46 protein-coding genes and 2 pseudogenes (2 of these 48 cut by a window edge) are annotated in these 57,671 nt (G+C 59.1%); 17 read left to right on the top strand and 31 right to left on the bottom strand.

Translation table 11 applies throughout. The features are described from left to right. A protein-coding gene (locus ABQ278_RS11145; RefSeq protein ID WP_349319653.1) for a GGDEF domain-containing protein crosses the window boundary here: on the bottom strand, nucleotides 1-277 show its beginning. It extends 632 nt beyond the left edge of the window; only the first 277 of its 909 coding nucleotides appear in the window; its start codon is at nucleotides 275-277; its stop codon lies off the left edge, out of view. A gap of 287 nt (nucleotides 278-564) precedes the next feature. On the opposite strand from ABQ278_RS11145, the gene purE reads away from it, so the two are divergent. From purE to ABQ278_RS11130, 3 genes are all read left to right on the top strand, one after another. After that, nucleotides 565-1,056, top strand: coding sequence for a 5-(carboxyamino)imidazole ribonucleotide mutase (gene purE, locus ABQ278_RS11140; RefSeq protein WP_349319652.1), 492 nt, complete (start codon nucleotides 565-567; stop codon nucleotides 1,054-1,056). A 1-nt stretch (nucleotide 1,057) separates the two neighbouring features. After that, nucleotides 1,058-2,134, top strand: a complete 1,077-nt coding sequence (locus ABQ278_RS11135) for a 5-(carboxyamino)imidazole ribonucleotide synthase (RefSeq protein WP_349319651.1) — start codon at nucleotides 1,058-1,060, stop codon at nucleotides 2,132-2,134. Nucleotides 2,135-2,213: 79 nt separating this feature from the next. Beyond that, on the top strand, nucleotides 2,214-2,498 hold the full coding sequence (locus tag ABQ278_RS11130) for a YciI family protein (RefSeq protein WP_018081887.1): 285 nt from the start codon (nucleotides 2,214-2,216) through the stop codon (nucleotides 2,496-2,498). Nucleotides 2,499-2,539: 41 nt separating this feature from the next. Here ABQ278_RS11130 and ABQ278_RS11125 read toward each other — a convergent pair whose 3' ends face one another. From ABQ278_RS11125 to ABQ278_RS11115, 3 genes are read right to left on the bottom strand one after another with little or no spacing between them, the layout of a single operon-like run. Then, nucleotides 2,540-3,799 carry a hypothetical protein gene (locus ABQ278_RS11125; RefSeq protein ID WP_349319650.1) on the bottom strand — a complete coding sequence of 420 codons (1,260 nt, stop codon included), beginning with the start codon at nucleotides 3,797-3,799 and terminating at the stop codon, nucleotides 2,540-2,542. A gap of 40 nt (nucleotides 3,800-3,839) precedes the next feature. Beyond that, a complete protein-coding gene (locus ABQ278_RS11120; RefSeq protein ID WP_349319649.1) occupies nucleotides 3,840-4,178 on the bottom strand; it encodes a hypothetical protein in 339 nt (112 codons plus the stop codon). Next, nucleotides 4,175-4,849, bottom strand: coding sequence for a COQ9 family protein (locus tag ABQ278_RS11115; RefSeq protein WP_349319648.1), 675 nt, complete (start codon nucleotides 4,847-4,849; stop codon nucleotides 4,175-4,177). Before ABQ278_RS11115 ends, ABQ278_RS11120 begins: the two co-directional genes overlap by 4 nt. Before the next feature lie 305 nt (nucleotides 4,850-5,154). Between ABQ278_RS11115 and rpsU the strand changes: the two genes are divergently transcribed. The 3 genes from rpsU to ABQ278_RS11100 all read left to right on the top strand — a co-directional run bounded on the left by rpsU (nucleotide 5,155) and on the right by ABQ278_RS11100 (nucleotide 6,546). After that, a complete protein-coding gene (gene rpsU, locus ABQ278_RS11110) occupies nucleotides 5,155-5,394 on the top strand; it encodes a 30S ribosomal protein S21 (RefSeq protein WP_023447359.1) in 240 nt (79 codons plus the stop codon). 109 nt (nucleotides 5,395-5,503) lie between these two features. After that, nucleotides 5,504-5,905, top strand: coding sequence for an acyl-CoA thioesterase (locus ABQ278_RS11105; protein ID WP_018081882.1), 402 nt, complete (start codon nucleotides 5,504-5,506; stop codon nucleotides 5,903-5,905). A 137-nt stretch (nucleotides 5,906-6,042) separates the two neighbouring features. Then, complete coding sequence (locus ABQ278_RS11100; RefSeq protein ID WP_349319647.1) at nucleotides 6,043-6,546, top strand: hypothetical protein; 504 nt, start codon at nucleotides 6,043-6,045, stop codon at nucleotides 6,544-6,546. Nucleotides 6,547-6,577: 31 nt separating this feature from the next. Here ABQ278_RS11100 and ABQ278_RS11095 read toward each other — a convergent pair whose 3' ends face one another. From ABQ278_RS11095 to ABQ278_RS11060, 8 genes are all read right to left on the bottom strand, one after another. Then, nucleotides 6,578-7,318, bottom strand: coding sequence for a hypothetical protein (locus ABQ278_RS11095; RefSeq protein WP_349319646.1), 741 nt, complete (start codon nucleotides 7,316-7,318; stop codon nucleotides 6,578-6,580). A gap of 68 nt (nucleotides 7,319-7,386) precedes the next feature. Further along, complete coding sequence (locus tag ABQ278_RS11090; protein ID WP_349319645.1) at nucleotides 7,387-8,061, bottom strand: hypothetical protein; 675 nt, start codon at nucleotides 8,059-8,061, stop codon at nucleotides 7,387-7,389. A 103-nt stretch (nucleotides 8,062-8,164) separates the two neighbouring features. Continuing rightward, nucleotides 8,165-9,583 (bottom strand): NAD(P)(+) transhydrogenase (Re/Si-specific) subunit beta, encoded by a 1,419-nt coding sequence (locus tag ABQ278_RS11085; RefSeq protein ID WP_018081878.1) that lies wholly within the window; start codon nucleotides 9,581-9,583, stop codon nucleotides 8,165-8,167. Further along, entirely contained in the window at nucleotides 9,584-9,949 is a 366-nt protein-coding gene (locus ABQ278_RS11080) for an NAD(P) transhydrogenase subunit alpha (protein WP_349319644.1), read from the bottom strand. It lies immediately after the preceding gene. Continuing rightward, nucleotides 9,936-10,325, bottom strand: coding sequence for a nuclear transport factor 2 family protein (locus ABQ278_RS11075; protein ID WP_349319643.1), 390 nt, complete (start codon nucleotides 10,323-10,325; stop codon nucleotides 9,936-9,938). Before ABQ278_RS11075 ends, ABQ278_RS11080 begins: the two co-directional genes overlap by 14 nt. After that, nucleotides 10,325-11,461: a Re/Si-specific NAD(P)(+) transhydrogenase subunit alpha gene (locus ABQ278_RS11070; protein WP_349319642.1), complete on the bottom strand. Its 1,137-nt coding sequence runs from the start codon at nucleotides 11,459-11,461 to the stop codon at nucleotides 10,325-10,327. Before ABQ278_RS11070 ends, ABQ278_RS11075 begins: the two co-directional genes overlap by 1 nt. Nucleotides 11,462-11,691: 230 nt before the next feature. Continuing rightward, a complete protein-coding gene (locus ABQ278_RS11065; RefSeq protein WP_349319641.1) occupies nucleotides 11,692-11,943 on the bottom strand; it encodes an aa3-type cytochrome c oxidase subunit IV in 252 nt (83 codons plus the stop codon). Nucleotides 11,944-12,052: 109 nt separating this feature from the next. Then, complete coding sequence (locus tag ABQ278_RS11060; protein ID WP_349322151.1) at nucleotides 12,053-13,354, bottom strand: amidohydrolase family protein; 1,302 nt, start codon at nucleotides 13,352-13,354, stop codon at nucleotides 12,053-12,055. Between the two features lie 128 nt (nucleotides 13,355-13,482). Between ABQ278_RS11060 and ABQ278_RS11055 the strand changes: the two are divergent. Further along, nucleotides 13,483-14,784, top strand: a pseudogene (locus tag ABQ278_RS11055) (IS701 family transposase); the annotation flags it as partial. A 148-nt stretch (nucleotides 14,785-14,932) separates the two neighbouring features. Here the strand turns inward: ABQ278_RS11055 and ABQ278_RS11050 are convergent. Beyond that, the gene (locus ABQ278_RS11050; RefSeq protein WP_349319640.1) at nucleotides 14,933-16,735 is read right to left on the bottom strand and encodes a M3 family oligoendopeptidase; all 1,803 of its coding nucleotides are present in this window, start codon (nucleotides 16,733-16,735) and stop codon (nucleotides 14,933-14,935) included. A gap of 217 nt (nucleotides 16,736-16,952) precedes the next feature. Here ABQ278_RS11050 and ABQ278_RS11045 point away from each other — a divergent pair, with 217 nt between their 5' ends. Beyond that, complete coding sequence (locus ABQ278_RS11045; RefSeq protein ID WP_349319639.1) at nucleotides 16,953-18,419, top strand: sigma-54 dependent transcriptional regulator; 1,467 nt, start codon at nucleotides 16,953-16,955, stop codon at nucleotides 18,417-18,419. Nucleotides 18,420-18,427: 8 nt separating this feature from the next. On the opposite strand, the gene ABQ278_RS11040 is transcribed toward ABQ278_RS11045, so the two are convergent. After that, nucleotides 18,428-19,810 carry a glycoside-pentoside-hexuronide (GPH):cation symporter gene (locus ABQ278_RS11040; RefSeq protein ID WP_349319638.1) on the bottom strand — a complete coding sequence of 461 codons (1,383 nt, stop codon included), beginning with the start codon at nucleotides 19,808-19,810 and terminating at the stop codon, nucleotides 18,428-18,430. 267 nt (nucleotides 19,811-20,077) lie between these two features. Here ABQ278_RS11040 and ABQ278_RS11035 point away from each other — a divergent pair, with 267 nt between their 5' ends. Further along, the gene (locus ABQ278_RS11035; protein ID WP_349319637.1) at nucleotides 20,078-21,196 is read left to right on the top strand and encodes a lactonase family protein; all 1,119 of its coding nucleotides are present in this window, start codon (nucleotides 20,078-20,080) and stop codon (nucleotides 21,194-21,196) included. Nucleotides 21,197-21,201: 5 nt separating this feature from the next. Here the strand turns inward: ABQ278_RS11035 and ABQ278_RS11030 are convergent, their stop codons facing one another. The 5 genes and pseudogenes from ABQ278_RS11030 to ABQ278_RS11010 all read right to left on the bottom strand — a co-directional run bounded on the left by ABQ278_RS11030 (nucleotide 21,202) and on the right by ABQ278_RS11010 (nucleotide 28,901). Further along, complete coding sequence (locus ABQ278_RS11030; protein ID WP_349319636.1) at nucleotides 21,202-22,701, bottom strand: tryptophan halogenase family protein; 1,500 nt, start codon at nucleotides 22,699-22,701, stop codon at nucleotides 21,202-21,204. 24 nt (nucleotides 22,702-22,725) lie between these two features. Further along, nucleotides 22,726-23,777 (bottom strand): annotated as a pseudogene (locus ABQ278_RS11025) (cupin-like domain-containing protein). Continuing rightward, nucleotides 23,774-24,499: a SapC family protein gene (locus ABQ278_RS11020; RefSeq protein ID WP_349319635.1), complete on the bottom strand. Its 726-nt coding sequence runs from the start codon at nucleotides 24,497-24,499 to the stop codon at nucleotides 23,774-23,776. Before ABQ278_RS11020 ends, ABQ278_RS11025 begins: the two are co-directional and overlap by 4 nt. 93 nt (nucleotides 24,500-24,592) lie before the next feature. After that, nucleotides 24,593-27,832: a TonB-dependent receptor gene (locus tag ABQ278_RS11015; RefSeq protein WP_349319634.1), complete on the bottom strand. Its 3,240-nt coding sequence runs from the start codon at nucleotides 27,830-27,832 to the stop codon at nucleotides 24,593-24,595. 355 nt (nucleotides 27,833-28,187) lie between these two features. Continuing rightward, nucleotides 28,188-28,901, bottom strand: a complete 714-nt coding sequence (locus tag ABQ278_RS11010; protein ID WP_349319633.1) for a TetR/AcrR family transcriptional regulator — start codon at nucleotides 28,899-28,901, stop codon at nucleotides 28,188-28,190. Nucleotides 28,902-29,052: 151 nt separating this feature from the next. On the opposite strand from ABQ278_RS11010, the gene ABQ278_RS11005 reads away from it, so the two are divergent. From ABQ278_RS11005 to ABQ278_RS10990, 4 genes are all read left to right on the top strand, one after another. Continuing rightward, on the top strand, nucleotides 29,053-30,207 hold the full coding sequence (locus ABQ278_RS11005; protein WP_349319632.1) for an efflux RND transporter periplasmic adaptor subunit: 1,155 nt from the start codon (nucleotides 29,053-29,055) through the stop codon (nucleotides 30,205-30,207). An 11-nt stretch (nucleotides 30,208-30,218) separates the two neighbouring features. Beyond that, entirely contained in the window at nucleotides 30,219-33,413 is a 3,195-nt protein-coding gene (locus ABQ278_RS11000) for an efflux RND transporter permease subunit (RefSeq protein ID WP_349319631.1), read from the top strand. Nucleotides 33,414-33,426: 13 nt separating this feature from the next. Continuing rightward, on the top strand, nucleotides 33,427-34,824 hold the full coding sequence (locus ABQ278_RS10995; protein WP_349322150.1) for a TolC family protein: 1,398 nt from the start codon (nucleotides 33,427-33,429) through the stop codon (nucleotides 34,822-34,824). Between the two features lie 300 nt (nucleotides 34,825-35,124). After that, complete coding sequence (locus ABQ278_RS10990; RefSeq protein WP_349319630.1) at nucleotides 35,125-42,195, top strand: hypothetical protein; 7,071 nt, start codon at nucleotides 35,125-35,127, stop codon at nucleotides 42,193-42,195. Between the two features lies 1 nt (nucleotide 42,196). On the opposite strand, the gene ABQ278_RS10985 is transcribed toward ABQ278_RS10990, so the two are convergent. From ABQ278_RS10985 to ABQ278_RS10935, 11 genes are all read right to left on the bottom strand, one after another. Beyond that, entirely contained in the window at nucleotides 42,197-43,819 is a 1,623-nt protein-coding gene (locus ABQ278_RS10985; RefSeq protein ID WP_349319629.1) for an inorganic phosphate transporter, read from the bottom strand. 270 nt (nucleotides 43,820-44,089) lie between these two features. Further along, complete coding sequence (locus ABQ278_RS10980) at nucleotides 44,090-45,124, bottom strand: sulfate/molybdate ABC transporter ATP-binding protein (RefSeq protein WP_349319628.1); 1,035 nt, start codon at nucleotides 45,122-45,124, stop codon at nucleotides 44,090-44,092. 11 nt (nucleotides 45,125-45,135) lie between these two features. Then, the gene (cysW, locus tag ABQ278_RS10975) at nucleotides 45,136-45,981 is read right to left on the bottom strand and encodes a sulfate ABC transporter permease subunit CysW (RefSeq protein WP_349319627.1); all 846 of its coding nucleotides are present in this window, start codon (nucleotides 45,979-45,981) and stop codon (nucleotides 45,136-45,138) included. Further along, on the bottom strand, nucleotides 45,978-46,874 hold the full coding sequence (gene cysT, locus ABQ278_RS10970) for a sulfate ABC transporter permease subunit CysT (RefSeq protein ID WP_349319626.1): 897 nt from the start codon (nucleotides 46,872-46,874) through the stop codon (nucleotides 45,978-45,980). Before cysT ends, cysW begins: the two co-directional genes overlap by 4 nt. 110 nt (nucleotides 46,875-46,984) lie before the next feature. Next, nucleotides 46,985-48,004: a sulfate ABC transporter substrate-binding protein gene (locus ABQ278_RS10965; RefSeq protein WP_349319625.1), complete on the bottom strand. Its 1,020-nt coding sequence runs from the start codon at nucleotides 48,002-48,004 to the stop codon at nucleotides 46,985-46,987. A 114-nt stretch (nucleotides 48,005-48,118) separates the two neighbouring features. Beyond that, on the bottom strand, nucleotides 48,119-49,153 hold the full coding sequence (locus ABQ278_RS10960; RefSeq protein ID WP_349319624.1) for a sulfate ABC transporter substrate-binding protein: 1,035 nt from the start codon (nucleotides 49,151-49,153) through the stop codon (nucleotides 48,119-48,121). 83 nt (nucleotides 49,154-49,236) lie between these two features. Continuing rightward, nucleotides 49,237-50,634, bottom strand: a complete 1,398-nt coding sequence (locus tag ABQ278_RS10955; RefSeq protein WP_349319623.1) for a porin — start codon at nucleotides 50,632-50,634, stop codon at nucleotides 49,237-49,239. 101 nt (nucleotides 50,635-50,735) lie between these two features. After that, complete coding sequence (locus tag ABQ278_RS10950; RefSeq protein WP_349319622.1) at nucleotides 50,736-50,945, bottom strand: YezD family protein; 210 nt, start codon at nucleotides 50,943-50,945, stop codon at nucleotides 50,736-50,738. 51 nt (nucleotides 50,946-50,996) lie between these two features. After that, nucleotides 50,997-51,380, bottom strand: coding sequence for an Rrf2 family transcriptional regulator (locus tag ABQ278_RS10945; protein WP_349319621.1), 384 nt, complete (start codon nucleotides 51,378-51,380; stop codon nucleotides 50,997-50,999). A gap of 177 nt (nucleotides 51,381-51,557) precedes the next feature. Further along, nucleotides 51,558-52,070: a type II toxin-antitoxin system VapC family toxin gene (locus ABQ278_RS10940; RefSeq protein WP_349319620.1), complete on the bottom strand. Its 513-nt coding sequence runs from the start codon at nucleotides 52,068-52,070 to the stop codon at nucleotides 51,558-51,560. Next, nucleotides 52,070-52,333 (bottom strand): type II toxin-antitoxin system Phd/YefM family antitoxin, encoded by a 264-nt coding sequence (locus tag ABQ278_RS10935; protein WP_349319619.1) that lies wholly within the window; start codon nucleotides 52,331-52,333, stop codon nucleotides 52,070-52,072. The genes ABQ278_RS10940 and ABQ278_RS10935 overlap by 1 nt, the downstream gene beginning before the upstream one ends. Before the next feature lie 263 nt (nucleotides 52,334-52,596). Here ABQ278_RS10935 and ABQ278_RS10930 point away from each other — a divergent pair, with 263 nt between their 5' ends. Then, on the top strand, nucleotides 52,597-53,979 hold the full coding sequence (locus ABQ278_RS10930; RefSeq protein ID WP_349319618.1) for a cation:proton antiporter: 1,383 nt from the start codon (nucleotides 52,597-52,599) through the stop codon (nucleotides 53,977-53,979). A gap of 177 nt (nucleotides 53,980-54,156) precedes the next feature. On the opposite strand, the gene chrA is transcribed toward ABQ278_RS10930, so the two are convergent. Further along, the gene (chrA, locus tag ABQ278_RS10925) at nucleotides 54,157-55,491 is read right to left on the bottom strand and encodes a chromate efflux transporter (RefSeq protein WP_349319617.1); all 1,335 of its coding nucleotides are present in this window, start codon (nucleotides 55,489-55,491) and stop codon (nucleotides 54,157-54,159) included. A gap of 103 nt (nucleotides 55,492-55,594) precedes the next feature. On the opposite strand from chrA, the gene ABQ278_RS10920 reads away from it, so the two are divergent. The 3 genes in view from ABQ278_RS10920 to ABQ278_RS10910 are tightly spaced (each overlapping or abutting the next) and all read left to right on the top strand, a layout consistent with a single transcriptional unit that may run on beyond the window. Beyond that, complete coding sequence (locus ABQ278_RS10920; protein WP_349319616.1) at nucleotides 55,595-56,257, top strand: hypothetical protein; 663 nt, start codon at nucleotides 55,595-55,597, stop codon at nucleotides 56,255-56,257. Beyond that, a complete protein-coding gene (locus ABQ278_RS10915; RefSeq protein WP_349319615.1) occupies nucleotides 56,254-57,366 on the top strand; it encodes a glycosyltransferase family 4 protein in 1,113 nt (370 codons plus the stop codon). The genes ABQ278_RS10920 and ABQ278_RS10915 overlap by 4 nt, the downstream gene beginning before the upstream one ends. Next, a protein-coding gene (locus tag ABQ278_RS10910) for a pirin family protein (RefSeq protein WP_349319614.1) crosses the window boundary here: on the top strand, nucleotides 57,363-57,671 show its 5' end (the start). The gene runs 312 nt beyond the window's last position; 309 of the gene's 621 nt are visible here — the first part of the coding sequence; the start codon lies at nucleotides 57,363-57,365; its stop codon lies off the right edge, out of view. Before ABQ278_RS10915 ends, ABQ278_RS10910 begins: the two co-directional genes overlap by 4 nt.

The raw sequence follows: 57,671 nt of genomic DNA, 5'->3' as shown, positions 1-57,671 counted from the left end.
AGGCGGACTCGGTGACATGCGAGGTCTCAAAAACCTCTTTCGGTAACCGGGTCTCGCTCTGCGCCGTGCTCAGTGCATAAACATTATCGGCGTGGAAGGGGCTGGGCGCGGGGCTGGCCGGATCGGGATTGGTCTCAAAATAGTGCGCGAGCAGGCTCTGCATGGACGCAGTCGTGGCGCGCGCAGGCTTCTCCGCCGCATCGCGTGCGTCGGCCATCATGCTAGGCGTGCTGCCTGGCTGGTCGTCCGTCGTGTACAGGTGCGAGTTGAGTCCCATTATGCCCTTATGGCTTCCGGTAAATTTTCTTATATTCGAAGCGGTCATGAAGGCCTGTATGAAAGCACGGAAGCGCGCCTTGTGCAATGCGGCGGGCCTTATAATCAATAGTTAACGCGCACCTTACCTGTGGGGCGTCTTACGCTTCATGGGGAGCCATTGTGGTCTTTTTCGGGGATAAATAATAAGGATTTACGGTTAAGGGGAGGGGGTTGCACTCACAGGGCTTCTGACTATACTCCGCGCCTTTCCGAAAGACCCCTTAGAGATCAGGACTTAGACACACAATGGCCGATACGCCGCAGGTTGCCATCATCATGGGATCACGCTCCGACTGGGGGGTGATGAAGGCCGCCGCGACCGCGCTCGATCAGTTGGGCGTCTCCTACATCTCGCGCGTCGTCTCGGCGCACCGCACGCCGCAACGGCTTTATGAATTCGCCACAGGCGCAAAAGCGGCAGGTTATAAGGTGATCATAGCCGGCGCCGGAGGTGCTGCGCACCTGCCGGGCATGACGGCCTCAATGACCACCCTGCCGGTGCTGGGCGTGCCGGTGCCGGTGCGAGATGGCCTCAAGGGCATCAATTCGCTGTTGTCGATCGTGCAGATGCCGGGCGGCGTGCCCGTCGGCACGCTGGCGGTCGGTGAAGCGGGCGCCAAGAATGCGGGGCTTTTGGCAGCACAGATTTTGGCACTGAATGATCCGGCCCTGAGTGAGCGCATCGAAGCCCTGCGCCAGGCCCAGACCGACAGCGTTCCTGACACAGTAGAAGACTAATATGCTTAAAGCTCCCCTGCCGCTTGGCAGCACGATCGGTATTCTCGGTGACGGCCAGTTGGGCCGCATGTTGTCGCAAGCCGCCTCACGCCTCGGCTTCAAGGTGGTGACGTTCGGGCCGGATGTTGGCTCCCCCGCCGCGCAGGTATCGCTGGCCTCTAAGGTGGCGGCCTACACCGACGAGGCCGTGCTGGAACGTCTGGCCGAAGGCTGCGATGTCATTACGTTCGAGTTCGAGAACGTCCCCGCCGACAGCCTCGATTTCCTGACCGGCAAGGGCGCCGTGGTCGCGCCATCGTCCAAGGCGCTGCGCATCACGCAGGACCGCGTTCTGGAAAAGACCTTTGCGCGTGAAGCCGGTATCGATACGGTCGATTTCTTCGAGATCAATTCGGTGGCCGATCTGGAAGCCGCCATGCAGGCCTCCCCCACGCCGGAAGCCCTGCTGAAAACCCGCCGTGAAGGTTATGACGGCAAGGGACAGATCTGGGTGCGTTCGCCCGATGAGGTCGATACCGCCTATGCCTCGCTCGGTGGGCGCCCGTCGATTCTGGAGGCCAAGGCCAGTTTCACCCGCGAGATATCGGTGGTGGCGGCGCGTGGCTGGAACGGCGAAATCAGGATCTTCCCGATTGGTCAGAACCACCATGTCGGCGGCATCCTGTCCACCACCCTGGCGCCGGCGCAGGTCTCCGAAGCGGTGACGGCCAAGGCGTTTGAGATCGCCCGCAAGGTGCTGGAAGGGCTCGACTATGTCGGCGTCCTGGCGGTGGAACTCTTCGTGCTGCCGGGGGATGAACTGGTGCTCAACGAGATTGCGCCGCGCGTTCATAATTCAGGTCACTGGACCCAGGACGGCTGTCTGTGCGACCAGTTCGAGCAGCATATTCGCGCCGTTGTGGGCTGGCCGCTCGGTGATACTTCGGCGCGCTGCACGGTCGAGATGACCAACCTGTTGGGACCGGATATCCTGAACTGGCCGCAACTCGCCGCCGAACCGCAGTCGCGTCTTTATGTCTATGGCAAGGATGAGCCGCGGGTCGGGCGCAAGATGGGCCACATTAACCGCATTAAATAGTGGCCTTCTCGCACTTGCGAATTGCACCTTACAAAAAAACGAGGCAGAGACGTCCTCATAAACAAAAGGAAATCTCTCCATGCATATCGTGACCCTGACCTATAAGGTCCCCAATGACGAAGTCGATCGCCACCTTGAAGCCCACATGGCGTGGCTCAAGGAAGGCTATGCCGCCGGCACCTTCCTGGCGGCTGGCCGCCGCGTCCCGCGCACCGGTGGCATGATCTTCGCTGCCGGCAGCCGTGATGAACTGGAAGCCATGATGAAGCGCGATCCGTTCAATGTGAACGGTGTCGCCGACTACACCATCGCCGAGGTCAATATCACTTCGACCGCCGACGGGCTGGACAGCCTGAAAGGCTAAGTTGAATAAGGCCCCGCCAGATCACTGGCGGGGCCTTTTCCTTACATCGTCATGCCGGGTGACATGGGATGGAGTTTGAATTGAAGAAAGGCGACCGTGCCGTTCGGATGGTCGCCATAAACGGGTTTCAGCGCGTCAGGCACCGTGTTGAACTGGCGCACCAGCCCAAGGCCCAGTGTCATGTCGTGGCCGAGGTTAAAGGTGCGAATGGCGCCGATCTCGGTCTGGGCCACCCAGTAGGCGCTGTCGTGGACCAGTTCATTATTGTAGACGCGCTCATAGCGGCCAAGCGCCATCCACTTGTCATTGAATTTGAACGTGTTCTCAAACAGATAGGCCTCGGTCGGCTTGTCCGTGCTGTGCTCGACCTCTTTATAACCATAGGCGAGGGTGGAATACAATGTCCCGGCCTTGAAGGGCTGGTTGTAGTCGAAGCTCACGGAGCGCCGTTGCACGTTTTCCTCAGGCGACAGTTGCTCAGGGCTGATCTGACGCGCCCATGAGGTTTGCGCAGTCAGGCGATCATTGACCGCCCATGTCAGGCGTAACGCGGTCGAGTTGAGATCCGGCGTTTCCAGATCATAACGGTGCTGATCGGGCTCGCGGCCTGTGAACTGCGTCACCTCGATCTGGAGCGGGCCCCTGGCGAAGCCGGCTGTCACGACGCCCATGCTGATATGGCCGGAATCGAGCCAGTGGTGCGAGATCGGCGCGGTCGGGAAGTTCTCGCCCGAAGCGCGGTGCATGAAAGCGGTCGGGCCAAAGCCGTATTCGCCCGGCCAGCCGACCAGAACAAAGCCCCTGGTGTCGGCGTCGAAGTGATGTGTGACCTTGGCCGTCATGCCCATGAAAAGTTCGTGCGCATGCTGGGCATCGGTCAGGTGATGAACACCATCGGCGGTTTCACCGGTCTGGAGCAGCAGGGGGTAGCCGCTCTTGCCCATGAAGGCGTCGGGCGACAGCATGAGTTGGAGATCGAGATCGGTGCTGTCATTGAGGGCACGGCTGGCCATGACCATGAACATGCCTTCGGCGAAGGCCTTGGAGCCGCCGCGTGGGCCTTCCTGATCGTCGGCCACGAAGTTCAGCACGGCGTGTGTCATGATGTTCCAGCCGGACTTCGGTGGGCTCATATCCATGCCAGACATATCGTGATTTTGCATGTCGTGACCTGACATGTCCATGCCGGACGTATCGTGGCCGGAAGAGTCTTGAGTTGTTTGGGCGGTTGTTTGAGCGAATGTGGGGGCAGCGCTCAGCGCCATTAGCGCCGCGAGCGACGCGGTCGTGAAACGGGACATGATGTCTCCTGAAAATATGATGGGAAAGGGACTCAGACCATCAGGCAATTTTCGGGGGACGCGGCTCCAGTCGGGCAGGGAGGTTGATCAGCGGTGCGGCAGGCTCAGGCGTCAGGCGTGCGCTTACAAACGGACGTGACAACAGGGCTATAGCTTCGGCAATTGCTGGCAGGGTGGGCTGGCTGCAACAGGGCATGACGCTCTGTGGTGACGGCGTAGCAGGCTTGTGGTCCATATCCATGCCGTCCATGCTCTCCATATGGCAGGGCATGGGGGCTGCGTCCGCCGCCATGGCGGGCATGGCGCTGGTGGCTGTCAGGGAGAACAGCAGCCAGACGCAGGCCCACATCGCGGCAAAGAGGACGCGCAGGTGCTTCATGGCGTGGCGTCGGCCGTCGTACGACCAAAGCGCAGGCGGCCGAGCGAACGCGCCAGATTGAGAATAATCTCTTCCGGTTTGGCGGGGAGCTTGGCCTTGAACTTCTCGAATTCCATAACCTGACCGATATTGCGATTGATCTGCTCAAGCTGTGCTTCGCGGCCACGGCTGAGGCGCGTCATCATCGCGGTGGTCAGGATGCCGCTGACGATCATGCGCTTGGAATAGTGATTCTCGTCGAGCGCCTTGTCTCCGGCCAGGCGCCAGATGATATCGGAAGTTTCCCACAGCAGGCGGTGATAGAGCGCGGCGTGCTGGGGCAGGGCGAAGAAGCCCATCAGGCGCGAGGCCAGTTTTTCATGACGCGCCGCTTCATCGAGGCGCAGATTGAGCAGGAAGGCGATCTTGTCACGAATCTTCATGACGGCCAGTGATTCGGTCGTGGCGTCGCTGAGAAGCACAGCATCGTGTTCGCGCCAGAGAATCGCGGCGATATCGGCGGCCCCGTGCGGAGCGGTCAGGTCGCGCTCGCCTGCGCTGAGGCTTAAGCTGCGGGCGCCGGCCTCGACCGACATGCGGTTCAGGCCCAATTCTGGTACAAAACCCGCTACGGCATGGGCCAGGCGGATTTCAGCGGCTTTCAGATGGGGCAGGGGCGCAGCACTTGTCATGAGGCTTACAATAGGCGCTATATGGGCGCACGCCAAGGGGTAGGCTGGTAACAAAATGTCGCATGTGCGAACGGCTTTAAAGCGCGGCCACCGGCGGAAAGAATAAAAAAACAGCGAGAAAAACCCTTTTCAAGCGGGGTTCGGCTGGACATCCGGCATCGCCTCATGTATGGCCATGACCGATCTTCCTGCAGGCCTTCGGTTTGCGGGCACAGTTTTCTTTTTCACTATTGGCTGACGGGCCTACGCTACGGCGCTGGCGTTCCCCATCATCAGTCTACGAACCCTGAATGGAGAGATACCTTTTGGTACAGATTTTTGTCCGTGACAACAACGTCGATCAGGCTCTGAAGGCCCTGAAGAAGAAGATGCAGCGTGAAGGCTCCTTCCGCGAAATGAAGCGCCACGTTCATTACGAAAAGCCTTCCGAGAAGCGCGCCCGTCAACAGGCTGAAGCCGTGCGCCGCGCCCGCAAGCTGGCTCGCAAGCGTCTGCAACGTGAAGGCGGTCTGCCCGCTTCGCCGCCGCGTCCGGCCCGCGCTTAAGTTTGTTGCGGCAAGGCTTAAGGCGTTGCCCTCATCAAATGATACGATATAAGAGCGCTGAAGGCATGGCTTTCAGCGCTTTTTGCTGTGATTAAAGGATACATGCACAATGGCCATCAGCCCCCACGATCATTCCGAATTGCCCGATCCTGCTGATCTCGGCATCCTGACCACGGCCATGCCGGCCGACACAAACCCTTCCGGCGATATTTTCGGCGGCTGGCTGATGTCACAGATGGACCTTGCGGCGGGCAATATAGCGGCGCGCCTGTCGAAAGGCCGTGTCGCCACCATCGCGGTCGATGGCATGGTCTTCCTGACGCCGGTGCAGGTGGGGGACGAGGTGACGGTCTATGCCAAGGTTATCTCGGTCGGACGCACCTCGATGAAGATGAAGGTGGACGCCTACCGCCGACCGCGCGAAGGTGAGGAAAAGACCCGTGTCACCGAAGGTATTTTCACCTTTGTCGGTATCGATGATTTCGGCAAACCTCGTCCGGTTCGGGCTTAAGCGACGGCGCGGCGCTGCGGAATTCGTCCGAAAACTGTCTTTGCCAAGCGGGTTGAGATTGTGTTAACACTGTGGCCGTAGTCCATGCTTTCCCGTCAGGAGGCTTGGGTATAATGCGGATTTAGGGGTTATCTGCCATGGCGAAATCGTCGTTTACAGACCATTTTCAGGACTGGCTCAGCGAGTGGGACGACACGAAGACCCGTCAGGTTCTGGTCGTGGTGCTGGCGGTATTGTCCGGCCTGCTGATCGGTATGCTGGTCTATACGATCGCCAAATATGTGCTCGATCAGATGTTCCCGTTCCCGCCCGGTATCTACATGGTCGATGCCGAGCAAAAGGCCGAACTGATGAAGACGGTGGCATCGCAGGTCTTCATCATCATCCCGCTGACCTGGGTGGTCGGCACACTTGTCGGCGGTTATTTTTCCGTCGTCATGGGCAAGATCGGCCAGTTTCCCGCCTGGATCGCCGGTATCCTGCTGACCGCCTATTTCTGGATCGACCTGCTGCACCTGCCGAACAACATGACGCTGTTCCTGCTTTGCCCGGTGCTGACCGGCATTTGCGCCTTCGCCGGCGGCTGGCTCGGCATGTACATGGTGGCGCAGAAATCCGTGAAGGCCCAAGCCCAGGTTTAATGGCCCAGGTTTAATGGCCCAGGTTTAGGGCTTATTTCGGTGGCGTATCGAAGTGCGCGATGCTGGGTATGGCGCTGAGCTTGATATGCGTCGCGCCAGCCATCTGCGACGGCACAAAGTAGGGCGTGCCCGCAGGGTATTCGCCAGCCTGAGCGGTGCGCGGCAGGGGCTTTTTCTGTCCGTTGGCGAATTCGACCTCACCATTACCACCGCCGATGAAATAGACACGATCAAGCTTCGGCAGCATCAGGGCCAGAGGGCCCGCGATCTGGCTTGTGGCCACATTACCCTGCTTGATGCCGGTGGCGAGGCCCGCAGCGTCATAGGTTTGGCTGTTCGGTTGGGTGGAGTAGGGGTGGATTTTGATGCCCACGCCAGCGCCTTCGGGACCGCTGATCTTGATAGTGGCGCCACTGTTCAGTTGTTCGCGCGTCGGCAAGGGGCTCAGGCGACCGCCCGCGCCGATCTGGATCGGCGTCGTCTTGCCGGCATGGGTCAAGGTGACATGCACCTTCGAGGGATCTGTGCGCTTGATGCGCAGGGCGTAGTAAAGATTGACCTGGCTGCGCTGGGCGGCTGGCATATTCAGGAAAGCCTTATAGCCCGGAAAAACGTCGGAAGCGGCGGCCGTCTGTGTGGTGATACCGTTGGCGGTGACCGGCGGCGGCGCGGCCATGGCGGGCACACCAGCACCCAGCAGGCTGAGCGACAGCGCCAGGCCAGCGGATTTCGACAGGTTTTTCAAAAGCTTGGACATCGTTACCATCATCATCTTGTTATGACCTCTATCATAACCTGCCCGAGTATAAAAAGTTAAGGCTGAATGGGGCCTGAACGGGGTTACGACTTGGCGTCGATCAGCAGTTTCGACGGCGTTGCATCGAAACTGACGCTTGCCGCCGTGGGCCATTCCGCCGGCACATAGCTGATATGGGCCGGGTGATAAACACCCTTTTTGTCCTTCGTCGCCCCGATCAGACCAAGCGCCCGGGTCGAGCCATCGGCCAGCTTGACCTGTCCGGTGCTGACGCCACGAATCTCGATGCGATCGAAGGTTGGCAGGGCCATGGCCATCAGGCCGGCCACCTTCTTTGAGCCTTTCAGCGCCTGCGTGACCGAGAGTGCCAGCGCCCTGGCGTCCATCGTCTGCGCCGGGGGCTGGGTGGGCTGGAGATCGAGTGCCACGCCGAACTTGACCCCGGCGGGGCGGCTATAGGTCAGCTTGCCCTTGAGTTGCGCGGCGGTCGGCAGGGGCGCCAGATAGCCTTGGGCGTTCGGCATGATCTTCGCGCCGTCATGCAGGATCAGGGAAATCTGTTCGGCCTTGCCGCCTTGCACCATCATCGTGTAGGCCAGCCGAAAATGACTGCGCTCGGCCGCTGGCAGGCTGTAATAGTTGCTGAGGAAGGGAAACAGCTTCTCGGCCGGAACGCTTTTGCTTTCTGTTTCGGCGAAGGCGGCAGGCGCCATGGCCAGAAAGGCGGCGGACGTGATGAGCAAGGCGCGACGGTGCATGTAATTTCCCCCAGATGATAACAGACACATAATCAGGCCATTGTGCAAAATTTAAGGCGCAACGAAGACCGTTGCGCCTTAAATTTCTTAGACCAAACAGCGATTACAGCCCCTTGACGATGCCTTCGACCATTTTCTTGGCGTCGCCGAACAGCATCATGGTGTTGTCCTTGAAGAACAACTCGTTTTCGACACCCGCATAGCCGGCCGACATGCCGCGCTTGATGAAGAGAATGGTCCGGGCCTTTTCAACTTCGAGGATCGGCATACCGAAGATAGCTGAGGTCGGATCGGTCTTGGCGGCCGGGTTGGTCACGTCGTTGGCGCCGATGACGAAGGCGACGTCCGCCGTTGCGAATTCGGAATTGATGTCCTCCAGTTCGAACACCTCATCATAGGGCACATTGGCTTCGGCCAGCAGGACGTTCATGTGGCCCGGCATCCGTCCGGCGACCGGATGGATGGCGTATTTCACTTCGACGCCTTCTTCTTTCAGCTTGTCGGCCATTTCGCGCAGGGCGTGCTGGGCCTGCGCCACCGCCATGCCGTAACCGGGCACGATGATGACCTTCGAGGCGTTCTTCATGATGAAGGCGGCGTCGTCGGCCGAGCCTTGTTTGACGGGGCGCGTTTCGACCGCGCCACTGCCGGCGGCGGCGGTGTCTCCGCCGAAGCCGCCCATGATGACGCTGAAGAAGTTGCGGTTCATGCCCTTGCACATGATGTAGCTGAGGATGGCGCCTGAGGAGCCGACCAGGGCGCCGGTGATGATCAGGGCGATGTTTTCCAGCGTGAAGCCAAGTGCCGCCGCTGCCCAGCCAGAATAGGAGTTGAGCATGGAGACGACGACCGGCATGTCAGCGCCGCCGATGGGCACGATCAGGGTGATGCCGAGCACGAGGGCGATTACGAAGATGCCCCAGAAGGCCCAGGTGGCCAGGCCGTGCGTCACGATCAGGGTGACGATCAGCGCCACGACGGCGACGCCCAAAGCAATATTGATCAGGTGGCGGGCCGGCAGGATGATCGGTGCGCCCGACATATTGCCGTTGAGTTTGGCAAACGCAATGACCGAACCGGTGAAGGTGATGGCGCCGATGGCGACGCCCAGCGACAGTTCGATTAAGGATTGTGTCTTGATTCCGCCCGCGCCGTCATCGATGCCGAAGGCTTGTGGTGCGTAGAGCGCGCCGATAGCGACCATGCAGGCGGCCAGGCCGACGAGCGAGTGGAAGGCGGCTACGAGCTGCGGCATGGAGGTCATGGAGACCTTCTGCGCAATGGTCATGCCGGCAATGCCGCCGACGGCGATGCCGCACAGGATGATGACGATGGTGACCGGATCGAGATCACCCTTGCCGAGCAGCGACAGGATGGTGACGCCGATGGCGATGGCCATGCCGATCATGCCATAGAGATTGCCCTTGCGGCTGGTTTCCGGCGACGACAGGCCGCGCAGGGCCAGGATGAAGAGGACGCCGGAGATCAGGTAGGCGAGGGCAGAGATATTGGCGAAATCCATTTACTTGCCCTCCCCATTTTTCGTTTGCCCTGCCGCTTCGCTGCTTGAGGGCTGCGGCCTCTCTTTTTTCTTGTACATGGCCAGCATCCGGCGCGTCACCATAAAGCCGCCGAAGATATTGACCGCCGCCAGCGCCGAGGCCAATCCGCCCGCGCCCTTGGATATCCAGACGCCTATACCCGCACCCTCCGCATGCGCGGCGGCAGCGATCAAGGCGCCGACGATGATGACCGAGGAAATAGCGTTGGTGACCGCCATCAACGGCGTATGCAGGGCCGGTGTGACGCTCCACACCACGTAGTAGCCGACGAAAATGGCCAGCACGAAAATGGCCAGACGGAAGATGGTGGGATCAACGGCTTCCATAGTTTTTCCTCTTGATCGGTGCGGTCGAGAAGGCGACATTGGCCAGACGGATCAGGCCCTGATCGTTATATTCAAAGGTCTCCGCCACGATATGGCTTGACTGATTGCGATAGACGAGCGTGTGCCCTTGCGCGCCGATGCAGTTGGCAACCGGCTCAAATTTCAGGTTAGGTACGCGCGGCAAGGTGCTGGAAACATAGGAATAAAAGGCCTGAATATCGGTCAGGACGCCGCGCTCTGACAGGCCGAGCTTGGCGACGAAGGGCGAGATAAACACCAGATTGTCGGCATAAAGATCGCAGATATTCTGCGCATCGCGCGAATTCCACGCTTCATACCATTCAGCGGCTTTTTGTTCGTAATCGATATAGGCCATCAGGCGTCTTTCAGATTGGGGTGCACGATGGCGCCGCCGTGGGTGACGAGCGCGGCCTTGAGGATTTCATCCTCGGCATCAGGGGCCAGCGCGCCGTCTTTATTGATAAGCAGGCCTACAAAGGCCTGCAGGTTCTTGGCATAGAGCGCCGAGGCATCGGTGGCGATGCTGGCGGTGATGTTCGACAGGCCTATGATCTTGACACCATTGACGTCCACGATCTGATCGGCGACGCAGCCCTCGACATTGCCGCCCTGGGGGGCGGCCAGATCGATCAGGACCGAGCCGGGCTTCATACTGGCAACCTGCTCCCTGGTGACGAGGATCGGCGCGGCACGGCCGGGGATCAGGGCCGTGGTGATGACGATGTCTTGTTTGGCGATGTGCGATGAGGTCAGCGCCGCCTGCTTGGCCTTGTATTCCGCCGACATTTCCTTGGCGTAGCCGCCGGCGGTCTGGGCGTTCTTGAACTCCTCGTCCTCGACCGCCAGGAACTTGGCGCCTAAGCTTTCCACCTGCTCCTTGGTGGCCGGGCGCACATCGGTGGCGGTGACCACAGCGCCCAGGCGACGCGCGGTGGCGATGGCTTGGAGGCCGGCGACGCCGACACCCATGATAAAGGCCTTGGCGGGCGCCACCGTACCAGCGGCGGTCATCATCATCGGGAAGGCCTTACCATAGGCATTGGCGGCTTCGATGACGGCGCGATAGCCGGCCAGATTGGCCTGCGACGACAGAACGTCCATGACCTGCGCGCGGGTGATGCGCGGCACGAACTCCATGGCGTAAGCGGAGGCGCCGGCCGAGGCGAGCGCGTTTAGCGTCTGATTCTCTCGGTAAGCATCGAGCATGGCGATTACGATGGCGCCGGCTTTCAGCGCTGCGATCTCATCCTTGGCCGGGCCGCGCACCTTGAGCACGATATCGGCGTCCTTAAGGGTATCCTTCACGGTCTTGGCGATCGTGGCGCCGGCAGCCGTATAAGCCTCGTCGGTGATCGAAGCGCCTAGGCCTGCGCCAGTCTGGACTTTGACAGTTAAGCCCGCGGCAGTCCATTTCTTGACGGTGTCAGGCGTGGCGGCGACGCGGGTCTCGCCCGCGATCTGTTCCTTGGTAACGGCGAGGGTTAAGCCCATGATGGTTTCCTCTTTCTCGACGGCATCACTATGATTTTGATGCACCTGCAACGACCGGAGTCGCTTGTTTGTTAAGATGTTTGTTATGGGGAAATGAAGGTCAAGTCAAAGCCTTGTTACGCTCTGCAAGATCACATGCATGCCAAGGCCTCACCCACGCGGAAAAGCGGGCGAGGCCTTGTGTGCAGGATATATCGGCTTTTTTTCGGCGTCAGACGACGCCCGCGAGCTTAGTGGCTGGCGTCGGGCTTCTTTTTTAGCACGACCCAGCCGAGACCGGCGACCACCACGGCCGACACTACGGCGGTGATAAAGCCCAGCTTGGTGCTGGTCAGCACGATAAGGAAGACGAGCGCAACCGTAATAACCAGGCTGCCCCACTTGGTCATGTTGACGAACAGCTCGAAGGAATGCTGGTGCTCATGGACATCCATCTCGCCACGTACATAATCGTCGGTCGAATGATCGTGAGGATCGGCCATGGAACTTATTCCTTATAGGGGCGGGTGCATCTGCCCTGTGAACAGATATCTTTGACCGATCCTTACAAAAGCCTGCTGATTTGGTCAATAGGGCGGTTCTGTGTCGCGCTTACCGGGTCGGATCAACCACCTTGCCGCCGCTCCGGTAAACCTCGCCGCCTTTCATGACGAAGGCCGGATGTTCCAGCGCGGTGACATCGGCCAACGGATCGCTGGTGACACCGATGATATCGCCATAGTGACCCACCTTGAGGCTGCCGACATCGGCCTGCCAGCCAAGCGCCTGACCGGCATTGACCGTGGCCGCCTGAATCGCCTGCAAGGGCGTGGCGCCGTAGCGCACCATGACCGCGAATTGTCGGGCATTGTCACCATGCGGATAGATTCCAGCGTCGGTCCCGTAGATCATTTTCACGCCGGCCTTGAGCGACTTGCGGAAGTTCTCACGCTGGATCTCGCCGATATCTGCGTCCTTCTTGAGATTTTCCGGCAGGACGCCGTTTTTCGCGCCTTCGGACTGGGTGTAGTCGGTGTTGTAGATGTCCATTGAGAAATAAGTGCCGTGCTGGACGGCCAGCTTGATGCCTTCATCATCGACCAGGCTGGCGTGCTCAATGGTGTCAACGTCGGCACGGATCGAATCGGATATGCCCGATGCACCGTGGGCATGGACGGCGACCTTTAGACCGTCCATATGGGCCTCATCGACGATGGCTTTCAGTTCAGGCAGGGCCAGTTGCTGGGCGCCGGGTGTATCGCCGCGCGAGAAGACGCCGCCGGTGGCGCAGACCTTGATGACCGTGGCGCCGTATTTCTTGAGCGTGCGGACGACCTTCACACCCTCTTCGGGACTATCGACATTATAGGGTGATTTCTGATCCATCGACTGCGGAAAATAGGTTTCATCGCAGTGGCCGCCGGTGGCGCCGATGGCGTAGGTGGCGGTGATGAGGCGCGGACCAGAGATATAGCCGTTATCGATGCCTTCGCGCAGGCCCACATCGTTGAAGAATTCAGAACCGACATTGCGCACGGTGGTGAAGCCGGCATCAAGCGTCTTTTTGGCGTTGGAGGCGCCAACGGTCATCCAGAAACGATCCGACATTTGCAGAAAGTTATAGCCGCTGTATTCCGGCGCCGAGTTGAGATGGACGTGCATGTCGATCAGGCCCGGCAGGAGGGTGACGCCGGGGAGGTCGATCTTTTCGGCATCGGCCGGGATGGTGATCGACCCTTGCACGCCCTCAGCCGTGATGCGGCCATCGGTGATGATAACGACCGGCCTGGCTATCACCTTGCCGGTTTCGACCTCGATCAGTTTGTCCGCGGTGATGGCGACGGTTTTTGCCGTGGCGCCGGTGGCGAGGAAAGACAGCGCGGCGGTCAAAAGCAGACGGTGTTTCATGATCATCCCCAAGGTGGTAAACTCTGAGACGATCACGAAAAGATCCTAGTCTTACTGAGTCACAAAATTGGGGGGATTCGCGTTTTGGGGAAATGTGCTAGCCTCGTCGATTCATAGTCTTCAGGAGAGGCTGGATGAGTGACCTTAGCACGCGATTAAGTGAAGCATCGTTTTTGGATTATGTCCATAGTCTGGTTGATGTGATCGGCCATGCCGATCGCGCGGAGCCGTTGAAGGATTACTGCCTTGGTCTGATGCTGCCTGTTGATCGCAAGAGCGTAGAGCCCCTGGCCGCTGTGACTTCGCCTTCGCGGGTTTCGGCGAAACACCAATCTTTGTTGCATTTTGTTGGGCAGGCACCGTGGTCAGACGAGGCGCTTTTGGCGCGGGTTCGCGAGAGGGTGCTTCCGCAGATCGAGCAGCATGGACCGATCAAGGCCTGGATCATCGACGACACCGGCTTTCCCAAGAAGGGGAGGCACTCAGTTGGCGTAGCGCGGCAATATTGTGGTCAGCTCGGCAAACAGGATAACTGCCAGGTCGCCGTCAGCCTGTCGGTTGCGAACGCTGCGGCCAGCCTACCGATCGCCTATCGGCTTTATTTGCCTGAGACCTGGTGCGATGATCCAGAGCGGCGGCGTAAAGTGAAGGTCCCTGAGGAGATAGGCTTCCAAACAAAGCCGACTATCGCACTTGATCAGGTCCGCACCGCTAAGGCCGCCGGTGTTGCGCCTGGGGTGGTATTGGCTGACGCTGGCTACGGAGCGGATGGCACCTTCCGCGCTGGCCTGACCACGCTTGGCCTCACCTATGTCTTGGGTGTACAGCCGACACTCAGTGTCTGGCGTCCAGGGCAAGCTCCTTTGCCTCCAAAACCTTGGAGTGGCCGGGGACGACCACCGTCGTTGCTGCAACGTAATCCCGACCACGCGCCCATCTCGGCAAAGGCGCTGGCACGGGAGCTGCCGCCCGAGGTTTGGAAAACGGTCTGCTGGCGAGAAGGTACGAATGTGGACCTGAGTTCACGCTTTACCGCGCTTTGGCTGCACCCGGCCTCCCGCGACCATAAGCTGACAGAACCCCGCCCTGAGGAATGGCTGCTGATCGAATGGCCTGAAGGCGATGAAGCGCCGCTCAAATACTGGCTTGCTACCTTGCCAGCAGACACGTCACTCGAAGATCTCGTCAGCACCGCCAAATTGCGGTGGCGAATTGAGCGAGATTATCAGGAACTCAAGCAGGAACTAGGCCTTGGCCATTACGAGGGTCGAGGGTGGAGAGGCTTCCATCATCATGCAAGTCTCTGTATCGCCGCCTACGCCTTCCTAATCTCCCGACGGGAGGCCATTCCCCCCTCAGGGCCGAACATTGCCAAGAACCTCAAAAAGCTTGACCTTCCCCAAGGTTATCGACCCCGTGGATCCCCCAATCAGGCCGGAACGCCACGTCAGGGATTCGATTGCGACCATCCGACGATGTTTGACAGTCGCCCTCAGTCGAACCCTGCAGCGATGTCCATGTTGCACCAAGCCAACAATACCTGAGAATGCCACTTTATGACGCAGTAAGACTAGGCGCAAGCGCTTAAACCAAGGCTTCAAAAGCCTCAATCAACCCTTCCAGACGGGCGCAGCCCATTTTCCAGAAGGCCTTGTCGCGCGGGTTCATGCCGAAGGGCGCCAGAGCTTCAACATAGGTTTTCGTGCCGCCGCCAGCCAGCAGTTCGCGGTAGAGCGGGGTGAAGGCTTCCGGATTTTCCCGGCGCTTTTCCATCAGGGCCGAGACGAGCAGGTCGCCAAAGGCATAGGCGTAAACGTAGAACGGCGAGTGGACGAAGTGGCTGACATAGGCCCAGTAGACTTCATAGCCGTCATTGAGCTTGATGGCCGGCCCTAAGCTTTCGCCCATGACCTCAAGCCACAGGGCGTTGATCTGATCGAGCGCGACCTCGCCTTCGAGGCGGGCGGTATGGAACTTTTCCTCGAAGCGGTGGAAGGCGATCTGGCGGATGACGGAGTTGAGGCCGTCCTCGATCTTGCCGGCCAGCAGGGCCTTCTTCTCTTCCAGCGAGGCGGTGGCGACGAGATGCTCAAACACCAGCCCTTCGGCGAAGATGGAGGCGGTTTCGGCGAGCGTCAGCGGTGTGTCGGCCAGGATCGAGCCGAGCGGCTGGCACAGGGTCTGGTGGACGGCATGGCCAAGCTCATGCGCCAGGGTCAGCACTTCGCGGCGGTCGCCGGTGAAGTTTAGCATGACATAGGGATGGCGGTTGGCCGTCACCGGGTGGGCATAGGCGCCGGAGGATTTGCCGGCGCGCGGCGCGGCGTCGATCCATGGTTGATCGAAAAAGCGCTGGGCGCGTTCGGCGAATTCCGGTCCCATCTTGGCGAAGCTGTCGAGCACGATCTTTTTCGCCTCGGCCCAGCTATAGTTTTTCTGCACATCCTGGGTCAGCGGCGCGTTGCGGTCCCAGAAATCGAGCTGCTTCTTGCCAAGGATCTTTGCCTTGATCTTGTAATAGCGGTGCGACAGGTTGGCGTAGGATTCCCCGACGGCCTCGGCCATGGCGTCAACGGCGTCCTTATCGACCTCATTGGCGAGGTGGCGCGACGCTGCCGGATCTTCGTATTTGCGCCAGCGATCCTCGACCTGCTTTTCAAAGGCCAGGGTGTTGAGCGTCAGGGCCAGCACGGGGGCATTGTCCCTGAGCGCCGCCGATAGCCCAACTGCCGCCGCCTTACGAACGTTGGCTTGAGGGGCGGAGAGGCGGTTCAGCGCCTCGTTGAGGGTCAGGGAGTCTTTACCGATCCTGACGCGCATCCGCGTCAGGGTCTCGTCGAACAGGCGCGACCATTGCCCGACCGCCGGCATACGCTCCAGCATCAGGCGCTCCAGGTCGGGCGTCAGTTCGTGCGGACGACTGGCACGGATACGGCGCAGCCAGGGGCGCCATTTTTGCGCCTTGGTGACCATCTTGAGCGCATTCTCGATTTCCCAGTCTTCGAGCTGGTTCAGTTCGAGCGACAGGAATAGGCTGTCAGCCGAGATCATCGCGGCCTGGGTGCCGAGGTCTGACTGCATCTTGGCGATGCGGGCGTTCTCGCGGTCAATGGTTGATGCCAGCGTGGCATAGGCCAGTGCGCCGCCCATATCGTCCATCGCCTTTTCGTAGAGGCTGCCGGCCTGATCGATCAGCAGGCCGAGGCGCTCCGCATTGCCGCGCGCCGCCACGAACTGGCCTTGCAGTTTGGCCAGTTCCTTGACGTGGCCTTCACCGCGCGCGAAATCTTCAGCGATTTTGGGATCTTCGGGTCCGCTGTACAGATCGGTGAGATCCCAGACGGGCAATTGGGTGACGGAATCGAGGGAGGGGACATGTGTGTTCATGCATGCGGACATAGCCATAAAGACAACGAAAATCGAGAGGGTTTATGCGCCGTCCCTTCACTTCATGCTGATCGCCTGTTTGGGGAGAGCGTACAAAAACGGGACATTAACTATAGGTCTACACCTGATTTTCACGCCGATCCCTTAGGTTTGTCTCAAAATAAGCCGAAATCCGGACACCGGTGACGGCGAAATCAGACGATGGTGGATATTGAAAATGGCGAAAACGATCCTGATCTGTGATGACGACCCCACGCAACGCCGCCTGATACAGGCCGTGCTGGAGCGCGAGGGTTTCTCGGTCATGCACGCTGAAAATGGCGGTCAGGCGGTTGAACGTCTGTCGCAGAATTCAGGCATCGACGCTGTCATTCTTGATCTCGTCATGCCAGGCCAGTCCGGCATTGATACCTTGAAGGAAATTCGCGCCGCCGGCATCCGCACGCCGGTGGTGGTCCTGACCGCTTCGGGCGGTATCGATACTGTGGTCAAGGCCATGCAGGCCGGGGCGCAGGACTTCTTCATCAAGCCGGCCTCGCCTGAGCGCATTCTCGTTTCAGTACGCAATGCCCTGCAGATGGGTGATATGGTGGCCGAAGTGGCACGCCTGAAGAAGCACACCGGCAACCGCATTGGTTTCGATGACCTGATCGGCACATCGGGCCCGATGGCTCTGGTGCGCCGCCTGGGCGAACGCGCCGCCAAGTCCTCGATCCCCGTGCTGATCCTCGGTGAAAGCGGCGTCGGCAAGGAACTGATCGCCCGCGCCATTCAGGGCTCTTCCGAGCGCTCCGGCAAGCCTTTCGTGGCGGTTAACTGCGGGGCCCTGCCGGAAAACCTCGTGGAATCCATCCTGTTCGGTCACGAAAAGGGCTCTTTCACCGGCGCCTCCGACAAGCACCTTGGCAAGTTCCAGGAAGCCCATGGCGGCACCCTGTTCCTCGATGAGGTAGGCGAACTGCCGCTCGACATGCAGGTTAAGCTCCTGCGCGCACTTCAGGAAGGTGAAATCGATCCAGTCGGCTCCAAGCGTCCGATCAAGGTTGATGTCCGCATCATTTCGGCGACCAACCGTAATCTCGGTGATCAGGTCAAGGCCGGCGCCTTCCGCGAAGACCTGTTCTATCGCCTCAACGTCTTCCCGATCGAAGCGCCATCCTTACGTGAACGCCGTGACGATATTCCGGCCCTGATTGATCACTTCGTGCGCCGCTTCAATATTGAAGAAGGCAAGCGCGTCACCGGTGTTTCGAGTGAGGCCATGCAGATGTTGTGCGCCTATGACTGGCCGGGCAATGTTCGCCAGTTGGAGAACACCGTCTATCGCGCCATCGTGCTGAGCGACAGTCCGCATCTGCAAGCCTATGATTTCCCGGCGATCAGCGGCCAGGTTGCGCCGATGATGGCACCGGCCGAAGGTCAGGTCGTGGCCCTTGGTCAGGCCGTTGCCAGCCTGACGGAAGAGCATCACGATGCCCTGCATGACGCGCCGGTGCGTATCCTTGATGACGCCGGTCACCTGCGCAAGCTTGAGGATATCGAGCGCGACCTGATCGAACACGCGATAGGCGTCTATGCTGGCCATATGTCGGAAGTGGCACGTCGTCTCGGTATCGGACGTTCAACTCTGTATCGCAAGGTGCGCGATTGCGGTCTTGAGGGGCTGGTCAAGGAAGCGGGCTAATCATCCTGCTAGTGATTTTGGGTCTTGCCGCGGATGCCGCCCAGCAGTTGCGCCTGTAGCTTGATCACCCGCTCGGGCGACAGATCGTAAAGCGCGATGATGCCCACACCGGCGAAGGCCATAATGGCCGGCCCCAGTCCAGTCAAAAGGCGGATATTGTCAAGCACGAAGGGTGTTGGCGCCTTGTTGCCGGCGTAGTCGACCAGCGCCCAGCCGATGATGGCGGCGGCGATGGCGGCGCCTATCTTCTTTGATAGCATGATCATCGAATAGGTCATGGCGGTGGCGCGGTAGCCGGTTTTCCAGGCGTTGTAATCCGCCGTATCGGCATACATGGCGAAGGTGAGGGTGGCGATGGTGCCAAAGGCCACACCGCTTATGGCCTGCAGCACGAACATCAGAATGATCTGGCCTGGCTGACAAAAAAAGAAGCCGAGACAGGCGAGGCCGGCGACCACAAGCATGATCGAAATCCATCTCTGGCGCGAGAGGACGCGTGCCAACAGCGAACTGACGGCGGAGCCTGCAGCCAGGCCAAGCGTGAAGGTCATGACGATACTGATGACCAGGTCAGGTCTGCCGGCATAGGATCTCATGTAGAAGGGGGCGACCGAGGTGTGCAGCATCGAGGCGACCATGACGACCCCGGCGAGCAAGAACAGAATGACCCATGGGCGGTTGAGGAACAGGTCTCGCACATCGCGCAGTGGGTTGGGGTTGGGTCGTGAGGTCAGGGCGAAGCGCTCCTGGGTGTGCAGGAACAGATTGATCAATATGCCGACCACAATGACGCCGTAGACGGTCATGACGAACTGCCAGCCAAGCGCGTCATTGCCACGACCGGCCCAAGTGACCAGTCTGGGCGTGGCCCATGTGATCAGGACTGCGCTCAGGAACGCGCCGCCAAAGCGCAGGCTCATAATCTGTTCGCGCTGGGTTGAATCGGGGGTAATGACGCCGGACAGCGCATTGTAGGCGGTGTTGGCTCCGGTATAGATCAGGTTGAGCAGGATCAGGCCGAAATAGGCGGAGAACAGCTTGCTGTCATGCGGGGCATTGGCAAGTGAGAAAAACAGGATGCCCGCGGCAGCCAGCGGCAGGCAGAGCCACAGAAACCAAGGGCGATAGCGACCATAAGCCGTGTGCGTGCGGTCGGCTATGGCGCCGAACACCGGATCAGCGAAGGCGCTGACGAGGCGCATGGTCACCAGAAGGGTGGCTATGCTGGTCAGGCTTAGCCCCACGACATCGCCGAGATAGACCATAATGAAGGCTGAGACCGGTGCCCAGTACATGTTGAACCCAACATCGCCGAGGCCATAGCTTATGGTTTCTCCAAGCCGAACCGGTTCGTAGGCGTGCAGAGCGTCTTTATCAGAGGCTGGCGTCATGAGTGGTCTCGCGGCCTTGATTTAGACAGGCTGTAATCGATTTTTGTCCGCAGGGGTTAAGGAACTCGTAAGGCCATTCTTCCCAAAAATTTTACTCAACCGGTGGAAGTTTCAAAAGCGGTGAAAACCGTCTTTATAATCAACCGAATGTGTCGTTTTGTTGAGATCGCCTGTCAGGGGAGTTTTTTAAAGGGGCTGGCCCCTTTGCAGGACTTTCGGTTAGGGTGGGGCTGAACCTTTAACCTGATGCCCCCCGGAGACCGCCCGATGATTCGCCAGACACTCTCTCCTGATCGCCGCATTTTTCTGGCTGGCGCTACAGCCCTGGCGGGCGCTTCCATCTTTGGTACCGTACAGGCGGCTGAGGGCGATCTTAATCTGTTCGTCGGCACCTATAGTTCGGATGCGGCCAAAGGTATCTATCCGCTGAACTACACTTCGGCCACCGATAGCTGGACACTCGGTGATCCTCTGCCGGCGATCGAAAACGTTTCATTTGGCGCCTATAGTCCGGTTTCACAGCACTATTACCTGCTTAACGAAAAGGACGAAGGCCGCATCGGTATCTACGACAAGGCGTGTAAAAAGACCTATGAGGTTTCCAGCCAGGGCGCTGCGCCCTGTTATGCAGCGCTCGATCCCAGCGGCGGCTATCTCGCGGTCGCCAACTATTCTTCGGGCAATGTCGTGGTCTACAAGATCGGAGCCGAGGGTGGACTGGAGCAGCCGCCGGCCAATCGCCAGAATACGGGCTCCGGACCGAACAAGGCCCGGCAGGAAGGGCCGCACGCCCACTGGGTGCAGTTTCAGGGCGACTATATCTACAGCGTCGATCTCGGCACCGATCAGGTGCTGGGCTATAGTTTCGATGCCGCAACCGGCGCAGTGGGGCAGGCTTTCGAGGCCTATCATGCGCCAGGCGGCGCCGGGCCGCGTCACCTGATCTTCCATAAGGACGGCGTTCACGCCTATCTGGTCACCGAGCTGAACAATACGGTGATTGTCTTGAAAGCTGCGAAGAATGGTCGTTTTGAAGCTACACAGACCATCACTACCTTGCCGGCAGGCTTCAAGGGCGAAAGCTACTGCGCCCATATCGCGTTGAATGCGGCGGGTGACCGGCTTTACGTCTCCAATCGCGGGCATAACAGCATCGCGGTGTTTTCGGTGGCGGCGGATGGCGGTCTGAACCTTATTCAGGTGTCGCCGACGCTCGGCAACTGGCCGCGCTTCTTCGCTGTGTATGAGGATCATAAGCGCCTTGTCGTGGCGCACCAGAAGAGCAACGATCTGGTCGTTTTCGAGCTCAAGTCCGATGGCACTCTGGCGCCGAAGGATCAAAAAATCGCCGTTTCCACGCCCGTCTTTATCGGCGTATCTGCTTAAGGCTTTCAGGCGGGCACGGCGTCTTCCATCGGACAGTATTGTGCGAGGAAATGATCATGTGGCGGCATGGCGGCGACGGCCTTGGCGATACTGCCTTTCAGGCCTTCCAGACCTCGGATGGCGTCTTCGCGCGGCATCAGCTTGCCAACGCCGTGCCAGCCGCGCGGCTCGATGCGCTGGCCGAGCAGGACCTGTACCCAGGAATCGACTCGGAACAGATCGTCCGGCGCCTGATAGGCATAGGCCTTTTCTCGGAACAGTTCGATACGCGCCGCTAAGGTGTCAGGCACGGACATGTTACGTCGGTCGCGCCAGAAGGCGCTGTCGTCGCGCTCGGTCGCCTTGTAGTGCAGAATAACGAAGTCACGGACGCGTTCCAGTTCGGCGCGGGCGGCCTGATTATAACGATCGGTCAGGGCCTCAGTGATGCCGCTGAAGGGGAACATCTGCACCAGACGAGTTACGCCAATCTGGAACAGGTGGATGCTGGTGGATTCGAGCGGTTCGATAAAGCCGCTGGAGAGGCCAAGCGCCACGCAGTTCTTGTTCCATGACGTTTTGCGACGACCGGTGGAATAGGGGATCAGGCGCGGATCGAACAGGGCCGGGGCGTCGAGTGCGCCGAGCAGGCGCGTGCGGGCGTCCTCTTCCGATAGATACTGGCTGCAATAGACCAGGCCATTGCCGACACGGCTTTGCAGTGGGATCCGCCAGCGCCAGCCAGCATCGTGCGCAATGGCGCGGGTATAGGGCATGATCGTTCCGACGGAGTTTGTCTGCACGGCCAGAGCCCTGTCGGTGGGGAGCCAATGGCTCCAGTCATCCCAGCCTGTTTTCAGCGTCTGCTCGATCAAAAGACCACGGAAGCCGGTGCAGTCGATGAACAGGTCGCCTTCGATGGTGGCGCCTGAAACCATAACAAGGCCGGTGAGGAAGCCGGATTCAGCGTCCTGTTCAACGCGGGCGATCTTGCCTTCGACACGTTTGACGCCGTTGGCCTCGCTCAGCTTGCGCAGGAATTGTCCGTAGAGCCCGGCATCAAGGTGATAGGCGTAATTGATCGTGGCCTTTTCCGAGGTCTGGAAGCGGCCAGCCTTGGCGGCCTGCAATTCCAGGCAATAGTCGCCCAGATCGCCACCATAGCCATCAACCCTGGCTTGCAGCCAGATATGATGGAAATCGGCCATCCACGGTGAGCGGCCGATGGTGCCAAAAGCATGGAAATACTGATCTTGCTCGCGCGCCCAGTTCTCGAAGGAGATACCGAGCTTGAAGGTGGCGTTGGTGGCGCGCATCACCTCACGCTCATCGATGCCGAGAAACCGGTGGAAGGTGCGCACGGTCGGGATGGTGGATTCGCCGACACCGACCGTGCCGATATCCTCGGATTCGACCAGGGTGATGTCGAGCAACGGACCGATCAACTTGCTCAGAGCCGCCGCCGCGCACCAGCCGGCTGTGCCGCCGCCGGCGATGACCACCTTCTTCACGCGCTGTTCGTTCATGGCGATGTTCCCTTATCGGTTCTTTTATCGGTTTAGGCGGTTAAGCAGCATGGCGCGCAAGCGTCGCGCCTTCATATCGTCCAGTGACCCCAGATTACCCCGCGCCGCTTCGGGCAGGTGCGCGCCGGCGCGCTCAGCCGGTCCGAAGACGTAATAGTCGAACAGGTTGCGCCACGCCGCCTTTTCAGCATCCGGCCGGTCCCGCAACGAGAGCAGGGCGTGCAGCAGGGTGTTCATCGGGGTGTCCATGAAGGTCGGTGTCGCGTTCCACCAGTAATTGATCAGAATATTGAAGGTATCGAGCGCCTCGACGTGATGCCACCACATGGCCGGATAGAACAATACGTCGCCCGGTTCGAGATCAGCGACCTGACCTGCGGCCTCAGCTTCACGGAAGCCGGGGTAGCGCGTGTAATCGGGATCTTGGAAATCAACCATGCTGATCACCTGGCCGCCGGGTGTCGGTTCCAGCGGACCGGGATAGAGGTTGTCCACCTGTTCGGGGGGGAAAAGCGTGAAGCGACGGTGGCCGGCCACACAGACGGCGAGATTGTGCGACATGTCGAAATGTGCCGTGGCGGTGGTGCGATTGCCGATCCAGATACTGGCGATGATGTTGGCGAACATCGGGTGACTGAGGTCAAGATCGTTCTCGGCGCGCAGACCCGGCAGATAGGTGTCGAGATCGGTCGAGCCGAGATAGAAGGACGGCGGCGCGGGGTCTGCGAGATGGTTGGCTATCTGATCAAGAAACGCGTCAAGCATGACGCGCTCGGCCTTGAAGTTCAGGGCCGTTACCTCATCATTGTAAAAGAAACGGCCACCGATTTCCGGTGCGCCGGTAAAGCCAGTGACCGGACGGCCCTGATAGAAACCCTTGAGCTTATTGATGGCGTTCTGTGGCGAGGCGAGGCCAGCCTGCACCAGCCGCCAGTCACGCGCCACGCCTTTAAGGATGACCGGCGCCTGCATCGCTAACAGGTCATCGTAAGGGATGGCGTCGGGCGCGATCCCCTCGATAACCTTGGTCTTGGTCGTTATATGCGCCATGGCGTACTGCTTACGCGTTTGTTCAGGCGGGTAAAAGAGCGCGCTGGCGGTTCTTCATCTCGATCAACCGCGACATATTGCCCATGGAGGTCAGCACGCAGAAAGCCAGAGCGAGGAAGCCGGCACCGTTGAGCTTTTCGAGGGTTGCGCCGTCAAGCTGGCTCAGGCCGTCCGAACTGATAGAAAAGAAGCCGGGGAGGCTGTACTGAGTCGTTTCATCGAGGCGGATGTTGATCTCCACCGGTGCGATGAGACCGGCTGTTTCAAAGGCCGTGAACATGGCATGGCTGGCTTCGGCCCCGACATGCAGCGTGCGCAGGGTCTGGACGACGCGCTCAAGCGCCGGCGAGTGGCCACCATGCGGCTGGAACAGCGGGGCACCATCGGTGCGGCTGATGCGCGGATGGTCGAGATCGACCATGATCATCGGTTCTGTGACGCCGTTTTCCTGCTCACGCAGGCCAATGCGGAACGGGCCGCGTGCCTGAATGGCCGGAATATAACGGGCCTGCCAGCCCTTGTCGTCAAGGTAAAGGTTTTCGTCGCGATCAAGGCCCAATAGGGCGAAGGCCTGAAACGTACCCTTGTCCGAACGACGGAACAGGATCGGGTATTCACGCTGAACCTCTGCGAACTCGGTCGGGAAGACCAGCGCCATATTCACCTTGTCGCCCAAAGCCGCGGAATGGCCGCTGATCAGCCTTAAATCATGGTGCTCGACATTATCGAGCAGGACGGTCTGGGTCATTTTTTTCTCATCCTCACAGTTCTTAGTTACCCTTACGAAAAAGGCCGCGGCGAACCGCGGCCTTTCCCGTGACGGTGTTATGCGTCGATTGTATTAGAACTTGTAACGCAGGCCAAGCTGATAGCGTGTGTCGAGTTCCTGGGCGTAGATGAAATTGACATCATCGCGACCGTGTTGACGAATGTGTTCCTTGTTCAGGTTCAGACCATCGAAGGTGAGTTGGAGGCTCGGTGTCAACTGATAGCTGACCGCGAGATCCACCACGCCGAACGGCTCGACATAGGTCGGGTTGTGGGCTGTACCGTCGCGGTTTGCGCCGCTGATGTACTCATCGCGCCAGTTATACGACAGTCGTGCCGAGAGGCCGTTCTTATCGTAGATCCCGGTGACGTTGTAGGTGTTCGACAGGCCGAGCAGCGGGAATTGGACTGTGTCCGTATCGGCTGCCGAATTATCGAACTCGATGTCGCCGTCAACCGTTGTCAGGCTGCCCGACACACCAAAGCCGGTGTCACCGAAGAAGTGCTGAATGGCGAATTCGAAGCCATGCAGGTTAGCATTCTTGTTGTTGACCGGGATGCTGGTGACAAAGGTGTACAACGGATCAGTGGAGTCAGCCGTAATATCGTAGGTCTTCAAAACCTGATCTACGAAGGTTTGATCCAAGTTACCCGCGCCATTCAGGTGGGATTGATATTCGCTCGTGGCGGCGGCCGAATTGCCGTTGTTCTTGATGATCAGAGCGGTCATTGTGAACAGGTTCACATCCGTGGTGCCTTGGCCGATATTACTTAGAGCCGTTGCGGCTGCGCCTGAACGCGTGCCCGGACGACCGGACGACGGGTCACGCAGACCGAATTGATCCGAGTTGACAGAACCACGACCAACGAAGTTCGCGATGTCCTTGTTGTAGAAACCAGCCGAAACATAGCTGGATGGACCGTAATACCACTCGACCGAGAAATCGATATTGCTTGATTCCAGCGGCAGCAGGTCAACATTGCCCTTGTTAGCGGTAGGGTTCACGCCGTTAAGCGTGGGGCGAGGCGGGCCACCAACCGTAGTCGTCAGGAACATGTCGCTGAACGCGGGACGCGCGATCGTCTTGGAGTAAGACGCCCGAGCGATCACGTCGTCACGGACATGCAGCGTGACATCGAGGTTCGGCAACCAGTTATCGTAGCTGGCTTTTTGCGCAAGTGTAACAACGCCGCCGTTGAAATCGACGGTGGAGTCGTTGTCCGCCGTCCAGCGAATGGCGGTCGGAAGACTTTGAACCGCCGAGGCGTCGACATCGGTCTTTTCATAGCGCAGACCGGCAACGATACCGGCTTCCATACCGAGCAGATCGCCCTTCATCTGGAATTGACCATAGATCGCTTTAACATTTTCTTCGATCGTGTTCGATGTCAGAGCGGCTGTAGGAATCGTGGTGTTATAGCCTTTGGCGAGCGCGTTGTAGATATCCAGAGCATTGCCACGGAAGGCGATATTAGATTGGCCTGGCGTGAAGTCTTGGAAGAGTGCGCCGATATCGTAGGTTTGTACAAGACCCGGAGCATACTGCGCCACGTCACCCGGATTGCCGATACCCCAGTCGCCCAGAGCCTGATAGGTCTGGCCGGTCGTGGTTTCCATCTTGCCTTTCAGCAGATCGATCCCGAAATCGAAGCGGCTTTCGCCTTCAAGATCATAGGCGAAATTGGCCTTGAATTCGTCGATCTGATGCGTCTGGCTGTTCGTAACCATGCGACCGACCTGTGAACCCAGATCGCCCAGATCCAGCTTGCCGTTGTTGTTGCCGCGATAGCCAACGATCACCCGCGAGGTGCCGGGGAGAAGGTTGCCGTTTGCGTCAACAATAACATTGTCATTGGCGTCAACGAGTTTGCCGGCAGAATTGGTTTTGTAAACCGGATTGCTGTCATTGATCGTGAACTTCTGGATAGGGATATCACCGCGGAAATCGACGGAGTGTTCAGCGATGACGGGAGCACCAAGAGCGATCAGAACGGCGCTGGTGCCATTCGGATTGCCAGGCAAGGACTCACCTTTTGAGCTATGTGCATCGAACGTGACGCTCATCTTGTCGTTGATTGTCCATTCGGCATTCAGACCGAATGAGGTGAGGGTGTCCTTGGTGCCGCGCAGAGCCTGCTCGAAGCCCATATCCTTGGTGCCGTTTTCATTTTCCTGCATGTAGACGGCGTTGTAGATACCGGAGGCGCCCTTTTCGAAGGTGATCTTATCAAACGGACGGTTGAACCAGTTGCCGGAGTTGGCGCGTTGTTCGCTGGCCTTATTTTCAGAATAAAGGGCATCAGCCGTGAACAGCCAGTTTTCGGCTGGTCGCCATTGAATGGTGGCCTGCAGGTTGGTGCGCTCCGTGTGCGCGTCGTTAAGCTGATAACGGCTGTCGTTGGCGTAGGAGACCTGCGCGCCGTCGGGCGGACGGTTCGTGATCTCGGTCAGCAGATTGCCATTGGAATCGTAACGCAGGCGTCCGCTGGACTTAGGCAGGAAAAGCGAGCAGTCAGGTTTCGTGGTCGGGCAAGTCGCGAAATAGTCGATGTTCCACGCGTTCTGGGTCGCCGAACGGGTAGCGATGTCCTGTTCAGAATAGGCGCCGAACAGGGAGACACCGAAGGTCTTCGAGTCGTTCGTCCAGCTATAGGCGCCGGAAACTTCCGGTGTGATGTCCTTGCCGTCGACCATATTGTCGCCGTGCAGGGCCTTAACCGACAGGCTGCCGCGATGACCTGCCTGGGTGATTGGCCGCAGGGTCTTGATGTTCAGGGTAGCGCCGATACCGCCGGAAGCGATATTAGCTTTGCCGGTTTTGTAGACTTCAAAGCCGCTGATGCCGTCAGAGGCGATATTGCCGAAATCGAAGTTGCGCGTGCCGCCGCCGTTGAAGTCTGTGTCACCACCGACGACCGAGACGTTGGCGGTCGGCATGACGCGGCCGTTCAAGGTAACGAGGTTAAAGCCGGGACCAAAGCCGCGGACTGTGACTTCCGAACCTTGGCCGTTAACGCGGTTGATTGACACGCCAGGAACGCGCTGAACCGATTCAGCCAGGTTGGTGTCGGGATATTTGCCGATGTCTTCCGCCGAGATGGCGTCGACAACGCCGGTGGCGTTTTTCTTGATGTTCATCGAGCGTTGCAGCGAACCGCGGATGCCCGTCACCACGACGACGGTTAACTCGTCTGCCGGTGCTGCCGGGGTCGCGTCCTGCGCGAACACAGTGCTCGTCATAGCGCCCAGAGCCAGCGTCGAAACGCTGCACAGGACAGCCTTACGCATAAGGCCCCCAAATCTATTGGTCATTCTCTTCTCCCTTTGGTTTTCTTTAGTCGTCACTGAGTACGCCGGAACTATTATGTCTACATGCCTGTTGAGCAGGCCTTTGAATACACAAAGATTTTGACGCACTCCCTCATGCCTGGTGTCCGCGTTTGCGGCCAGACAAGAACTCTATACAAAGCGCTTGGGACTTGGCTTGCCCCTGGCGTTTCATTCCCTTTATGAAATCTTCGACAACCGAGTTGCGACTTCGTTATGCTGATACCGCTATCATGACAAGGTTGTCAGTTCAAATATGGAATATCGTGAAACGGGAACTTTACCAGTGGTTGTTGTATATATACGACAGTTTACATGCCTGACATATTTGTGGGGGCGATTACCTCGTAAGGTAGGGGCGTGTCGCAGCTCTGTCGAGATGTAAGATCATATCGAATACGGGCTTAAGCACGCGAGCGAGAGCGGTATGATCGGTGTCGGTCGCGTACAGCCCACGTACTGTCATGCCATCAGCAATAATGCGCAGCATGTCGGCGCGGGCATCGAGCTCGACCGGACTAAGGCCAGGCGAAGCGGAAAATTTTACCAGGGTCAGGATAAGCTCGCGCTCTATAGCGGCGGATCGGCGCACAATGGCTTCTACCTTAGGGTTACGTGCCGCTTCAGCATAGATTTCTAAGGCCAGGGCGCTGCGTTTGCGTTCATGCTGACGGGAGATAAAGGCAATCGCGTGTTCCAGCGAGAACTCGTGCTCGCCGGTTTCGGCGCGCAAAAGGGATTCCGCCACATCGGTGCGCAGTTGCGCAATGTCCAGGGCCACAATTGCTTCGATGATGGCTTCCTTATTTTCAAAGTGACGATAGATGACGCCCACGCTCATCCGTGCCTGCTTTGCAATCTCGGACATACTGGCGCCATGAAAGCCGTGAAGTAGAACGCAAGCAATCGCGGCATCCAGAATTTGCTGCTGCCGCGCCTCGCGATTTATCCGTGGGCGTTGCGCTTTAAGGGTTTCCGTGGCATTCCCCTCAATATGGTTCATTAATAATTCCTCTATAAGATGTGCGACGTTTTGTTTTTCGCGTCCCGACATCCACCCCTTTAGACTTGACATACAGCAGACGCGAGAATAAAGCCAATTAAATGAGAATGAACGTTCACTCTCGTTAATTTGCGTTAACTGCCCCTGTATGCGGCGACGTTCTGGTCGGCGCGCCTTTATAGTTCATTTCGGAGAGCCGCTCATGGCACCCAAACGTTATCCTATGCGTCCTTTCGTCATACTTGCCGTCGTTACCGCATCAATGGCTATGCCTTTGGCGGGATGTAGCCCTAAAGGCCAGATGCCGGGCGCTGGAGGGCCTGTGCCCGTCAATGTCGAGGTCATGACATCCCGACCGGTTACCTTGATGACAGAGTTGAGTGGCCGCACAGCGTCGGTTTTGGTGTCGGATGTGCGCCCTCAGGTCAGCGGCATCATCAAGGCGCGCCTTTTTACGGAAGGCGCTCTCGTGACGCAGGGGCAGTCGCTGTATCAGATTGATCCCGCCAGCTATCAGGCTGCTTATGACAGCGCGCAGGCAACGCTCGCCAATGCTAATGCAGCCTTGACAACCGCGAAGCTCAAGGCAGACCGTTATAAGGAACTGGTCGCCATCAACGCCATATCGAAACAGGATAACGACGACGCTCAGGCCGCTCTGCAACAGGCTCTGGCGCAAGTCGCTTCCGCGAAGGCCTCTGTGCAAACGGCCAACATAAATCTTGGCTATACCCGCGTCACCGCGCCGATATCGGGTCGTATTGGCAAGTCGACCTATACGCCTGGAGCGCTGGTCACGGCCGGGCAAGCGAATGCACTCGCCACCATTCAGAAAAGTGACGAGGTCTATGTCGACATCAATCGTTCGGTCGCCGACATGCTCGCGATGCAGGCGGCCATTAAGGCTGGAACACAAGGCCAGTCCGACAGCGCCGATGTTACCCTTATCCTGGAAAACGGCACGACCTACCCGCTGAAGGGCAAGCTGCAGTTCTCTGATGTCACGGTTGATGAAGGAACAGGTACCGTCAATCTGCGAGCCGTGTTCGCCAATCCCGACGGTCTGCTGATGCCGGGTATGTATGTCCGCGCTCAGCTTTCAACCGGTGTTGCTACCAATGGTATTCTGGTCGAACAAGCTGTTGTGCAGCGCGATCCGAAGGGTAACGCGACGGTTTTCGTTGTTGGTCCTGATAACAAGGTCGTATCGCGTCCCGTCACCCTTGGGCAGACGGTTGGCGAAAAATGGCTGGTGCTCAGCGGGTTGGCTGTTGGCGACAAGGTTGTGGTCAACGGACTTCAGAAAATCGCTCCTGGCGCGGCTGTGAAGCCTTCCGTCGTCAACGCCGCCGAATAGGGACAGTTCACATGTTATCGCGTTTCTTTATCGATCGGCCGATCTTTGCCTGGGTCATGGCCATCGTCATCATGCTCACAGGCACGCTGGCCATTTTCACCTTGCCAGTGGCGCAATATCCGGAGATCGCGCTTCCGCAGGTCTCGATTTCTGCCAGCTATCCCGGTGCTTCGGCCAAGACGGTTGAAGACTCGGTGACTCAGGTCATCGAGCAAAAAATGAAGGGGTTGGATGGGCTGCTCTATATGAGTTCGACCAGCGATTCCAATGGGTCGACCTCTATCACCCTGACCTTTAAGGCTGGTACTGATACCGACATCGCTCAGGTACAGGTGCAGAACAAGCTTCAGACGGCGACGGCGCTCCTGCCGCAGGTCGTTCAGCAGCAGGGCTTGCAGGTCGTCAAGTCGGCCACCAACTTCCTGATGATCGTCGGCATGTATTCAGATAACGACAAGGTCAGCAATACCGACCTGTCCGATTATGCCGCGAGCAATCTGCAGGATCCTTTGAGCCGCGTCGATGGTGTCGGCGAAGTCCAGCTTTTTGGCGCGCAATACGCCATGCGTATCTGGCTGGATCCGCAAAAACTGGCGGGCATGCAACTGACACCGGATGATGTGATTGCCGCCATCACAGCCCAGAATACGCAGGTTTCGGCCGGTCAAATCGGTGGATTGCCTGCGGTTGCTGGCACCACGCTCAACGCCACAATTACGGCTCAATCGCGCCTGAAAAGCGTCGATGAGTTCAAGGCGATCATTGTCAAGAACAGTTCAACTGGCGCAAAGGTTAATCTAAGTGATATCGCGCGCATTGAACTGGGTGCGGAAAGCTACGGCTCCAACGCCAAATACAATGGTAAGGCTGCCACAGGTATTGCCATTCGTCTGGCGCCTGGTGCCAACGCGCTCAATACAGCCAACGCCGTTAAGGCGGAGATGGCTCAGTTGTCGAAGAGTTTCCCAACCGGGATGCATTACGTCGTGCCCTACGACACAACCCCGTTCATTACCCTGTCGATCCATGAGGTGGTCAAGACGCTGATCGAAGCCGTCGTACTGGTCTTCATCGTCATGTTCGTCTTCCTGCAAAACTGGCGCGCCACCCTGATCCCGACCATCGCCGTGCCGGTGGTGCTGCTGGGCACATTCGGTGTCCTTGCCGTCTTTGGCTACTCTATCAATACGCTGACCTTGTTTGGTCTGGTCCTGGCTATTGGTCTTCTGGTCGATGACGCGATCGTCGTGGTGGAAAATGTCGAGCGCCTCATGTCGGAGGAGGGGCTTTCCCCGCGCGCAGCCACCCGTAAATCTATGGGCGAAATCACTGGCGCCCTCATTGGCATCGCGTTGGTTCTGTCGGCCGTCTTCGTGCCTATGGCCTTCTTCGGCGGCTCGCAAGGTGTCATCTATCGCCAGTTTTCGGTGACCCTGGTTTCGGCCATGGCTCTCTCGGTTGTGGTTGCTCTGACCTTGACGCCCGCGATGTGCGCCACGATGTTGAAGCCGATTGCCAAGGGCCATACCCATGGTGAGCGCGGTTTCGCCGGCTGGTTTAATAAGAACTTCAACGCCGCCAGTAAGGGTTACCAAGGCATTGTCCGCGGTATGCTTGGCAAGAGCGGTCGCTACATGATCGTCTTCGTTGTGATCGTGGTGGTCATGGGGTTCCTGTTTGTGCGTCTGCCCAGTTCCTTCCTTCCTGAAGAAGACCAGGGCATGGCCTTTGCGCTTGTGCAACTGCCTGCTGGCGCCAGTGAGGAACGCACCCAAAAGGTGCTGGGTGATGTCAGCACCTATTTCAGCAAGAACAAGGACGTTGACGCTACCTTCACGATTTCCGGCTTCAGCTTCGCCGGATCGGGACAGAATGTCGGCATGGCCTTTATCCGCCTGAAGGATTTCGAAGAGCGCCACGCGGCTCAGTCGAAAGCGGCGGCCATCGCCGGCGGCGCCATGATGCATTTCATGGGGAACCCGGACGCCACCATCTATACACTGGTGCCACCAGCCGTTTCGGAACTCGGCAATTCTTCTGGCTTCAATCTTGAATTGAAGGACAACGCCGGTCTTGGTCATGAAAAACTGATCGAGGCACGTAATCAGTTGCTTGGCATGGCGGCTCAAAGCCCTGTGCTGACGCAGGTGCGTCCGAATGGTCAGGAAGACACCGCTCAGTATGATATCACCATCGACCAGGCTAAGGCCGGTGCCATGGGCCTTAGCACGTCGAGCATCAACTCGGTCATCTCGACCGCTTGGGGTGGTTCCTATGTCAACGACTTCGTCGATCGCGGCCGCGTCAAAAAGGTCTATGTGCAGGGCGATGCTCCCTTCCGTATGAAGCCGGAAGACATGGATCGCTGGTTTGTCCGCAACGACGCCAACCAGATGGTGCCCCTGTCTTCGGTCGCCTCATCAAAGTGGTCGTTCGGCCCGCCGCGTCTCGAACGCTATAACGGCACCTCGGCGGTCAATATTCAGGGCTCTGCTGCTCCAGGTCAAAGCTCTGGCGCCGCCATGGACGAAATGGAAAAGCTTATCAAGCAACTCCCAGCCGGTATCGGCTACGAATGGACGGGGCTGAGCTTGCAGGAACGTGAATCCGGCGATCAGGCACCTGCACTCTACGCGTTGTCGATCCTGGTCGTTTTCCTCTTGCTGGCCGCTCTCTATGAAAGCTGGACCATACCTCTGTCAGTCATCATGGTCATCCCGCTTGGCGTGCTGGGCGCGGTTCTGGCTACCAGCCTGCGCGGCCTTAACAACGACGTCTATTTTCAGGTCGGGCTTTTGACCACGATCGGCCTGTCGTCGAAAAATGCGATCCTGATCGTCGAATTCGCCAAAGACCTGCATGAAAAAGGTATGCCTTTAATTGAGGCAACGCTTGAGGCTGTCCGTATCCGTCTGCGTCCGATCATCATGACGTCGCTGGCCTTCACCTTCGGTATCGTGCCTCTGGCCGTATCCAATGGAGCAGGTTCCGGTGCCCAACATGCTATCGGCACAGGTCTGATTGGCGGCGTCTTGTCCGCAACCGTCCTGGCCATCTTCTTTGTGCCCCTGTTCTTCGTTCTGGTTCAGAAGATCTTCAAGGCTGACGAAAAGCACATGGCCAAGCTCCAGCGCATCCGTGAGGATGAAATCGCTGCCGAGGCCGCTGCGGCCCAAGCCTCCAATATCCCTCCGGCTGAACATTGATCGGAACATGACCATGAAACCCACCTTCCGTATCACACGTCTTGTTCTTATGGCGGCGGCTTCGGCCGTTGCCCTGAGCGCCTGCACAATGACGCCGCGCTATGAACAGCCTAAGCTCCCGGTGGCTGTAAATTGGCCGGTAGCCGCCACCACAGCTTCCGAGCAGTCGGCAGACAGCCTGCCATGGCGCGAGGTCTTCCTCGATCCTCGCCTGCAAAGGGTGATAGGGCGCGCGCTCGATAACAACCGCGATCTCTCCATTTCGGTGTTGAATATCGAAAAGGCACGCGCCTCATATGGCGCCACGCGTTCTAGTCTGGCCCCGACGATCGCGGGAAGCGTCACCGAGACACGCACGCATACAGAGGCTTCCAACACGGACACGGACAGCTTTAACGCCGCCCTCGGCATATCGGCCTATGAACTGGACCTGTTCGGGCGAGTGCGCAGTCTGACCGGTGCGGCGCGTGAAACCTACCTTTCGACGACCGAAGCCAAACGAACGACACAGATTTCACTGATCGCGGAGACGGCTTCGGCGTGGATAACACTCGGCGCCGATCAGGATCTTCTTCGTCTGGCCCGTGAAACCCTGGCGACGCGCGAACAGGATTACCAGCTTTCAAAGCGACGCTTCGATCTGGGGGCTATGAGCGAAATCAACCTGCGCAGTCTTGAAGTCTTGACCGAGACAGCGCGTGGCGATGTGGCGCGTTATGAAGCCCAGGTCAATCAGGATCGCAATGCCCTTGTGTTGTTGAGCGGGGCAGAGGTGCCAGATGCCGATCTGCCCTCGGGGCTGCCTGATGACAATGCAATCCTGGCCAATCTGCCTGCAGGCCTTCCATCGGATGTGCTCATCCGTCGCCCGGATGTCTTGAGCGCCGAGCACAATATCAAGGTGGCGAACGGTAATATTGGTGCAGCAAGGGCTGCTTTTTTCCCGAGCATCAGCCTGACCGCGAGCACAGGCTCCACCAGTGGTGATCTCGACGGACTGTTCAAGTCAGGCACGGGAAGCTGGAGCTTTGTACCTTCCATCAGTGTCCCAATCTTTGCCGGCGGCGCCAATCGCGCTAATCTCAAAGGAGCGGAGGCCTCGCGCGATATCGCCGTCGCCACTTACGAAAAGACGGTACAGACGGCCTTCCGTGAGGTGGCGGACGCTCTGGCTGTGCGCGCTACCATTGATCGGCGTCTCGATGCCGCCGACAAGGCTGCTAAGGCTGCTGACATCAGCCTGACGTTGGTGCAGGCCCGCTACACAAGCGGTATTGACAGCCTTCTCGACCAGTTAGACGCTGAACGTACGGCCTATAGCAGCGAACAGAGCCTGATCTCGATTCGTCAGGCGCGCAGCACCAACCTGATTACACTCTACAAAGTGTTGGGTGGGGGAACTGGTAACTAACTGCAGGGCAACCGGCGGTTATTACGGCGCGGCTTCACGGCCGCGCCGTTTTGCGTCATGGATATGGTGAGACACGTACCTCCCCATATGATACCTGATTTTTTGTTGGACGCACGTGCGGGCTGTGTTAGGTCTTGGGAGGGTGTAAAATACACCCTTACGGGCCTGTGAGTCCCTGGCTGTATGCCGCCCTTCCCAGAATGCATCCAGGTCAGGAATTGAAGAACCGTGGTCACGTCGGTCTACACCTCTTATAGCGCCGCTCAAATCAGTTCTATTTCCCCCCTGGGCGTCAAGTCTATGACGCCGACGGACATCGCCGCTTTATCGGTGACACAGATCGCGGCCTTCAGCGCCGAGGCGATCGCGGCCCTCAGTACGCGCCAGATGATGGCGCTGACACCAGACCAGATCGCCGCCTTCACCACGAATCAAATGGTGTTCAGCGCGTCGCAACTGACGGTGCTGATTGATGTGCAGATGGAAGCGTTCGGCGTCGAGGAGATCGGCGCGCTAAATACGCTGCAGATCAAGGGATTGACGGCGATCGATATCGGCGAACTGTCGCCGGCGCAATTCGCGGTTCTGTCATCGTCGCAACTGGAGGTCTTTTCCGCTGCTCAGATGCGCGGTATAACCACCGAGCAGTTGGCGAGCCTGACTACAACGCAATTGGCGGCCCTCAGTTCCACGCAACTGGCGGCGCTCGGTTCGGCCCAGATCAAGGCTTTGTCGGCGACCAATCTGGAGGCGCTGACCTCCAGCCAGATCGCCGGCATGACCTCGACCCAGATCGGCTGGCTCAACACCACTGGCCTTGCCACCTTCAGCAACGCGGAACTGGCCAGCCTGACCACGACCCAGATCAAGGGGTTGACGACGACTGAAGTTGCTGGCCTGTCGCCGGAGCAAATGTCGGCCCTTACGCCCACTCAGCTTGCTGTCTTCAGCGCCACCCAGATCAAGGCGCTATCGGCGACGCAGATTATGGGGCTGGGTGAGGCACAGATCGCGGGCTTCACCACCGGCCAACTCGGCGCCGTGACGACGACGCAGATGTCCGATATGGGCACCACCTTCCTCAGCGACCTCAACGAAACGCAGTGGCCGGCCCTGTCTGCAGGGGTGATCGCTTCGCTCAGCGAGGAACAGATCGCCTCTTTAAGTGCCAGCCGCTTTACCCAAATGAAGGCAGCGCAGGTCCAGGCCTTGACCGATACCCAGCTTGACACCCTGACCACAACGCAGTTTTCAGGCTTCGGCTCAACGCAAATTTCAGCTTTGAGCAAGGTGCAGATCGGTTATCTCAGTGAAAGCCTGATCGGAGGACTGAGCACAACGCAGATCGCATCCTTGAGCGCCAGTCAGATGACCGGGATCAGCACGGATCAGGCGCCGCTTCTCTCTGTGACCCAGATCGCCGCGCTGAAAACCACGCAGGTCAGCAGCCTGACAACCTCATCGCTTTCGATGCTTAACGAAACCCAGTTCGACGTCATCAGCGCCACACAGCTTTCGGCCCTGACCGGCGCTCAGTTGCGCAGTCTGAGCACCGACATGCTCAACAGCCTGACCGTGACACAGCTTTCAGGACTGACCGTGACGCAGGTCGCAAACCTGACTGTGACGCAAGTGCAGGGGTTGACGACCACGCATCTGAACGAGATGACGACGACGCAGGTGAGGGGGCTGACCACAACGGTTATGGCGGCGCTCGATATCGAGACGCTCTCGGCCTTTTCGTTGACGCAACTGACCGCGATGACATCGCTTCAGGTACGCGGCATCGATCCGCAGGCGCTCAGCGAGTTTTCCAACACGCAACTGGCAAGCCTGACCTCGACGCAGATGCCGGGCCTGACCAAAACGCAAATGGCCGCCTTGAGCACCGAGCAGGTGACTGCCCTAAATAGCACCCAGACGGCGGCCCTGACGGCGACACAGATCAGTTATTTGAGCGTTGAGCAGGTTTCCGGCTTGAGCCTGACTCAGTTTACCAGTCTGACCGCGACCCAGATCGCTGGACTGAACGTCACGCAGGCAGCCGTTCTGACCACGACGCAGCTTGCGGCCTTGTCGTCCACCCAGCTCAAGGGGGTGAGCCTGACAGCCATGAAGGCGCTCGACGCTAATCAGTTGGCGGCGCTGTCGAGCGCGCAACTGGCAGCCCTGAGCACGGGGCAGATCATGAATGTCAGCACCGGCGCGCTCGGTTCTATGACGACCTCGCAACTGCATAACCTGACGACGACGCAGGTGGCCGCCCTGACCAAGGCCCAACTGGCCGGCCTCAGCACGGCGCAGATCGCTTCTCTGTCCAGCACGCAGGTGGCGGCGTTCACTGTCACCCAGATGGGCTATCTCAGCGTCGATCAGGTCGGCGGACTAACGCTGGAACAGATCGGCCGCCTGTCGACTACCCAGATCAAGGGGCTGGCGGCTGATGATATCGGCAATCTATCGAATACACAGCTTGGCGCCTTCACGACCACGCAGTTCGACGTCTTGACATCGACGGTCATTGCCGGCCTGAGCGACGCCCAGATCGTGGCGCTCAGCAAGACCCGTCTGGCGGAGATGGAAACGACCCAGTTGCTCGGTCTGACCAAGACGGCTATATCGGCCTTGTCGAACGACCAGTTGTCAGCGCTCAGCCAGACCCAGTGGCGGGCGCTGAACGCGGCCCAGGTGAGCGCGCTCAATGGAGATCAGGTGGCGGGGCTGACGACGAGTGTCCTGACCAATCTGACGACCGCCCAGCTTACCGGCCTGACAGTTGATGATTTCGCCGAATTCAGCGGTACGCAACTGGCCAGCCTGACGGCGCGGCAGATCGCCAGCCTGACGGCGGCACAAGTCGGCAAGTTGACCGCGACTGAATTCGCTAGTCTGAACGCGACGCAGGTCGGGGCGCTGACGGCAGCGCAGATGCGCGGATTGACCGCTACCCAAATCGCCGATTTCGGTGTCGATGCGCTGGCGCGTTTCTCGACGACGCAGATTGCCGCGCTTGGCGCCGCCCAGACCAGCGCTTTGAGCGCGGATCAGGTCAGTCACCTGACGACGACGCAACTGGCCAACCTGACCAGCACCAGCCTTGGCGGTTTCAGTTCGACCCAGGTCGGGGCCCTGACCGGTACCCAAATCGACACCCTCTCGACGCGGCAGCTCGCGGCCCTGACGACCACCGCCTTGGCAGGCATGAACGATACGCGCATCGCGGCCCTGACCACCACGGGGCTCAATGCCTTAAGCGCCATACAGGTGCAGAACCTGACCACCAGCCAGCTTGCAGCTCTGGGCACCAAAATCGCCAGCCTGACCACCACACAGACCCGTGCGCTCAGTTCCACCCAGATCGGCCTTTTGACAACGCAACAGGTTGCGGCGTTTTCGACGACACAAGTGGATGGTCTTGTCGCAAGCCAGATGGCGGGCCTGACCTCCGAGCAACTGGCGCAACTCAGCACCAGCCAGATTGATGTGTTGACGTCAACAGCTTTGGCCGGGCTGACCAGCACCAGCCTGTCCGGGCTTAATACAACGCAGATTCTCGAACTCAGCACCACACAACTCAAGGGCCTGACCGCAACGGCTTCGGCCGGTTTCTCGGCCGATCAACTCTCGTCCCTGACGTCCACACAACTCAAGAGCCTGAGTGCCGCCGCTTTCTCAGGTTTAAGCGCCAGCCAGTTGGATTCGCTGACGATCACGGCTCTGCAATCCTTAACCACAACTCAGATGGCGGGGTTGACTTCGACCCAGATCGGCAATCTGTCCGCCGGCAATCTCGCCAGCCTGTCGAGCACGCAGTTCCGCGCCCTTAATGCGGCAGCGCTCGGCGCCATCACCGATGCGCAGATCGCGGCGCTCAGCTCGACTCAGGTGGTCGACCTGACCACGACGGCGCTGAATGCCTTCAGTTCGACCGCCATCTCCGCTCTGTCCATCGGCCAAATCGACGCGCTCAGCACGACCCAGCTTTCCGCGCTTTCGCAAAATGGCATAACGGCGCTCAATGCCGAGCAGCTATCAAGCCTGAGCACCAGTCAGCTTCTGTCCCTGGGAACGACCCAGATCGCAGCGCTCAACGCAACGCAGATCAGCGGCCTGACCACCACGATCGTCGGCGCGCTCAGCACGACCCAGCTTTCAGCCCTGACCGCCACACAGATGCAGAACCTAGCGGCCGAGCAGATCCCCGGCCTGACACAGACCCAGATCGCGGCCTTGAGCAACAAGGCGGTCAGTGGCTTCTCGGAGGCGCAGATCGCGGCCCTGACGACGGCGCAGGTCGGCTATCTTTCGACCCAGCAGGTGGCGTCGCTATCGACCACCGGTCTATCCGGCCTTAGCACCAGCCAGTTGCAGGCGCTCGATACTGCCATGATCAAGGCCATGACGGCGACACAGATCGCGTCTTTAAGCGCCGGTCAGATCAGCGGCCTCGGCATCGACAATACCATCATTTTGACCACAACCCAGATGTCGGCCCTGACGCAGACGCAAGCGGCCGCGCTCAGCCTGTCGCAACTCGGCGTGATGAACTCGACGCAACTGGGCGCCCTGTCGGTGACCGGATTCAACGGCCTTAGCGCCGTCCAGATGGCCTCGCTGACCACCACCCAGCTTGCCGGCCTGGAGACCTTGCAGATCGCCGCCATGACCGGCGATGATGTCAGCGGCCTGACCACCACCCTGCTGTCGGCGATGACGGCGACGCAGATTCGGGCTCTGAACGCCAGCACGCTATCGGCGCTCGGCGCCACCCAGCTTGCGGCCCTAAGCGCCACACAGATCAAGGCCTTGACTACGACAGCGATCGCCAGCTTTGACGATGCGCAGATGCGTGCTCTCAACCTGACACAACTGCAGGCCCTGGCTTTGACGCAGGTGGCAGCACTTTCGACGACAGCGGTGGGAGGGCTTGCGGAGACGCAGATCGCGGGCCTCAGCACCACACAGTTCAACGCCCTGACATCGGCCCAGATAGCCGGCCTGACTACAGAGCAGGTCCGGCAACTGACTGCGACCGATCTGGCCCGTTTCAGTTCGACCCAAATCAAGGGGCTGGATCCCGAACAGGCGGAAGCGCTTAGCACGACACAGCTATCCGGCCTGACCTCGACGCAGGTGGGAGCGCTCAGCGCCGACGCCATTGCCGGCCTGACCTCGACGCAGGTAGGGGGCTTAAGCACCGGCCAGTTCAAGAGCCTGACCGCAACGCAGATGGGGGCGCTGAACGAGAGCAATATCAACGGCCTGACGACCTCGCAGATATCCGCGCTGACCACGACGCAGATCAATGGCCTGTCGGCCACCGGCGTGGCCGCCCTGACATCGACGCAGTTCGCGGCGGTATCGACCACGCAGCTTGCAGCCCTGTCCAGTTCGGGCCTGACGGGTCTGAGCGAGGCCGTGGTCGGTGGGCTCGACCGCACACAGTTGAGCGTGCTCAGTTCCACCCAGCTTGGGCGCCTGACGACGGATCAGATATCGGCCCTGACCTCGACGCAATTACAGGGCCTCAGTCTGGTGCAACTACGTGGTCTCACAGCGACGCAGCTTTCGGCACTCAATCCGGCGGAAATCCCAGGACTGGATTCCACGATCCTTGCCAATTTCAACACGACACAGCTTGGCGGCTTGAGCTATGACGCGATCGGGGCGTTGAGCACGGCCCAGATATCTGCTCTGACCTCTACCCAGCTTGGCGCCATTGCGTCCACCGCTATCGCCGGGCTCAATACGGCTCAGATCGCTGCCCTTACTTCGACCCAGATGCGCGGGCTGACGGCAGCGCAGGTTGGTGCGCTTGATACCACCGACATCGCCGCCTTGACGTCAACCCAGATCGGCAATTTGACCTCGACCCAGATCGGCGGGCTTTCGCGTACGGCATTAAGTGGGCTCACCAGCACGCAGTTTGCCGCCCTGACCACTACCGAACTGAAGGCGCTGGGCTCGGCGCAGATCGCCGCCCTGACGACGGAGCAGATCGCCGCCCTGACCTCGACGCAACTGGCCATCCTGACCTCGACGCAACTGGCCGGCCTGACCTCCACCGAAATGTCAGCGCTCAGCACAACGCAGTTTGGCCAGTTGAGCGTGACGCAACTGACGCAGGTCAGCGCTGCGGCCATGGGCGGCCTGACCTCGACCGTGCTGGCCAATCTCAGCACCACGCAGCTCAAAGGCTTAAGTTCAGCGCAAATGTCAGGTATCGCTTCGGGCACCATCAGCGGTCTGACGACTGCGCAGATGGTGCTCCTGACCTCGACTCAGCTACGCGGCCTGACATCCAGTCAACTGGGTGGTCTCGGTAGTGACGACATCGCCGCCCTGACGACCACGCAGTTCAACGCCCTGACGGCGGCGCAACTGGCCGGCCTGACCACCACCAGCGCCAACGGTCTGACGGCGACGCAGATATCCAACCTCTCGGCCACCCAGGCCGCCGGGCTTTCGACCACGGCGATCGCCAGCCTGTCGGCGACCCAGGCCGCAAGCCTCTCCACCGGCCAGATTAGCAATCTGACCTTGACGCAGGTCGGGGCGCTGGTCACCACCGCCATTACCGCGCTCAATGCTTCGCAGGTGGCAGCGCTCAGCCTGACTCAGTTCAAGGCGCTGTCGGCCACGGGCGTGTCGGCCCTGCTCGATGCCCATATTGAAATGGTCACCACAACGCAGCTTTCATCGCTGTCTGCTACCGGCATTAGCGGCTTGAACTACGGCCAGGTCGCCAGCCTGTCGCTGACCCAACTGGCGGTTTTGACCCCGACCCAGATCAGCGGCTTCACTACCACGGCACTGGCAGGCCTTAACACCACCCAGATCACTGCCCTGACCCTTACCCAACTGGGCGGCCTGACCACGACCCAGATCGGCGGATTGACGGCTGAGGACGTCGCCTCGTTCACCACGACCGAATTCGCCGCCCTGACCTCGACCCAGCTTGGCGCGCTGGTGCGCAACCAATTGCGCAGCCTGACGACCCAGCAATTGCAGGCACTTAGCAACGCCAATCTCTCCGGCCTGACTGCTACCCAGTTTGCCGACCTGAGCTCGACGCAGCGCGCGGCCCTGACCTCGACCCAATTCATGTCAATCACGCCGACCCAGATGGCCGGACTACAGCCGTCGCAGTTTGACAGCTTCTCGACCGGTGAATATGCGGCGCTTTCGGCTTCGCAACTGACCGGGATCAGCTCGACCAATATGGCGCTGCTCGGCACCACCTTCCTTACCAGCCTGACGCCGGCGCAGATCGACGGTTTCAGCGCCTTGCAGATCAGTTACCTAACCACAACGCAGATCGCCTCTCTGTCGTCGGCGCAACTGGCGGCGCTTAACAATGCCATGGCTTGATTTATAAAACCTGACGCAGGATGAAGTAGAGCAGGCCTGACAGCACGATGGTTGCGGGCAGGGTAAGCACCCAGGCCATGGCTATGCCGCGTATGGTCGACCATTGCAGGCCTGAGCGATTGGCGGTCATGGTGCCGGCCACGCCACCGGAGAGGATATGCGTGGTCGAAACCGGCAGACCGAGACGTTCGGCGGCGTAGATGGTGACGGCCGCCACAAGACCCGCAGCGGCGCCCTGACCATAGGTCATGTGCGATTTGCCAATCTTTTCACCGACCGTGACGACGATACGCTTCCAGCCGACCATGGTGCCAAGGCCGAGCGCCAGAGCCGTGGCGATCTTGACCCAGGTGGGGACGTAGCGTGTCATGTCGTTCAGCGTGGTTTGCAAGCCGCTTAAGGCTTTGGTGTCGGGCTTGGCTTTCGCATTTTTATCCGCTTTGAGAATGCTGACCGCGCCATTGACCAGATACATGTCGTTGCGAAGTTGCGGCATGTCGGCGGAAGGAACCTTGCTCAACGCGCCGTGTACCTTTATCTGGGTCTCTATGTTGCCAGTCATCATGGCCAGTGCGCCGTAGATATCGGGCGTATCGATGCGGCGGTTACGGACGGCGGCATTGACGGCGCTGCGGGCGATATCGAGCGTGGGAACGGAAGCGCCGTGGGCGTGAACGACGAAGGCCTGCTCACTGGCATCGAGGGAAGCGACATAGGCCGGTTGGGCGGTGTCGGGCAGGGCGCGGTTGAGGGCATAGGTCGCCGGCGCGACGCCAATCAGGATGATCATGATGAGGCCCATGCCCTTCTGGCCGTCATTGCCGCCGTGCGCGAACGATACGCCTGTGCAGGCGGCGATCAGGGTGGTGCGAATCCAGAACGGCGGCGGCGCCTGATCTTTCGGCGCTTCGTAAAGCTTCGGATTGCGGATCAGTGTCTTCATGGCCAGCAAAAGGAGAGCGGCGGCGATAAAGCCGATCAGTGGCGAGAAGATCAACGCCTTGCCGACCTTGGCCGCCTGCGCCCAATCTATGCCCGAGGTGGCGTTGACCGCTGAGGTCATGAGCTGGTTGGCGAGGCCAACCCCCATGATCGAGCCGATCAGGGCGTGCGACGACGAGTTGGGGATGCCGAGCATCCAGGTGCCAAGGTTCCAGATGATGGCCGAGATCAGCAGGGCGAAGATCATGGCGTAGCCGGCGCCGGTGCCGACCTGGAGGATTAGTTCGACGGGCAGCAGCAGCACGATGCCGTAGGCGACCGCGCCGGTCGAGGCCAGGACGCCGAGGAAGTTAAAGACGCCCGACCAGATGACGGCGAAAAGCGGCGGCATGGAGTGGGTATAGATGACAGTGGCGACAGCGTTGGCGGTATCGTGGAAGCCGTTGACGAACTCGAAACCGAAGGCGATCACTAGCGCCAGACCCAGGAAGAGAAAAGCGCCCATGGCCAAAGGCTCGCCGATGGCGGCGGCATCCTTATGGACGCTATAACCGATATAGATCAGACCCAACAGGATCGGCACTAAAAAGAAGAGGTTGGGGGACAAACGCAGCTTTTTGGGCGGAACGGGCGGCGGTGTCACCGAGTCAATCGGGTTGGATTCAAAGGACGCATCGAACATGAAGGACTCCAGTTTGTACCCGTAAGCTGTCGCTATCGGAAACCTTGCTGGCGCTCTTTGACAGGAGAGTGGTCAAGAGTTCGAACGATTTTTGTGACACTTTTGTGACGATCCAAAAAACTAGCACCTTGAAAACAAAGAATTTCTAAGAATTTTGGATCGCTATCTCCGCTATCCCGCACAATGTAGAGGGTTTTTTCTGCGCATTTGCGCCGAACACGGACAAAACAGGCCGGGATTGAGCCCGGCCTGAAAAATGCAGATGGGTCATTAGGCGTAAGCGTAGACCCGCTCCGGCTTTAGGCGAAGCGTCTCGCCGACGGAAAAGTCTTGTGCTTCGCTGCCGTGGGGGTGCTGGGTCTCGAACAGGGCGCCATCGGTCCCTTTCAGCTCCAGACGCAGATTGCTGCCCGCCGGTAAGACGGCCGTCACCGTCACCGGAATGCCGGTGCCCGTGCGTGAAAGGTGCGCCTCGTAAGGACGAAAACGCAGCGTGTAGTCCCCATCATTAGCCGCGCCCGTCACAGGTGCGCTGAAGCCGTCGAAATGGGCGACGCCGTCCTTGATGCGGCCATTGGCCTTGTTGGCCGAGCCGAGGAAGTCAAACACAAAGGCCGAGGATGGCTGACTGTGGATTTCAAGTGGCGTGCCGATCTGTTCGACCTTACCTGCCTTGAGCACGACGACACGATCGGCGAGATCGAGTGCTTCTTCCTGATCGTGCGTCACGAAGATGGTGGTGACCCCGGTTTCATGATGGATACGTTTCAGCCAGCGGCGCAGATCCTTGCGCACAAGGGCGTCGAGGGCGCCGAAGGGCTCATCAAGCAGCAGGATGCGCGGATTGATGGCGAGCGCACGGGCGAGCGCGACGCGCTGACGCTGGCCGCCGGAAAGCTGCGACGGATAGCGCTTGCCGAGGTCTTCCATCTGGATCAACTTGAGCAGACGTTCAACGGTTGATTTTATCTCGGCCTTCGACGGGCGTTCCTTTGCGGGACGGACATTGAGGCCAAAAGCGATGTTCTGTGCCACGGTCATGTGACGGAACAGGGCGTAGGACTGGAACACCATACCGACGCGGCGATCGCGCGGATTGAGCTTGAGGTAATTCTCGCCTTCAAAGCTGATCTCGCCGGCATTGGGCGTATCGAGCCCGGCCAGCAGGCGCAAAAGCGTGGTCTTGCCGGAACCCGATGGACCGAGCAGGGCGATGAACTCTCCGGATCTGGCCTCGAAGGTCACATCCTTGAGCGCCGGGAAGTTGGTGAAGGTCTTGTTGACGTTCTTGATAATGAGCGACATGAAATTGTTTCCTAGTGTCGACGGCTGGCGGCGAGTTCACCCGCGAAACGCCATTCCAGAAGGGATTTGAGCACGAGCGTGACGATGGCGAGACCAGCGAGGATAGAGGCCGCGGCGAAAGCGCCGATGGTGTCGTACTGGTTATAGGTGATCTCGATATAGAGCGGCAGGGTGTCGGTCAGGCCGCGGATGTGGCCGGAAACGACCGACACGGCGCCGAATTCGCCCATGGCGCGCGCCGTACACAACAGCACCCCGTAGAGCAGGGCCCACTTGATATTGGGCAGGGTGACGCGGAAGAAAATATCCCAGCCGCGGGCGCCGAGCGTGCGGGCCGCGACCTCTTCGTCAGTGCCCTGGTCTTCCATCAGCGGGATCAGTTCGCGGGCGATGAAGGGTAGGGTGACGAGCACCGTGGCCAGCACCAGACCCGGCAGGGCGAACACGATCTTGATATCATGATCGCGCAGCAGGAAGCCGAACCAGCCTTGTGCGCCGAAGAGCAGAATCCACACCAGACCGGAAATGACCGGCGAGATGGAGAAGGGCAGGTCGAGGATCGAGAGCAGCAAACTCTTGCCCTTGAACTCGAAGCGCGTGATGCACCAGGCGGCACAGATTCCGAAGATGGCGTTAAGCGGCACGGCGATGGCGGCGACCAGCAGGGTCAAGAGGATGGCGGCCTTGGCGTCCTGGGTATGGAGCGCGGCCAGATAGGGCGGCAGGCCTTGCGAGAAGGCGGTGACCAGCACATTGATCAATGGCAGCAGGACGATGACGCCCAGCCACAGAAGGGCGAAGGCGAGCAGGGCATAGGCCCCGAGGGTTTTGGGCGCTCTGGCGGCTTTGGCGGTCATTTGGCGCTCCCGAGATTTGCGAACATGCGCTGGACGATGTTGAGCGCCAGCAGGATAAGCAGCGAGATGCCCAACATAATGACACCGACCGAGGCGGCGCCGGCATAGTCATATTCCTGCAGCTTGATGACGATCAGCAGGGGGGCGATTTCGGAGACATAGGGCATATTGCCAGCGATGAAGATGACGCTGCCATATTCGCCGACGCCGCGCGCAAGGGCCAGCGAGAAGCCGGTGACGAGCGAGGGCATGAGGGCGGGCAGGATGACGCGAAAAGCGGTCTGGACCACGTTGGCGCCCAGGGTTTCAGCGGCTTCCTCGACCTCGGCCTCAAATTCGGCCAGCACCGGCTGGACGCTGCGAACCACAAACGGAAGACCGATAAAGGTGAGAGCCAGGAAGATGCCGATAGGTGTATAGGCGATCTTGATGCCGTGCGGCTCCAGCAGGCTGCCGACCCAGCCGTTGGCGGCGTAAAGGCTCGACAGGGCGATGCCGGCGACGGCGGTGGGCAGGGCGAAGGGCAGGTCGATCAGGGCGTCAAGCAGGCGTCGGCCGGGAAAACTGTAGCGTGTCAGGGCCCAGGCGACGGCAAGGCCGGCAAAGACATTGACGACGGCGGCGGCCAGTGCAGTGAAGAAGCTCAAGGCTAGGGCGTGGATGACGCGCTCGTCGGTCAGGACGAACAGGAAGCCTGCCAGGCCATGTTCCCACGGACGGGCAATCAATGCCGCCAGCGGGATAATGACAATGGTGCTGAGGAAAAAGATCGTGACGCCAAGCGTGATCTTGAAGCCGGGCAGGACGCGGGTGGTGCCTGTGGCCGGATGGGGCGCCTTGAAATGGTCCGGTATGGTCGGATCAGGTACGGCGGTGTCGGGTTGTCCCGTCATCGGGTTGCCTTTGTGTTTGGGTGGATACGCAACTGACCGTCAGCTTTTTTATGCGCAGACGGTGCGGTTATGGCAAGTCGCGGTCTCGTGACCTGTGACCTGCCTTTTTGTTATCGCTTTGTTATCTGATCGAATATGCCGCCATAAGCGAAGTGGACGGACTGGACTTTTTTCCACCCGCCGAAGTCGCGGATGGTGACGAGGTTGATTTTCGCGAACTGGCTGGCATATTTGGCGGCCGCCGTCGGATCACTCGGCCGATAGAAGTTCTTGCCAATGATGTTCTGGCCTTCGGCGCTATAGAGATAGTTGAGGTACTCGCGCGAAACCGCAAGGGCGCCATGCTTGTTGGCGTTCTTGTCGACCACCGCGACCGAGGGTTCGGCCAGGATGGATATGGACGGCACTATGATCTCGAACTTGCCCTTGCCGAGCTTGGCCTGGGTGAGCAGGGCTTCGTTTTCCCAAGCGATCAGCACATCACCTATACCGCGTTCGACGAAGGTCGTTGTCGAACCGCGAGCGCCGGTATCCAGCACCTTGACGTTGTCATAAACCTTCTTGACGAAGTCCCGCGCCTTGGCCTCGTCCTTGTTGTAGGCCTTCAGCGCCCAGGCATAGGCGGCGAGATAGTTCCAACGCGCACCGCCGCCGGTCTTTGGGTTAGGCGTAATGACGCCAACGCCGGGACGGGCGAGATCACCCCAGTCACGGATATTCTTCGGATTGCCCTTGCGAACCAGCAGAACAATGGTCGAGGTATAGGGCGAAGAATTGAGCGGCAGGCGGCTCTGCCAGTTGGCTGGCAAAAGCCCGGCCTTGGCTGCGATCTGGTCTATATCGTCCGACAGCGCCAGGGTAACGACATCGGCCGGGCTGCCTTCGATCACAGAACGGGCCTGAGCGCCGGAGCCGCCATGGCTCTGACGGACGGTGACGTCCTGACCGGTTTTAGCCTTCCAGTATTTGCTGAAGGCGGCGTTGTAGGCGGTGTAGAGTTCGCGGGTCGGATCGTAGGATACATTGAGAAGCTGGATCGGTTTGGGCGCGGCCAGTGCGTCGCGCGTGGCGCCGGTGGCGAGCAGCGCCACACCGGCCACAGCCGTGGTCAGAAAAGAGCGTCTTTGCATGGGAAGATTCCGGAAGGCCGGAACGGCGCGCAAGATTTTGCCTCGCCGCCGGCCGGGCTGGATAAGGAAGGCAATGACCGCTACCGTTAGGCGCCGGCAGCGGTCATCAATGGCTTACTTCTTCGTTATCTGATCGAAGATGCCGCCGTAGTCGAACTGTTCCTTCTGGACCTTCTTCCAGCCGCCGAAATCATTGATGGTGACCAGCGGCAGACTTGGGAAAGTGCTGGCATACTTGGCCAGGATCGCCGGATTGCTTGGACGATAATAGTTCTTTGCGATGATCTCTTGTGCTTCATCGCTGTAGAGATAGGTCAGGTATTCCTTGGCAGCAGCCAGATTGCCCTTCTTGGCGGCGTTCTTGTCAACCACGGCGACCGGCGGTTCAGCCAGGATCGAGATCGACGGATAAACGATGTCGAACTTGCCCTTGCCCAGTTGATTGACGGCTAGATAGGCCTCATTTTCCCAGGCGATCAGCACATCGCCCACGCCGCGTTCGACGAAAGTGACGGTCGAGCCGCGGGCGCCGGTATCGAGCACCGGCACGCGCTTGAACAGGTTGCCGAGGAATTCCTTGGCGAGAGCGTCCGTGCCCCAGCGTTTTTTGGCGTAGGCGTAGGCGGCGAGATAGTTCCAGCGCGCGCCGCCCGAGGTTTTCGGATTCGGTGTGATAACCGAAACGTCGAGACGGATCAGATCGTCCCAATCCTTGATCTTCTTCGGGTTGCCTTTGCGCACGAGGAAGACGATGGTCGAGGCATAGGGCGTCGAGTTTTTCGGGAAGCGGGTCTGCCAGTTGGCCGGCAGGATGCCAGCCTTTTGCGAGATCGAGTCAATGTCGGCAGCGAGCGCCAGGGTCACCACATCGGCGGGAACGCCATCGATGACCGAGCGTGCCTGGGCACCGGAACCACCATGGCTCTGGCGGATAGTGATGTCTTCGCCGGTCTTGGCCTTCCAGTACTTGCTGAAAGCAGCGTTATAGACGGTGTAGAACTCGCGGGTGGGGTCGTAGGAGACGTTGAGCAGTTCGCGGGTCTTGGCGACGGCGGACGTACCCACGGAGAGCGCACCGGTGGCGGCCAGGCTGACGCCGCCGATCAGGCCGGTAAGAAAGCTTCTGCGTTGAACTTTATTGGAAGACATGTGTCTGTTCCTTGTTTCAGGCGCTGACCGAACTCCAGTCCGGTCATCTTGCCGTATGACGAATAAAAAAGCGATCAATAAGCTTAGTAGCGGAACTGAATGCGGCCGGAGGCGAAGTTCTCCTTGCGACGATCCGCCCCGGCAACAGCACCGCCTTCGAATTCGGTCTGATCCCAGTCGGCGATCAGCTTCAGGTTTTCGCTCCAGTACCAGCCGACGCCGAAGCCGGTGGAGGTCGCTTTTTGAGCCGAAGAGGTCAACGATGCGAAGCCGAGGGTGAAGGCGTCCTTGTCGATTTCGGTGTAGCCGTAACGGGCGGTCAGTTCGACGGCGCCCCAGGTGCCCTTCTTCCAGTTGAAGTCGTTGGCCGGCTTGACGCCACCCTTGAAGCCGACGTTCTCACCGGTGATGACCCAAGAGGTTGAAACGTCGAGCGCTTTGTTTTCAAGCTGTGCGGCCTTGGTGCCGAGTTTGACGTCCTGCTTGACCGTCACATAGTCGGCCAGGATGCCGAAGTTGTTGAGATAGAAGGAGGCCTGTGGGTTGGAACGGGTTTCCTTGCCGTTGGAATAGACGCCGGTGCCATATTTGAAGAACACTTGCTGGCCAGGCGTGCGATAGCTGCCAAGTTGGGTATTGGTGGTGTTGCCGATGTGCTGACCGTCCGAGCCGGCATAGCCGATGCTGAGGCCTTGCAGCCAGACGATGCTGGAATTGGCGAAGGGGCTGCCGAAGACGCGGTAAGCGACATCCTTGTGGTTATCGAGGTCGTTGTTCAGGTTGACGCCATCTGTAGCGCCATTGAATAGGCCGACCTGGTATTCCAGGGCGCCGTCGAAGAAGGTGCCGAACGCCTGATAACCGACGTCACGGTTCGGCACGAGGTTGGTTGAGTGACCGCGCTCGGTCCAGATGACATCGGCATCGGCCTGCAGGCGTTCAAGGCCGAGCGGCGACTTGAACTTACCGGCGCGGAATTGCAGTGCGTCAACGAACTTGTATTCAATATAGGCGTCAACAATCGAAGCGGACGCGGAGGACGACCCGCCCAGTTCCGGCGTGAAACGGAAGGAGGCGTTGCCGGCCTTGCCGGTGAAGGTCGGGCGTATCAGGCGGGCGACGACTTCATCCTGTAAGCTGCCGCCATCGTCGCCCCAGCTATGGGCGTCAATATTGACCTGGGCATTGATGCCGAATTCATACTTGCCGTCGGCCGAGGTGAACTTCAGGCCTTTTTTATCAAGCACGGCGACGGGTGTCTTGGCGGCGGCCGATGTCGCCAGTTCCTGATCGAGTTCGCGCTGGCGCTTTAAGGTGTCGAGTTCCTGTTCGAGGCGAGCGATGCGCTCTTCATAGGTGAGCGGCGCGGCTTCGGTGGTCTGGGCGTCCTGTGCTGAGGCGATGGCGGGGATGAAGGCGAGGGGGGCTGCCAAAGAAGCGGCAAGCGCGCCGAGGCTGAGAGAGGTCTTGGTGAAACGCATGGGAGGTGCTCCGTGTGGGTGCGTGCCGATCGGTGGTCCAGTCGGCGAGATTATGTTTTTTTTATAGGCTGTTATGCGGTTAGGCTAAGGTACTAGATTGATCAGGAAAGGCTCTCGTTGAGGGCTTTGCCTTTGGCGTCGAAGCGCAGTTTTTCGCTGCGTTCAATCTGAACCACGCGCGAGTCGTGGATAACGATTTCCAGCGAGCCGAAACGGATTTGCTGGAGACTGGTCAGGATCTGGCGCTCGATTTCGGTGAGGTCGCGCTCCTTGAAATCAGCGCGCACGGGGGCTGTAGATGACACACTCATGTGATCCTCATCTTTGAAAAACTATGAAATTGGGGAGGTGGCGGTTTGGCTTTAAGCGGCGGTGAGGGAGGGATCTGTAACCAGATCCTGCAAACATCGCTGATCAAGCACGCCCGACATGGCGTTGCGCACATCGAGCATCAGGTGGCGCAACTGACAAGCCGCTTCGTCGCGGCAGTCATCGCACTTCTGATAGGCCGTCAGGCTGGCGCAGCGTATCGGGGCAAGCGGGCCATCAATGATGCGAATAATATCGCCAAGGATGATGTTTCTGGCGTCCTTCGCCAGGAAATAGCCGCCGAAAATGCCGCGTTTGGAATCGACGATTCCGTTCTGCCGCAATTCCTGCAGGATGTTGTCGAGGAATTTCTGCGGTATGTCCGCTGCCTCGGCAATCTGTTTACTGGGCAGCATCGGACGGTCAGTCTGTGCCATGTGAATAAGCGCCTTTAACGCATATTTGGCTTTCATGGATAGCATGGTTGCCTCTCCCTTCAAGCGCCGTTTAAAATCTACACTCAATGAGTATGTTTTAAACCAAAGCGCGTCAATAGTGTTTAAAACGCATAATTCTAATGCAGATTGATTAGTCCGGCTAAACTGGAATGTCTGTTAGAAACGCAAGAATAGGTTCTTTAGCCAGAGCGGGCCGGTCTTGGCAACCTGTTGCCAGTCGGCATTATCATCGTTCAGTTCATCTTCGGGGGTATAGCCCCAAGGGTTAAAGACCTTAACCCGCGCCGATTTGAAGGCGGTCGTCTGGCGCGTCACCAGCACCAGGCCATGAACCTGCGCCGTGGCGGCCACCAGCGCGTCGCGTTCGCTTTTCGGATCGGTCGGGGAAAGTGCGGCGCGTTTTTTGACCACAGCCGAATCGACCGGCAGAATGCGTCCGTCAAAAGCATTCATCACTTGCTCATCGAGCCAGACCCGCAGAGGGGCGGCCTGAACCTTATCCTTGCGCTCGGCTTTGCCAACACTGTTTTCAAGCTCCAGTAGGCTGATGGCCGACATATAGAGATTTTGCCGCGCCACGCCGGAGGCCCAGCGTACCACTCCGGGGTCGCAGCGGCCGGTTTTGGCCTTGCGCAGTTCGCTGATGACGGGGGTATCGAGCAGGTACATCAGCCGCCTACTTCATCTAGCGCTTCCGTGCGGTCCCAACTTGAGTCGGAGGGCGTGGTGTCTAGTTCCAGATCGCTAGTGTCGGGCATGGCCAGCAGATCGATAATGCTTTCTGTCTGGCCGCTGATCTGGCGAAACGCCTCGAAACTCATCAGGACGTGCGAAGGGCGGCCGCGATCGGTGATGAAGACGGGTTCCTGGCGCGCGAGGCGCTTGGCCTTGCCGACATCCTGATTGAAGTCGCGGCTGCTGATGGTTGTCATGTCCGTCCCTGTTATAGCGTTGCCTCGAAGATAGGTCAGGCCAGTATTAGCCGCAATACGAATTTACATTGCTACAGATGCTTTCTGTAAAATGTAGATATGTTGCTACGATGTGATGAATGCGCAACAGTGAATTATTCAATAAAATAAAGGGTTTGCGAATAGCGTTTTTGTTTGACGGATCAAAATAATCTGTAATCACTAAGGGCAACAGCCACCATAACGCTGATCACACACTTTTTGTATTCCCGGGGAAACCACTCATGATTCTGGATTTTGTTCCGCAGGACCTGCTGCAAAGCGGTCTGCATGAAATCGCCAATGTACTATCTCCGCATGGCGCGCTCGGCCCCGATGGCGTTACTAAGGCCTATGCGCCGGGCGACTTTTCGATCCACTTCTTCCTGCAACTGGCCGTCATCATTGTGACCTGCCGCGTCGTAGGATGGCTCGGTCAGAAATTTCTGGGTCAGCCGCAGGTGGTTGGTGAAATGATCGCCGGCGTGATTCTCGGGCCATCGCTCTTCGGCCTGTTCCTGCCGGACATCCAGGGCGCCATCTTCCCCAAGGAAATGAAAAGCGTACTCTACACCGGCGCGCAGTTTGGCGTCGGTCTTTACATGTTCCTTGTCGGCACCACCTTCCGAGCCGACCACTTCGCCGAAAAAGGCAAGAGCGCCATGTTCGTGTCGCTGGCCGGCATTGCGGCGCCTTTCCTGCTCGCCGTCCTTCTGACGCCCTGGCTGATGTCCGTGCCGGGTCTGTTTGCAGCGGGCATCTCCCAGTTCAACGCCACACTATTCTTTGGCGCCTGTATCGCCCTGACCGCCTTTCCCATGCTGGCGCGCATTATCAATGAGCGCGGTCTGGCCAATTCGTCACTGGGCACACTTTCGCTCACCGCCGGCGCTTTCGATGACGCCGTGTCTTGGTGCGTACTGGCCATCGTGCTGGCCACGTTTGGCGGCGGCCCCGGCGTAGCGGTTCTGGCTATCGGCGGCGGATTGCTGTTCGCCTTGTTCATCGTGTTTGTCGGTCGCAAGCTACTGGCGCCGCTCGGTCGAATGGTCGAGGCCAAGGGTGAGATGAGCCATACGGTCCTGGCGATCGTTATGATCTGCTTTTTTCTTTCGGCATTCATCATGGACGCCGTTGGCATCCACGCCATCTTCGGTGGCTTTATCCTTGGCACGGCCATGCCACGCGGCACGCTGTGTGAAGAGTTGAAAAAGAAGGTCGAGCCGTTCGCGGTCATTGTCCTGCTGCCGATGTTCTTCACCTATTCCGGCCTCAATACCCGCATGGACATGGTCAACTCCCTGCCCATGCTGCTGGTGGCCGGCGCTATCCTGATTGCTTCGGTGCTTGCCAAGTTTGGCGCTTGCTGGGGCGCGGCCCGCCTTAGCGGCGAGGATAACCGCACTGCCCTGGGCATCGGCGCTCTCATGAATTCCCGCGGTCTGATGGAACTGATCATCATCAATATCGGCCTGCAAAAAGGCATTATCGGCCTGCCGCTGTTCGCCATGCTGGTTCTGATGGCCATTGTCACCACGGTCATGGCGTCGCCGGTCTTCGAGATGGTTTACGGCAAAAAGGCGCGCGAAAGCGGTGAACTGGGCGCCGTACCGGAAAGCGCCAGCTAGAGCGCTTTCCGAAAAGTGTGACGCACTTTTCGGATCAAAAAGCGCGTAAAAACAAAAAATTAGAGCGCTGTTCTGATGCAATCAGATCGGAACACGCTCTAAATCTGTAAAGCGTACCCGCCTGAACTCCCGCCCTCATGTCCCTGTTCCCACCCGGAGCAGGGACTTTTTTTTGCTCTAAAGCATCGGCAGGAACAGCTTGATGACAAGGCCTGTCAGCGCGCAGGCCACAATGACGTGAATGACATTGGCCTTGAACCGCAAAAGGGCAATGGCGGCCACAGTGGCGATGACAAGCGCCTTCCCGTCAAACGCGCCGGTAAAGCCTTGCGGCCACAGGACATGATAACCGAAGAACAGCGCCAGATTGGCGATGACACCAACGACAGCGGCGGTGATAGCAGTCAGGGGCGCGGTGAAGGTCAGGTTGTTATGCGTGCTTTCGACAAACGGACCGCCGGCCAGAATGAAGATGAACGACGGTAGAAAGGTGAACCAGGTGACAGTGAGGGCGGTGGTTACGCCGGCCAGCACGGCATGATCCGAGCCAAACATGCCGCTTTGAAAGCCGCCGACAAAGCCGACAAAGGTCACAACCATAATCAAGGGGCCGGGTGTCGTTTCGCCGAGCGCCAGGCCATCCATCATCTGAGGTGGTGTGACCCAGCCATAGGTGGTGACGGCGCCTTGCCAGACATAGGGCAGCACTGCGTAGGCGCCACCAAACGTCAGAAAGGCTGCCTTGGTGAAGAAGAAACTCATCAGGGTGAGCGGATGGCTCCAGCCAAGCGCGAGGCCGCAGGTGGTCACAGGCACGGCCCACAGAACCGCGCCGCTGGTCACGACCATGGCCAGCCGTGTCCAGCGAAAGCGCGCATGTGCGGGCGTGGGCGTATCATCATCGATCAGGGCTGGTAAGGCGGCGGCATCGGAGACCTTGTGCCCACCCGTTGATCTGAAAATCTGCGGAGCCAATCTCCCACCGATCGCGCCGATCACGGCGGCGGTCAGGATAATCAGCGGAAACGGGAGGTTGAAGACGGCCAGTGCCACAAAGGCCGTCAGGGCCAGTCCCCACATAAGCGGGTGTTTGAGCGCCCGTGAACCGATGCGATGCGTGGCTTGCAGAACGATCGCTGTCACGGCCGGTTTGATACCGTAAAAAAGCCCGGCCACCCAGGTGACGTGGCCAAATGCCATATAGGCCCAGGACAGAGCTATGAGCAGGAAAAGCGATGGCAGGAGAAACAGAACGCCCGCGACAATTCCGCCCCATGTCCTGTGCATCAGCCAGCCGATATAGGTCGCCAGTTGCTGCGCTTCGGGGCCGGGCAGGACCATGCAGTAGTTGAGTGCGTGCAGGAAGCGTTTCTCGGAAATCCACCGGCGCTTTTCAACCAGTTCCTGATACATGATGGAGATCTGGCCCGCCGGACCGCCGAAACTGATCAGGCCGAGCTTGAGCCAGAATTTAAAAGCGTCACCGAATTTAACCGGTTCCCTTTGTTGCATCGCTTAACCCCAAAACAGCCTTATGCCTGCTTCACTAACGCGGAACTGGCGTCTTGTCTGCCTTGTCCACGCGTGACATAGTTATGACGGATGGGGATTTGAGATGCGTAAGGCGGCTATATCAGGATTGATCGCGCTGGGACTGGCTTTTGCCGCTGGCTCGGTTTGCGCCGGTACGGCGACGACGACCCAATACACGCCGCAGCATGGTTTCCCTGATCATGACGGCGATTTCTCCGCCATGCTGATTGTCATTCCCCAACAGGAACTGGTCGAATTCGATAAGCCCGGCGGCGGCAATCGCCAACTCAACCGGGTCAGCCGCGCTGAGGTCGGTGCCGTGCTTGCCATCAAGCTCGTCTTTACCGGACTGACGGCCGATGCCAACGGCAATGGCGAGGTCATCTATGATCTGCAGGTGATTGGGCCAGATGCCAGGATCTATGCCGACAGCGATTATAAGGCGCTGGCCGCTGTACGTGGTCCGGTTGGCGATGGTCGCAGCGTCTTCGATAACCGCACCAAGGTGGTGATGCTGCAATTCGAGCCGCAGGATGCACCGGGCGTCTATACCATCAAGGCGATTGCGCATGACGAGGTGTCTGAACGTAAGGTGTCACTGGAGACTCAGGTCGAACTGGTGGGAACTGGGGTGCCCACAACCGTGGCACCGGTCGCTGACACGGTGGAAAAGCCTGTGGTCACTAAGAAAAAAGCCAAAAAGAAGCGGCACAAGGGCGCGCGCCGGAGTAAAACACGGCGATGATTCTTGTTGTTACGCAAAGCTTCCTGCCCGATGTCGGCGGAACACAGCAATACCTGACCGGATTGGCAGACGCCTTCGCGGCGCGCGGCCATGCCATTGAGGTGTTCTGCCGCAAAACCAGCCGTTCCGCGGCAAAGGCATTTGACGCCACGCGCAGCTACACCATTCATCGTTACGGCGGCATCCGAATTATCAGGCAGTTGCGGGTCGCTGCGACGATTGCGCGACGCGTGCGCCAGGGCGATGTTACGGTCATTGTGGCGGACAGTTGGAAAAGTCTCGAACTCCTTGACAGGTCTAAGCTGAAGGGGGTGCGCATTGTTTGTATCGCGCACGGCAATGAGTATCTGACGCATAGTGCCATCAAGGCGGGGCGTTTGCGCCGCAGTTTGGCCAAGGCTGATGTGGTCGCCGCCAATTCTCGCTTTACTGCCGGACTGGCGCATGCGTTTGCCGGTTCTGTGCCGGTGGAGGTGGTTCTGCCGGGCATCATGGCGCCGGGGGAGGCGAGGGAGGCCGTTGCGGCGGCGCCACAAGGTGAGCGTCTGTTGTGTATCGCCAGGCTGGAGCCTCGCAAGGGCATCGACCAGATTATCCGGGCGCTGGCTGAGCTGCAGGCGGATTACCCGCAGGTCGTGCTTGATATTGTTGGCAAGGGCGAGGACAAGGACCGGCTGATTGCTCTGGCGGAGCAGCTTGGCGTAACGGGGCGTATGCATTTCCACGGCTATGTTTCCGATGCCCGCAAGGCCGAACTGATCCGGCAGGCACGCGTGTTCGTGTTGCCGAACCGGCGCGAGCATGGCTCGGTCGAGGGCTTTGGCCTCGTCTTTCTCGAAGCGGCCGCCTATGGCGTCCCGTCGATCGCCGGCAAGGACGGAGGTGTGGGGGACGCTGTGATCGACGGCGAGACCGGCCTGATTGTCGATGGCGAGGATGTCGCCACCTTGACGGCTGGCCTGCGCCGGCTGCTAAGTGATGAGGCCTTGCGGCAGCGTATGGGCGCTCAAGCGCAGACGCGCTTCTGGTCGGAATTTGTATGGCATGCGGCGGTCACGCGATTTGAGACCGTTTTGAACACTGGCCCAAAAACTGGAGATGAAACATGAGCGACACCCTTCCCGATACGATCAGCCTCATCATTCCAGCCCGTGAAAAGGATCTCGGTGGCTTCAAGGTGCGTCGTGTCCTGCCGGTAGCCAGGCGCCGTATGGTGGGGCCATGGATTTTCTTTGATCATATGGGACCGGCCGATTTCGCGCCCGGCATCGGCATCAATGTTCGGCCGCATCCGCATATCAATCTTGCCACCGTCACTTATCTGTTCAAGGGCAATATCCTGCATCGAGATTCGCTGGGCACCCGCTCGGTTATTGTGCCGGGCGATGTCAACCTGATGGTGGCCGGTAAGGGT

It is taken from the genome of Asticcacaulis sp. MM231 (genome assembly GCF_964186625.1).
Taxonomy (GTDB): domain Bacteria; phylum Pseudomonadota; class Alphaproteobacteria; order Caulobacterales; family Caulobacteraceae; genus Asticcacaulis.
This window is presented reverse-complemented; position numbering and strand designations above follow the sequence as displayed.

What these genes read in the sequence shown, in the direction of transcription:
- ABQ278_RS10985 (WP_349319629.1), bottom strand. Translation starts at nt 43,819, where the DNA reads ATGTTCGATGCGTCCTTTGAATCCAACCCGATTGACTCGGTGACACCG.
- cysW (WP_349319627.1), bottom strand. Translation starts at nt 45,981, where the DNA reads ATGACCGCCAAAGCCGCCAGAGCGCCCAAAACCCTCGGGGCCTATGCC.
- ABQ278_RS10920 (WP_349319616.1), top strand. Translation starts at nt 55,595, where the DNA reads ATGCGTAAGGCGGCTATATCAGGATTGATCGCGCTGGGACTGGCTTTT.
- ABQ278_RS11095 (WP_349319646.1), bottom strand. Translation starts at nt 7,318, where the DNA reads ATGATGATGGTAACGATGTCCAAGCTTTTGAAAAACCTGTCGAAATCC.
- ABQ278_RS10930 (WP_349319618.1), top strand. Translation starts at nt 52,597, where the DNA reads ATGATTCTGGATTTTGTTCCGCAGGACCTGCTGCAAAGCGGTCTGCAT.
- ABQ278_RS11030 (WP_349319636.1), bottom strand. Translation starts at nt 22,701, where the DNA reads ATGAACGAACAGCGCGTGAAGAAGGTGGTCATCGCCGGCGGCGGCACA.
- ABQ278_RS11130 (WP_018081887.1), top strand. Translation starts at nt 2,214, where the DNA reads ATGCATATCGTGACCCTGACCTATAAGGTCCCCAATGACGAAGTCGAT.
- cysT (WP_349319626.1), bottom strand. Translation starts at nt 46,874, where the DNA reads ATGACGGGACAACCCGACACCGCCGTACCTGATCCGACCATACCGGAC.
- ABQ278_RS11005 (WP_349319632.1), top strand. Translation starts at nt 29,053, where the DNA reads ATGGCACCCAAACGTTATCCTATGCGTCCTTTCGTCATACTTGCCGTC.
- ABQ278_RS10990 (WP_349319630.1), top strand. Translation starts at nt 35,125, where the DNA reads ATGACGCCGACGGACATCGCCGCTTTATCGGTGACACAGATCGCGGCC.
- ABQ278_RS11135 (WP_349319651.1), top strand. Translation starts at nt 1,058, where the DNA reads ATGCTTAAAGCTCCCCTGCCGCTTGGCAGCACGATCGGTATTCTCGGT.
- ABQ278_RS11080 (WP_349319644.1), bottom strand. Translation starts at nt 9,949, where the DNA reads ATGGAAGCCGTTGATCCCACCATCTTCCGTCTGGCCATTTTCGTGCTG.
- ABQ278_RS11060 (WP_349322151.1), bottom strand. Translation starts at nt 13,354, where the DNA reads ATGATCATGAAACACCGTCTGCTTTTGACCGCCGCGCTGTCTTTCCTC.
- ABQ278_RS11045 (WP_349319639.1), top strand. Translation starts at nt 16,953, where the DNA reads ATGGCGAAAACGATCCTGATCTGTGATGACGACCCCACGCAACGCCGC.
- ABQ278_RS11105 (WP_018081882.1), top strand. Translation starts at nt 5,504, where the DNA reads ATGGCCATCAGCCCCCACGATCATTCCGAATTGCCCGATCCTGCTGAT.
- ABQ278_RS11085 (WP_018081878.1), bottom strand. Translation starts at nt 9,583, where the DNA reads ATGGATTTCGCCAATATCTCTGCCCTCGCCTACCTGATCTCCGGCGTC.
- ABQ278_RS10980 (WP_349319628.1), bottom strand. Translation starts at nt 45,124, where the DNA reads ATGTCGCTCATTATCAAGAACGTCAACAAGACCTTCACCAACTTCCCG.
- ABQ278_RS11075 (WP_349319643.1), bottom strand. Translation starts at nt 10,325, where the DNA reads ATGGCCTATATCGATTACGAACAAAAAGCCGCTGAATGGTATGAAGCG.
- ABQ278_RS11120 (WP_349319649.1), bottom strand. Translation starts at nt 4,178, where the DNA reads ATGAAGCACCTGCGCGTCCTCTTTGCCGCGATGTGGGCCTGCGTCTGG.
- ABQ278_RS10950 (WP_349319622.1), bottom strand. Translation starts at nt 50,945, where the DNA reads ATGAGTGTGTCATCTACAGCCCCCGTGCGCGCTGATTTCAAGGAGCGC.
- ABQ278_RS10995 (WP_349322150.1), top strand. Translation starts at nt 33,427, where the DNA reads ATGAAACCCACCTTCCGTATCACACGTCTTGTTCTTATGGCGGCGGCT.
- ABQ278_RS10915 (WP_349319615.1), top strand. Translation starts at nt 56,254, where the DNA reads ATGATTCTTGTTGTTACGCAAAGCTTCCTGCCCGATGTCGGCGGAACA.
- purE (WP_349319652.1), top strand. Translation starts at nt 565, where the DNA reads ATGGCCGATACGCCGCAGGTTGCCATCATCATGGGATCACGCTCCGAC.
- ABQ278_RS11115 (WP_349319648.1), bottom strand. Translation starts at nt 4,849, where the DNA reads ATGACAAGTGCTGCGCCCCTGCCCCATCTGAAAGCCGCTGAAATCCGC.
- ABQ278_RS10965 (WP_349319625.1), bottom strand. Translation starts at nt 48,004, where the DNA reads ATGCAAAGACGCTCTTTTCTGACCACGGCTGTGGCCGGTGTGGCGCTG.
- ABQ278_RS10955 (WP_349319623.1), bottom strand. Translation starts at nt 50,634, where the DNA reads ATGCGTTTCACCAAGACCTCTCTCAGCCTCGGCGCGCTTGCCGCTTCT.
- ABQ278_RS10940 (WP_349319620.1), bottom strand. Translation starts at nt 52,070, where the DNA reads ATGTACCTGCTCGATACCCCCGTCATCAGCGAACTGCGCAAGGCCAAA.
- ABQ278_RS10935 (WP_349319619.1), bottom strand. Translation starts at nt 52,333, where the DNA reads ATGACAACCATCAGCAGCCGCGACTTCAATCAGGATGTCGGCAAGGCC.
- chrA (WP_349319617.1), bottom strand. Translation starts at nt 55,491, where the DNA reads ATGCAACAAAGGGAACCGGTTAAATTCGGTGACGCTTTTAAATTCTGG.
- ABQ278_RS11010 (WP_349319633.1), bottom strand. Translation starts at nt 28,901, where the DNA reads ATGTCGGGACGCGAAAAACAAAACGTCGCACATCTTATAGAGGAATTA.
- ABQ278_RS11125 (WP_349319650.1), bottom strand. Translation starts at nt 3,799, where the DNA reads ATGTCCCGTTTCACGACCGCGTCGCTCGCGGCGCTAATGGCGCTGAGC.
- ABQ278_RS11020 (WP_349319635.1), bottom strand. Translation starts at nt 24,499, where the DNA reads ATGACCCAGACCGTCCTGCTCGATAATGTCGAGCACCATGATTTAAGG.
- ABQ278_RS11015 (WP_349319634.1), bottom strand. Translation starts at nt 27,832, where the DNA reads ATGACCAATAGATTTGGGGGCCTTATGCGTAAGGCTGTCCTGTGCAGC.
- ABQ278_RS11090 (WP_349319645.1), bottom strand. Translation starts at nt 8,061, where the DNA reads ATGCACCGTCGCGCCTTGCTCATCACGTCCGCCGCCTTTCTGGCCATG.
- ABQ278_RS11050 (WP_349319640.1), bottom strand. Translation starts at nt 16,735, where the DNA reads ATGAACACACATGTCCCCTCCCTCGATTCCGTCACCCAATTGCCCGTC.
- ABQ278_RS10945 (WP_349319621.1), bottom strand. Translation starts at nt 51,380, where the DNA reads ATGGCACAGACTGACCGTCCGATGCTGCCCAGTAAACAGATTGCCGAG.
- ABQ278_RS11000 (WP_349319631.1), top strand. Translation starts at nt 30,219, where the DNA reads ATGTTATCGCGTTTCTTTATCGATCGGCCGATCTTTGCCTGGGTCATG.
- ABQ278_RS11065 (WP_349319641.1), bottom strand. Translation starts at nt 11,943, where the DNA reads ATGGCCGATCCTCACGATCATTCGACCGACGATTATGTACGTGGCGAG.
- ABQ278_RS11070 (WP_349319642.1), bottom strand. Translation starts at nt 11,461, where the DNA reads ATGGGCTTAACCCTCGCCGTTACCAAGGAACAGATCGCGGGCGAGACC.
- ABQ278_RS11040 (WP_349319638.1), bottom strand. Translation starts at nt 19,810, where the DNA reads ATGACGCCAGCCTCTGATAAAGACGCTCTGCACGCCTACGAACCGGTT.
- ABQ278_RS11100 (WP_349319647.1), top strand. Translation starts at nt 6,043, where the DNA reads ATGGCGAAATCGTCGTTTACAGACCATTTTCAGGACTGGCTCAGCGAG.
- ABQ278_RS10960 (WP_349319624.1), bottom strand. Translation starts at nt 49,153, where the DNA reads ATGTCTTCCAATAAAGTTCAACGCAGAAGCTTTCTTACCGGCCTGATC.
- ABQ278_RS11035 (WP_349319637.1), top strand. Translation starts at nt 20,078, where the DNA reads ATGATTCGCCAGACACTCTCTCCTGATCGCCGCATTTTTCTGGCTGGC.